52 protein-coding genes (2 of these 52 running past the window's edge) are annotated in these 57,304 nt (G+C 60.5%); 41 read left to right on the top strand and 11 right to left on the bottom strand.

Features of this window, described 5'->3' with window-relative positions:
* From AC4CWF_RS15805 to folD, 24 genes are all read left to right on the top strand, one after another.
* A protein-coding gene (locus AC4CWF_RS15805; RefSeq protein WP_491282591.1) for a flagellin N-terminal helical domain-containing protein crosses the window boundary here: on the top strand, window positions 1-283 show its 3' portion. The gene continues 653 nt to the left of window position 1, outside the view; 283 of the gene's 936 nt are visible here — the last part of the coding sequence; its start codon lies off the left edge, out of view; it ends in the stop codon at window positions 281-283.
* 311 nt (window positions 284-594) lie between these two features.
* Window positions 595-1,530 (top strand): flagellin N-terminal helical domain-containing protein, encoded by a 936-nt coding sequence (locus tag AC4CWF_RS15800; protein WP_491282590.1) that lies wholly within the window; start codon window positions 595-597, stop codon window positions 1,528-1,530.
* 308 nt (window positions 1,531-1,838) lie between these two features.
* Window positions 1,839-2,807, top strand: a complete 969-nt coding sequence (locus AC4CWF_RS15795; RefSeq protein ID WP_491282589.1) for a flagellin N-terminal helical domain-containing protein — start codon at window positions 1,839-1,841, stop codon at window positions 2,805-2,807.
* Window positions 2,808-3,044: 237 nt separating this feature from the next.
* Window positions 3,045-3,686, top strand: coding sequence for a hypothetical protein (locus AC4CWF_RS15790; protein WP_491282588.1), 642 nt, complete (start codon window positions 3,045-3,047; stop codon window positions 3,684-3,686).
* Window positions 3,683-5,002 carry a MotB family protein gene (locus tag AC4CWF_RS15785; protein ID WP_491282587.1) on the top strand — a complete coding sequence of 440 codons (1,320 nt, stop codon included), beginning with the start codon at window positions 3,683-3,685 and terminating at the stop codon, window positions 5,000-5,002. The genes AC4CWF_RS15790 and AC4CWF_RS15785 overlap by 4 nt, the downstream gene beginning before the upstream one ends.
* Before the next feature lie 23 nt (window positions 5,003-5,025).
* A complete protein-coding gene (gene motC / locus AC4CWF_RS15780) occupies window positions 5,026-6,279 on the top strand; it encodes a chemotaxis protein MotC (RefSeq protein WP_491282586.1) in 1,254 nt (417 codons plus the stop codon).
* A gap of 4 nt (window positions 6,280-6,283) precedes the next feature.
* Entirely contained in the window at window positions 6,284-7,711 is a 1,428-nt protein-coding gene (fliK, locus tag AC4CWF_RS15775) for a flagellar hook-length control protein FliK (protein ID WP_491282585.1), read from the top strand.
* Window positions 7,653-8,216 (top strand): transglycosylase SLT domain-containing protein, encoded by a 564-nt coding sequence (locus AC4CWF_RS15770; RefSeq protein WP_491282584.1) that lies wholly within the window; start codon window positions 7,653-7,655, stop codon window positions 8,214-8,216. The genes fliK and AC4CWF_RS15770 overlap by 59 nt, the downstream gene beginning before the upstream one ends.
* A 283-nt stretch (window positions 8,217-8,499) precedes the next feature.
* Window positions 8,500-9,171 (top strand): response regulator transcription factor, encoded by a 672-nt coding sequence (locus AC4CWF_RS15765; RefSeq protein ID WP_491282582.1) that lies wholly within the window; start codon window positions 8,500-8,502, stop codon window positions 9,169-9,171.
* Between the two features lie 227 nt (window positions 9,172-9,398).
* On the top strand, window positions 9,399-10,943 hold the full coding sequence (locus AC4CWF_RS15760; protein WP_491282580.1) for a flagellar hook protein FlgE: 1,545 nt from the start codon (window positions 9,399-9,401) through the stop codon (window positions 10,941-10,943).
* Between the two features lie 29 nt (window positions 10,944-10,972).
* Window positions 10,973-12,421 (top strand): flagellar hook-associated protein FlgK, encoded by a 1,449-nt coding sequence (gene flgK, locus AC4CWF_RS15755; RefSeq protein ID WP_491282579.1) that lies wholly within the window; start codon window positions 10,973-10,975, stop codon window positions 12,419-12,421.
* 3 nt (window positions 12,422-12,424) lie between these two features.
* Window positions 12,425-13,510, top strand: a complete 1,086-nt coding sequence (locus AC4CWF_RS15750) for a flagellar hook-associated family protein (protein WP_491282578.1) — start codon at window positions 12,425-12,427, stop codon at window positions 13,508-13,510.
* A 37-nt stretch (window positions 13,511-13,547) separates the two neighbouring features.
* Window positions 13,548-13,895 (top strand): flagellar biosynthesis regulator FlaF, encoded by a 348-nt coding sequence (gene flaF, locus AC4CWF_RS15745; RefSeq protein WP_491282577.1) that lies wholly within the window; start codon window positions 13,548-13,550, stop codon window positions 13,893-13,895.
* Window positions 13,892-14,341, top strand: a complete 450-nt coding sequence (gene flbT / locus AC4CWF_RS15740; RefSeq protein ID WP_491282576.1) for a flagellar biosynthesis repressor FlbT — start codon at window positions 13,892-13,894, stop codon at window positions 14,339-14,341. Before flaF ends, flbT begins: the two co-directional genes overlap by 4 nt.
* Window positions 14,332-14,814 carry a flagellar hook assembly protein FlgD gene (gene flgD, locus AC4CWF_RS15735; RefSeq protein ID WP_491282575.1) on the top strand — a complete coding sequence of 161 codons (483 nt, stop codon included), beginning with the start codon at window positions 14,332-14,334 and terminating at the stop codon, window positions 14,812-14,814. Before flbT ends, flgD begins: the two co-directional genes overlap by 10 nt.
* A gap of 39 nt (window positions 14,815-14,853) precedes the next feature.
* The gene (gene fliQ, locus AC4CWF_RS15730; RefSeq protein ID WP_491282574.1) at window positions 14,854-15,120 is read left to right on the top strand and encodes a flagellar biosynthesis protein FliQ; all 267 of its coding nucleotides are present in this window, start codon (window positions 14,854-14,856) and stop codon (window positions 15,118-15,120) included.
* 122 nt (window positions 15,121-15,242) lie between these two features.
* Entirely contained in the window at window positions 15,243-17,330 is a 2,088-nt protein-coding gene (gene flhA / locus AC4CWF_RS15725) for a flagellar biosynthesis protein FlhA (RefSeq protein ID WP_491282573.1), read from the top strand.
* A complete protein-coding gene (fliR, locus tag AC4CWF_RS15720; RefSeq protein WP_491282572.1) occupies window positions 17,327-18,079 on the top strand; it encodes a flagellar biosynthetic protein FliR in 753 nt (250 codons plus the stop codon). Before flhA ends, fliR begins: the two co-directional genes overlap by 4 nt.
* A gap of 7 nt (window positions 18,080-18,086) precedes the next feature.
* A complete protein-coding gene (locus AC4CWF_RS15715) occupies window positions 18,087-18,497 on the top strand; it encodes a hypothetical protein (protein WP_491282571.1) in 411 nt (136 codons plus the stop codon).
* Between the two features lie 268 nt (window positions 18,498-18,765).
* Window positions 18,766-19,323, top strand: a complete 558-nt coding sequence (locus AC4CWF_RS15710) for a rod-binding protein (protein WP_491282570.1) — start codon at window positions 18,766-18,768, stop codon at window positions 19,321-19,323.
* Between the two features lie 26 nt (window positions 19,324-19,349).
* Window positions 19,350-19,715, top strand: coding sequence for a hypothetical protein (locus tag AC4CWF_RS15705; protein WP_491282569.1), 366 nt, complete (start codon window positions 19,350-19,352; stop codon window positions 19,713-19,715).
* A complete protein-coding gene (locus AC4CWF_RS15700; protein ID WP_491282568.1) occupies window positions 19,715-20,254 on the top strand; it encodes a hypothetical protein in 540 nt (179 codons plus the stop codon). The genes AC4CWF_RS15705 and AC4CWF_RS15700 overlap by 1 nt, the downstream gene beginning before the upstream one ends.
* Before the next feature lie 152 nt (window positions 20,255-20,406).
* Window positions 20,407-21,117 carry a hypothetical protein gene (locus AC4CWF_RS15695; protein WP_491282567.1) on the top strand — a complete coding sequence of 237 codons (711 nt, stop codon included), beginning with the start codon at window positions 20,407-20,409 and terminating at the stop codon, window positions 21,115-21,117.
* Between the two features lie 206 nt (window positions 21,118-21,323).
* Window positions 21,324-22,223, top strand: coding sequence for a bifunctional methylenetetrahydrofolate dehydrogenase/methenyltetrahydrofolate cyclohydrolase FolD (folD, locus tag AC4CWF_RS15690; RefSeq protein WP_491282566.1), 900 nt, complete (start codon window positions 21,324-21,326; stop codon window positions 22,221-22,223).
* 36 nt (window positions 22,224-22,259) lie between these two features.
* Here folD and AC4CWF_RS15685 read toward each other — a convergent pair whose 3' ends face one another.
* Entirely contained in the window at window positions 22,260-23,285 is a 1,026-nt protein-coding gene (locus AC4CWF_RS15685) for a LacI family DNA-binding transcriptional regulator (RefSeq protein ID WP_491282565.1), read from the bottom strand.
* Between the two features lie 313 nt (window positions 23,286-23,598).
* Here AC4CWF_RS15685 and AC4CWF_RS15680 point away from each other — a divergent pair, with 313 nt between their 5' ends.
* The 7 genes from AC4CWF_RS15680 (at window position 23,599) to AC4CWF_RS15650 (ending at window position 31,651) form a co-directional block, all read left to right on the top strand.
* Window positions 23,599-24,921 (top strand): ABC transporter substrate-binding protein, encoded by a 1,323-nt coding sequence (locus AC4CWF_RS15680; RefSeq protein WP_491285426.1) that lies wholly within the window; start codon window positions 23,599-23,601, stop codon window positions 24,919-24,921.
* A 107-nt stretch (window positions 24,922-25,028) separates the two neighbouring features.
* Window positions 25,029-26,042: a carbohydrate ABC transporter permease gene (locus AC4CWF_RS15675; RefSeq protein ID WP_491282564.1), complete on the top strand. Its 1,014-nt coding sequence runs from the start codon at window positions 25,029-25,031 to the stop codon at window positions 26,040-26,042.
* A gap of 1 nt (window position 26,043) precedes the next feature.
* Complete coding sequence (locus tag AC4CWF_RS15670) at window positions 26,044-27,207, top strand: carbohydrate ABC transporter permease (RefSeq protein WP_491282563.1); 1,164 nt, start codon at window positions 26,044-26,046, stop codon at window positions 27,205-27,207.
* Window positions 27,208-27,235: 28 nt separating this feature from the next.
* Window positions 27,236-28,891: a beta-galactosidase BglA gene (bglA, locus tag AC4CWF_RS15665; protein ID WP_491282562.1), complete on the top strand. Its 1,656-nt coding sequence runs from the start codon at window positions 27,236-27,238 to the stop codon at window positions 28,889-28,891.
* 23 nt (window positions 28,892-28,914) lie between these two features.
* Window positions 28,915-30,003, top strand: coding sequence for an ABC transporter ATP-binding protein (locus tag AC4CWF_RS15660; protein WP_491282561.1), 1,089 nt, complete (start codon window positions 28,915-28,917; stop codon window positions 30,001-30,003).
* Between the two features lie 308 nt (window positions 30,004-30,311).
* Window positions 30,312-30,668, top strand: coding sequence for a hypothetical protein (locus AC4CWF_RS15655; RefSeq protein ID WP_491282560.1), 357 nt, complete (start codon window positions 30,312-30,314; stop codon window positions 30,666-30,668).
* Window positions 30,669-30,829: 161 nt separating this feature from the next.
* On the top strand, window positions 30,830-31,651 hold the full coding sequence (locus tag AC4CWF_RS15650; protein ID WP_491282559.1) for a DUF3800 domain-containing protein: 822 nt from the start codon (window positions 30,830-30,832) through the stop codon (window positions 31,649-31,651).
* 110 nt (window positions 31,652-31,761) lie between these two features.
* Here the strand turns inward: AC4CWF_RS15650 and AC4CWF_RS15645 are convergent, their stop codons facing one another.
* The 6 genes from AC4CWF_RS15645 to AC4CWF_RS15620 form a co-directional block, all read right to left on the bottom strand.
* Window positions 31,762-32,148 carry a nuclear transport factor 2 family protein gene (locus AC4CWF_RS15645; protein WP_491282558.1) on the bottom strand — a complete coding sequence of 129 codons (387 nt, stop codon included), beginning with the start codon at window positions 32,146-32,148 and terminating at the stop codon, window positions 31,762-31,764.
* A gap of 10 nt (window positions 32,149-32,158) precedes the next feature.
* Complete coding sequence (edd, locus tag AC4CWF_RS15640; RefSeq protein WP_491282557.1) at window positions 32,159-33,979, bottom strand: phosphogluconate dehydratase; 1,821 nt, start codon at window positions 33,977-33,979, stop codon at window positions 32,159-32,161.
* Window positions 33,980-34,082: 103 nt separating this feature from the next.
* Entirely contained in the window at window positions 34,083-34,781 is a 699-nt protein-coding gene (pgl, locus tag AC4CWF_RS15635; protein WP_491282556.1) for a 6-phosphogluconolactonase, read from the bottom strand.
* A 5-nt stretch (window positions 34,782-34,786) separates the two neighbouring features.
* On the bottom strand, window positions 34,787-36,259 hold the full coding sequence (gene zwf, locus AC4CWF_RS15630) for a glucose-6-phosphate dehydrogenase (protein WP_491282555.1): 1,473 nt from the start codon (window positions 36,257-36,259) through the stop codon (window positions 34,787-34,789).
* A 210-nt stretch (window positions 36,260-36,469) separates the two neighbouring features.
* Complete coding sequence (locus AC4CWF_RS15625) at window positions 36,470-37,783, bottom strand: NAD(P)/FAD-dependent oxidoreductase (protein WP_491282554.1); 1,314 nt, start codon at window positions 37,781-37,783, stop codon at window positions 36,470-36,472.
* A 9-nt stretch (window positions 37,784-37,792) separates the two neighbouring features.
* Window positions 37,793-39,232, bottom strand: coding sequence for a glutamine synthetase family protein (locus tag AC4CWF_RS15620; RefSeq protein ID WP_491282553.1), 1,440 nt, complete (start codon window positions 39,230-39,232; stop codon window positions 37,793-37,795).
* 122 nt (window positions 39,233-39,354) lie between these two features.
* Between AC4CWF_RS15620 and AC4CWF_RS15615 the strand changes: the two genes are divergently transcribed.
* From AC4CWF_RS15615 to AC4CWF_RS15600, 4 genes are all read left to right on the top strand, one after another.
* Window positions 39,355-40,563: a BaiN/RdsA family NAD(P)/FAD-dependent oxidoreductase gene (locus AC4CWF_RS15615; RefSeq protein ID WP_491282552.1), complete on the top strand. Its 1,209-nt coding sequence runs from the start codon at window positions 39,355-39,357 to the stop codon at window positions 40,561-40,563.
* Window positions 40,564-40,768: 205 nt separating this feature from the next.
* The gene (locus tag AC4CWF_RS15610; RefSeq protein ID WP_491282551.1) at window positions 40,769-43,300 is read left to right on the top strand and encodes a methyl-accepting chemotaxis protein; all 2,532 of its coding nucleotides are present in this window, start codon (window positions 40,769-40,771) and stop codon (window positions 43,298-43,300) included.
* Between the two features lie 317 nt (window positions 43,301-43,617).
* Entirely contained in the window at window positions 43,618-43,746 is a 129-nt protein-coding gene (locus AC4CWF_RS15605) for a hypothetical protein (RefSeq protein WP_491282550.1), read from the top strand.
* Between the two features lie 265 nt (window positions 43,747-44,011).
* Window positions 44,012-45,844 carry a methyl-accepting chemotaxis protein gene (locus tag AC4CWF_RS15600; protein WP_491282549.1) on the top strand — a complete coding sequence of 611 codons (1,833 nt, stop codon included), beginning with the start codon at window positions 44,012-44,014 and terminating at the stop codon, window positions 45,842-45,844.
* An 81-nt stretch (window positions 45,845-45,925) separates the two neighbouring features.
* On the opposite strand, the gene AC4CWF_RS15595 is transcribed toward AC4CWF_RS15600, so the two are convergent.
* Together AC4CWF_RS15595 and aceA are read right to left on the bottom strand one after the other, a co-directional pair.
* Window positions 45,926-46,162, bottom strand: coding sequence for an SMc00767 family acetate metabolism repressor (locus AC4CWF_RS15595; RefSeq protein WP_491282548.1), 237 nt, complete (start codon window positions 46,160-46,162; stop codon window positions 45,926-45,928).
* 193 nt (window positions 46,163-46,355) lie between these two features.
* Window positions 46,356-47,645, bottom strand: coding sequence for an isocitrate lyase (gene aceA, locus AC4CWF_RS15590; protein ID WP_491282547.1), 1,290 nt, complete (start codon window positions 47,643-47,645; stop codon window positions 46,356-46,358).
* Window positions 47,646-47,861: 216 nt separating this feature from the next.
* Between aceA and AC4CWF_RS15585 the strand changes: the two genes are divergently transcribed.
* The 5 genes from AC4CWF_RS15585 (at window position 47,862) to AC4CWF_RS15565 (ending at window position 53,546) form a co-directional block, all read left to right on the top strand.
* On the top strand, window positions 47,862-49,280 hold the full coding sequence (locus AC4CWF_RS15585; RefSeq protein ID WP_491282546.1) for a helix-turn-helix domain-containing protein: 1,419 nt from the start codon (window positions 47,862-47,864) through the stop codon (window positions 49,278-49,280).
* Window positions 49,281-49,433: 153 nt separating this feature from the next.
* Complete coding sequence (locus AC4CWF_RS15580; protein WP_491282545.1) at window positions 49,434-50,528, top strand: polyamine ABC transporter substrate-binding protein; 1,095 nt, start codon at window positions 49,434-49,436, stop codon at window positions 50,526-50,528.
* A gap of 102 nt (window positions 50,529-50,630) precedes the next feature.
* A complete protein-coding gene (locus AC4CWF_RS15575) occupies window positions 50,631-51,797 on the top strand; it encodes an ABC transporter ATP-binding protein (protein WP_491282544.1) in 1,167 nt (388 codons plus the stop codon).
* A gap of 18 nt (window positions 51,798-51,815) precedes the next feature.
* Window positions 51,816-52,724 carry an ABC transporter permease subunit gene (locus tag AC4CWF_RS15570; RefSeq protein WP_491282543.1) on the top strand — a complete coding sequence of 303 codons (909 nt, stop codon included), beginning with the start codon at window positions 51,816-51,818 and terminating at the stop codon, window positions 52,722-52,724.
* 3 nt (window positions 52,725-52,727) lie between these two features.
* A complete protein-coding gene (locus AC4CWF_RS15565; protein WP_491282542.1) occupies window positions 52,728-53,546 on the top strand; it encodes an ABC transporter permease in 819 nt (272 codons plus the stop codon).
* Between the two features lie 78 nt (window positions 53,547-53,624).
* On the opposite strand, the gene AC4CWF_RS15560 is transcribed toward AC4CWF_RS15565, so the two are convergent.
* Window positions 53,625-53,861: a DUF378 domain-containing protein gene (locus AC4CWF_RS15560; protein ID WP_491282541.1), complete on the bottom strand. Its 237-nt coding sequence runs from the start codon at window positions 53,859-53,861 to the stop codon at window positions 53,625-53,627.
* Window positions 53,862-53,957: 96 nt separating this feature from the next.
* A complete protein-coding gene (locus AC4CWF_RS15555) occupies window positions 53,958-55,805 on the bottom strand; it encodes an AsmA family protein (RefSeq protein ID WP_491282540.1) in 1,848 nt (615 codons plus the stop codon).
* A gap of 214 nt (window positions 55,806-56,019) precedes the next feature.
* On the opposite strand from AC4CWF_RS15555, the gene AC4CWF_RS15550 reads away from it, so the two are divergent.
* A protein-coding gene (locus tag AC4CWF_RS15550; RefSeq protein ID WP_491282539.1) for an acetoacetate--CoA ligase crosses the window boundary here: on the top strand, window positions 56,020-57,304 show its 5' portion. 668 nt of this gene lie beyond the right edge of the window; 1,285 of the gene's 1,953 nt are visible here — the first part of the coding sequence; its start codon is at window positions 56,020-56,022; its stop codon lies beyond the right edge, outside the window.

The following is a 57,304-nucleotide window of genomic DNA, read 5'->3' as shown; positions in this document are numbered from 1 at the left end:
CGATGACCTGACGGAAGCCCTGAAGGCTGTCGACAAGGTTCTCCAGGACATGACGGATGCAGCCGCAGACGTCGGTGCCCTCAACAGCCGCATCGAAATGCAGGATACCTTCGTTGCCGACCTGATGGACTCCATCGACAAGGGCGTTGGCAAGCTGGTTGACGCCGACATGAACGAAGAATCGACCCGCCTCAAGGCTCTGCAGACGCAGCAGCAGCTCGGCATCCAGGCGCTCTCGATCGCCAACAGCGACTCGCAGAACGTTCTGTCGCTCTTCCGTTAATCGCTTTTTGATTGACCGATACCGTTCGCACTGGATCGCGCCCCGCAAGGGGCGCGATCTGCGTTTGGGGCCAGGGCGAGGCCCCGCCGCCTTTCGGGATGCGCGAAATTCTTTCAGCAATGTTGAGGCGTTAACGGATCTTGCACCTGCGCTTTACGCTTCGTTAACCACATTAAGGTTAACTGAAGTCACTCAAGCGGTGCGCCTCGCTTTCACGGAAAAGCTGAGACGAGCATGAAGCGTATCACCCCTTGCCGGAGAGAAACCGGAATGTCCCTGATTTTTTCGTCCGCACATAGGGGCACTTTCAAATGACGAGCATTCTGACCAACACGGCTGCCCTGGCAGCTCTCTCCACCCTCCGTTCGATCAACAGCGACATGGAAACCACGCAGAGCCGCATCTCCTCCGGTTACCGGATCGAGAACGCTTCTGACAACGCCGCTTACTGGTCCATCGCCACCACGATGCGGTCCGACAACAAGGCACTGTCGACCGTTCAGGACGCCCTTGGCCTCGGCGCTGCCACCACCGATGTCGCCTACACTGCACTTGAAGCCTCGATCAACGTGGTCGACGAAATCAAGGCGAAGATCACTGCTGCTTCCGAGCCAGGCGTTGACAAGGCAAAGATCCAGAAGGAAATCGACCAGCTTCAGGACCAGCTCCTGTCGATCTCCAAGTCGGCTTCCTTCTCCGGCGAAAACTGGGTCTACCACACGGCATCCGCTGGCGTCGGCACGCAGTCGATCGTCGGTTCGTTCAACCGTGACGATGCCGGCAATGTCAGCCTGACGACGCTCGAATACGACACCAGCAACTCCTCGCTGGTCGAAGTCGACTCGTCCGGTTCCTACGTCACTTCAGTCGGCAAGGGCCTCCTGTCGTCCAACATCGAATACACGAACGCCACCGGTTCGACTGCAACGACGAGCTTCTCCGTTCTGACGCTCGACGTGACCACCGACGACCTGACCGAAGCGCTGAAGGCTGTCGACAAGGTTCTCCAGGACATGACGGATGCCGCTGCAGACGTCGGCGCCCTCAACAGCCGCATCGAAATGCAGGACACCTTCGTTGCCGACCTGATGGATAGCTTCGACAAGGGCATCGGCAAGCTCGTCGACGCTGACATGAACGAGGAATCGACCCGCCTGAAGGCTCTGCAGACGCAGCAGCAGCTGGGTATCCAGGCGCTCTCGATCGCCAACTCCAGCTCGCAGAACATCCTGCAGCTCTTCCAGTAAGACGAACGGAGGGTCTGGTACCCTCCCGGATAGTCGACAGATCCTCATCAAGGCCGCGCGAAAAATGCGCGGCCTTTTTGCGTTGCAGATCACCCGCTCCAGCTTCGCGCAGGCTACGGCACGTCTAATGGTCGTTGAGAAAGGCTGTTGCGTTAACGTCTCGTTAACTCTACACGCCTGCACCATCGCTAAAGAACGCCGAGCTGGCAGTGGGCAGAAGCCCCTTTCCCAGCGAGCATGATGCTGATCGCGCGTTGCCGGCCAAGCCTCCGGTATGTCCCTTTACAAAAGCCAGGGGCACATCCTCGATGACCAGTATCATTACCAACACCGGCGCAATGGCTGCGCTTCAGACCCTACGCGCAATCAACCAGGACATGGAAACGGTGCAGAACCGTATTTCATCCGGCTACCGCGTCGAAACGGCCGCCGACAACGCCGCCTACTGGTCCATCGCCACCACCATGCGCTCCGATAACAAGGCGCTGTCGACCGTGCAGGACGCCTTGGGCCTTGGCGCTGCCAAGACCGATACGGCCTATACAGGCCTTGAATCGGCAATTTCCGTCGTCGACGAGATCAAGAGCAAGATCGTCGCTGCTTCCGAGCCTGGCGTCGACAAGACGAAGATCAACAAGGAACTGGCCGAGCTGAAGAACCAGCTGGCCTCGATTGCGGAATCGGCCTCTTTCTCCGGTGAAAACTGGCTTTACAACACCACGACGACAGGCGCTGCGGTCAAGAACATCGTCGCGTCCTTCAACCGTTCGGCCGACGGTGCCGTCTCGCTGACGACGCTCGAATATGATGCCGCCGGTTCGGTGATGATCGATACCCACAGCGCCGGCCGCGGTCTCCTGACCAAGGACTGGTCGGTGACGCAGCCCAACGGCACGGCCGGAACCACGGTTGCCAATTATTACCTGCTCGATGCCAACTCCACCCTGATGGGGACGGGCTCCGAAATCTTCATCGACAACACCACCTCTTCCGATGACCTCGCCGGCATGCTGAAGGCTGTCGAGGCCATGCTGCAGGAGCTGACCGATTCGGCCGCGACGCTTGGTGCCATCACCAGCCGCATCGACATGCAGGACGAGTTCGTCTCGACGCTGATGGACGTGATCGACAAGGGTGTGGGGCGCCTCGTTGATGCCGACATGAACGAGGAATCGACGCGTTTGAAGGCGTTGCAGACCCAGCAGCAGCTCGGCATCCAGGCGCTGTCGATTGCCAATACCAACGCGCAGAACATTCTCCAGCTGTTCCAGCAGTAAGCCTGTTTGCAAAAGTTACCGCCAAAACCGTGCCGGGCCGCGACATCTCCGTCGTTGCCCGGCATTCTTCATCCTCGCGCAAGTTTGGCAGCCTAAAGTTCCAGTATATTCACGTTCCCACTATATTCACGCTCTTTGTCTAATGACGGGCTTCGTGCTTCGGGACTTTAATCGGGACAGTGTCATGATCGCCTTGGCGAAACTTCGATCCTTCCACAGCCGCACCGGAGCGCGCGCATGACGGCGCCGCTTGCACGTTATCTCAAGGATTTCGGCGCGGCCCCGGTTGCCATGCCGGTGATGCCAAGCTTTGACGACGAGGAGCAGGACAGCCCCTTTTCCTTCGATAGCATGCCGTCCGAACCACCCGTTGACCTCGACGCAGAACGGGCCGCGGCCCATGCCGAGGGCGAGGCGCAGGGCCGCTCAGAAATCCAGGCGCTCTGGGACGAAGAACGCGCGGCAACCGCTGCACGCCATGCCGAGGAAATCGCAACGCTTCGCCATTCGCTCGAGGAGCAGGCCGCCGCCCGCATCGAGACCGGCTTCCGCTCAGCGGTCGAAATGCTCGCCGGCTGCCTGTCGGATCAGGTCGCGCAGGTGCTGGCGCCTGTGCTGACCGAAGCGCTGGCGCAAAAGGCGATCGGCGAACTGGCGCAGATGATCCGCTCAGCGCTTGCCGCAAGCCCGGCAGCGATTGTCACCGTGCATGGCCCGCTTTCTCTTTTCGATCTCCTGCAACAGTCCCTTGGCGAGGAGGCTCCGCAGCTTCGTCATGTCGAGGCGCCGGATCTAGATCTGTCCGTTGATATTGATGAGGCTGTGCTCGTGACGCGTATGTCCGCCTGGGCGGCCAGCCTGAAGAAGGTGCTGGGATGAGCGAACAGAACCATCACCACGGCAAGAATGAAATCATCATCATCAAGAAGCATGGCGGCGGTCATGGCGGTCACCATGGCGGCGCGTGGAAGATCGCCTTTGCCGACTTCATGACCGCAATGATGGCCTTCTTCCTGGTGATGTGGCTGGTCAACGCCTCCAACGAGGAAACCAAGGCTTCGGTCGCCAGCTATTTCAACCCGATTAAGCTGTCGGATGAGACGCCGGCCAAGAAGGGCCTGTCAAAACCCGTCGAGACATCCGAGGGACAGGAAAAGAAGGAACGCTCCAAGGTGAAGGCCGATGCCGACAAGGTCGGTTCGGCGGCTGCCACCGGCGAGGACCAGACCTCCAGCTCCGGCGACGAAGCCAATTATTCCGAAGCGGACTTCTTTGAAAATCCCTATTCCGTGCTTGCCGAAATCGCGCAGGAAGTGGGCCAGCAGGCCAATGTCAGCGCCAAGGGCGAGGGCGGTGCCAGCGATTCCGGCCCCGCGACCGGCGCCGATGGCGGCGAAGCCTTCCGCGATCCGTTCGATCCCGATTTCTGGACGAAGCAGGTCGAGGTGACCCGCGCCGATGGCCAGCAGAAGGCGCCGGCCGAACAGGTTGCCGCCGTGGAAGCCAAGGATGTAACGCCGGAGATGCTGCCGCCGTCTGCTGCAAGCGTTGCCGTTGCCGACATGCCGCCGCCTGACGACCAGCCGGTGGCCGTGCAAAAAACCCAACCCGGAAAGCCCGGGGAACTGACCGAGGCGCAGATCGCCATAGCCATTCCCCAGCCGCGGCCCAATCCGGCTGACATTCAGCCCGATGCGGGCGGCACTGAAGCGCCGACCGCGTCAAACACACAAAAAGAAGCCGATGAATTGCGCCAGGCAATCGAGAACCAGATTGCCGGCGTCTCGGGAAAGCTTGCCGAAGGGTTGATCGTGACACCAGCTGAAGGCGGCGTCCTCATTACCCTGTCCGATCAGAGCCAGACGCCGATGTTCAATGTCGGTTCTGCCGTCCCGCGCCGGGAAATGGTGCTGGCGATGGAGAAAATCGGCGGGCTGCTCAAGGGCCGGCCGGGCGACGTCGTGATCCGTGGCCATACCGATGCGCGGCCCTTCCGTGATACCCAGAACGATAACTGGCGCCTGTCGGCGGCCCGTGCCCACAGCGCCTATTTCATGCTGGTGAAGGGCGGGCTTGAGGATACGCGCGTCAAGCAGATTTCCGGCTTTGCCGACCGGCGCCCGCAGGTGCTTGACGATCCGATGGCCGACCAGAACCGGCGCATCGAGATCCTGCTTCAGGACGGCAAGGGCTGACGATGGGCAAATACAGGACATCGATGAAACGTCTGGCTGCCGCCGTTGTCGTGGCCGGCTTGCCGCATGTCGCGCCGGCGCAGCAGGTGGTCGATGGCCTTGAACCCTACCAGATGCTGCGCTCCCTGCAGTTCCTGCAGGATACGGTTGTCATGGGCGACCATTCGGCCGCAGAAATGCAGCGCTTCATGCTGTCGACCATCGATCGCAACCTGCGCACCATCAATCCGGCCGTGTTCGACGATCCGCGCAATGTCGATGCAGCACTCATCTACGCGATGAGCGGCGGCAATCCGGCAACGCTCGAATTTCTCGTGGCCAAGGATCGCTCGGGCAATTTCGATACGCGCGTCGCCGATGCCCTGCGCAAATATCTCGCCGGCAAGGGCGCCATGATTGCCGGCGGCATGGCAAAGATGGTGCCGGAATATCGCGGCCAGCGGATCGGCCCCTATCTGGCGCTGATTGCCGGCAATGTCACAGTGACGAAGAACCCGAAGGATGCGCTGGTCTTCTACGACTGGGCACGCCTGACCGCGCCGGGAACCATCCTGGAGGAGGCGGCACTGCGTCGCTCCGTTGCCATCACCGTCGAGACGGGAATGGTGGAAAAGGCGCTGTCCTATTCGCGCCAGTATGCGCGCCGTTTTGTTTACTCGCCTTATGCCAGCCAGTTTGCCGATCTGTTCGTGCGGCTGGTCGTGTCGCATTTTGGTGCGGTCTCGGCAGACGATGTCAAGAGCGCGCTGGAGAGGATGGATGACGATCGCAGCCGTGAGATCTACCTGCGCATAGCCCGCCAGGCAGCCATTGAAGGTAAGTCAGAGCTTGCGCAATTTGCCTCCGATGAGGCGAAAGCGCGTGGCGCGTCGATGTCCGACCGGGATCGCTCCGTCGCCCGTCTTTTTGGCGGTGTCGCCAAGCTGCCGAACGGCAAGGTTGAAGACGCAGCCCAGGCGCTGGCCGATATTCCAGAGGCGACGCTGAGCCCTGAAGACCAGGCGCTGAGGGCAGCGGCCCAGCGGGTGGCCGAGGAGGTTCTGCGCCCGCCTGTTGCCGAAAGCTTCGGACAAGACGCAGCCGCTAATGTAGCAAATGACATCAGCGGAGAGACTGTTTCCGCAGTCTCCGGCAATGAACAGGCCGGACAAGCCGCTGCACCCTCCAAGAGGCCGGGTGGCAGCGCTCCAAAGCTCGATCCAGCTTTCCAGACCTATGTCGACAGGGGCCGTTCGACGCTTGATGCCATCGACGACCTGTTGAAGGGGGAGAACTAATTTCATGGTTGCTGTTGACGTTTCAACGAGGGCTCCGGCCGTCGATCCTGCATCTGCGCCCAGAATTTCCGGGAGCGGCCGGGGAGAGGGCGGCGAAGGCGGGTTTGGGTCGGCGCTGGACAGCCTCGATCAGGGTGGCCGCCGGGCGCTGGGCCGCAAGGGCGAGGATGAAAATTCCACAAGCCCTTCGCCGGGCGAAACCGCAGGCGGGGAAAACGGCGAAGAAACATCACGCCTCAATCTCAGTGCCGCAACGCTTGCCCGTTCGCGCATGGCTACCGGTTCCGGCGAAACCGCCGCGCAGAAAATGCGCACGACAATCGGTGCCGACAAGACGCTTGTCGATGCAGGCGAGGCGCTCGCAGATGCCTCCGGCGATACCCTGGTCTCGGCTAAGGCGGGTCAGGGCACAAAAAGCCTGAAGGACTTGGCAAAGACCAGCAGGGAGGACGCCGGTGAACCGGCAGAAGGCGAGGAGAAAACTGCCGAAGCTGCAGCCTTGACCGATGAGCTTTCCTCGATGCTGACCCTGCTTGCCGGATCCGGCGCCTCCGGGGAAGCGCCGGCCGCGCGCCAGGCGGGTATGTCCGCCAAGGGCGGTCGTCAGGGCGAGGATGGCAAAAGCGAGCGCACGGCTGCAACGACAGACAAGGCAAACCCGCTGTCGGCCCTTGCTGCCGATGGCGAGACGCTGGTCATGCCAAATGGCGACGGTGCAACCGACACCCAGTCCGACGAGCGGACATTCCGCTTCGCCTCGGCGCGGGGCAAGGGTGCCAGCATGGATATGATCGTCGGAACGGCCAAGGACGGTAAGGCGAGTTTCGAGACGAAGGCGGCTTCGACGGGAGGCGCCGAGACGATTACCGTGCTTGATTCACGCCGCTTTCTCGGTTTCGGACAGTCGATCAATGGCGCGGCACTGACGGCTGCGATGTCGGGCGATCCGGAATGGACGAGCGCCATGCAGCCGGGTTCGGCGCTGTCCAACGCGGCTTCGCAGAGCAGCACCGGCAATGTCGTCAATACCCTGAAGCTGCAGATGACGCCGATCGACCTTGGCACCGTCACGGCCACGCTGAAGCTTGTCGGCGATACGCTGAACGTCCAGCTGACGGTGGAGAACCGGGCGGCCCACAAGCAGTTGACGCAGGATACAAGCGGCATCCTAGATGCGCTGCGCGCGCAAGGCTTTTCGGTCGACCAGGTGTCGGTCAACATCGCGCCGGCCGCCTCTGCCGATCCCTCGGCACAACAGGGGGATCTCGGCCAGCAGGCGGCGGGCTCCGGCGCCGGCAAGGATGGCAGCGCCGGCCGCGACCAGCAGGCCACTCAGTCCGGCCAGCCGGGCAGCACTTCGGGAATGATCGAGAATGACCCTCAGACGGATACTGGCGCTTACGGCGCTCGGCCTGACCTTCTTTACGTCTGAGGCGCTTGCCGTCTCTCCAGGCGCCTGTGAAACCGAAATACAGGCGGCTGCGGCGAAATACGGCATCCCCGAGGGCATCCTCTATTCGGTCGGTCTTACCGAGACCGGCCGCAAGGGCAGCCTTTACCCCTGGGCGCTGAATATCGAGGGCAAGGCGCTGTTTCCCGACAGCCCCATGGCGGCCTTCCAGGCCTTCCAGGCGGCGCGCAGCGAGGGCAAGGTGCTCATCGATATCGGCTGCATGCAGATCAACCACCACTTCCACGGAGAGAATTTCCCCTCCATGCGGGCGATGTTCGACCCGAAATCCAACGTGGAATATGCCGCGAAATTCCTGCGCAATCTCCACGACCGGCACGAGACGTGGACGATGGCGGTGGCCCGATACCACGCCGGGCCCAATAACGACCCCGCCCAGAAGCGGTATGTCTGCCGTGTCATTGCCAATCTGGTGGCCACCGGCTACGGAAAATGGACGCAGACCGCCTCGCAATTTTGCGGTTAAAACGCAACCCTGGATTGGTTTCTCGCGAAAAAATGCATGCTGTCCGATTCCTGCCACGGATTGGACCAAAACGAGGCAGGGCAAGAGCAACTTTATTTTGCGTTAACTTTTCCACCGGTGAATTGTGCTTTTTGCAAACGAGAGGCACTAAATGTGGACCAAATCGCGACACAAGGGTTAAGCAACTATTAAATTGCATAGTTAACTTCGTGTAGTTGTCCAAGATTCGTACGATTCGTACCCATAGTCCATCGAGGCACCACACTGATTCGGAGGCGGACGAATGATCGTAGTGGTTGATGAGCGTGAGCTTGTTAAAGAGGGTTACACCTCACTTTTTGGACGCGAGGGAGTTCCCTCGACTGGGTTTGATCCGAAGGAATTCGGAGAATGGGTCGCCACGGCGGCAGACACGGATATCGACGCCGTGGAAGCTTTCCTGATCGGCCAGACCGGACGCGCACTCGAACTGCCGCGGGCCATCCGCGAGCGGACGACCGCACCGGTCATTGCCGTCAGCGACCAGCATTCGCTGGAAGCAACGCTTGCCCTCTTCGACAGCGGCGTCGACGATGTGGTGCGCAAGCCGGTTCATCCCCGGGAGATCCTGGCCCGTGCCGCGGCGATCCGCCGCCGGCTCAAGGCAATTTCCAATTTCACCGATGTCGGCCCCATCCGGGTGTTTTCCGACGGACGCGATCCGGAAATCCACGGCGACATCTTCCCGCTGCCGCGCCGCGAGCGCCGCATCCTGGAATACCTAGTCGCCAACCGTGGCCGTCGCGTTTCCAAGACCCAGATCTTCAACGCGATCTATGGCATCTTCGACGAGGAAGTCGAAGAAAACGTCGTGGAAAGCCACATCAGCAAGCTGCGCAAGAAGCTGCGCAAGAAGCTCGGTTTCGACCCGGTCGATTCCAAGCGCTTCCTCGGCTACTGCATCGACTGGAACTGACACAGTTTCGCCTGCGAGCCGGCCTCGATTCATTCGTGATTATCCATATACAACCCCGGAAATCGACGTCGGTTTCCGGGGTTGTATTTTGTCTGGCTTATGGAAGAGCCAGACAAAAGTTTCCTGTCTCGAGCTGCGGCAGCGCCCGCCGCAAATGTGAAGACAGACAGCTTCACGCAAGGCCCGTCATCTAGTGTCCACACCATAGGCAATACGGGGATTTTGATATGAGCCTTTACGGAACGATGCGGACCGGTGTGTCCGGAATGAACGCCCAGGCGAACCTGCTGGGGACGGTTTCAGACAACATCGCCAATTCGAGCACGGTCGGCTACAAAAAGTCGTCGACGCAGTTTTCATCGATGATTTTGCCGTCTTCGAACGGTGCCTACAATTCGGGCGGCGTCAACACCACGATCCGCTATTCGATCAACGACCAGGGCTCGTTTACCTACACGACGTCCGCCACCGACCTTGCCATCAATGGCGAAGGCTTCTTCATCGTGCAGGGCAGCGACGGCGTCGACTATCTGACGCGCTCCGGCAATTTCGAGATCCAGAACGATGGTTCGCTGCAGAACGCGGCCGGCTTCACGCTGATGGGCTACCCCTATTCCTCGACCGAAGATCCGACGATCGTCATCAACGGTTTCGAAGGCCTCACCGAGATCAATGTCGCCGCCGGCGGCCTGAAGTCCACGGCCTCCAGCGCCGGTACCGTCAGCGGCAACCTGCCGGGCAACGAGGCGGTCGGCTACACCAAAAAATCGTCGCTCGTGGCTTACGATTCGCAGGGCAATTCGCGAACCCTCGATCTCGTCTACACCAAGGCCTCCGAAAACAGCTGGACGCTCGACGTGCAGTATAACGGCGTCTCGGTAACCGGCCAGGTCGCATCCGGCTCCACCACGGCTGCCGTCAACGGCAACCTCTATGCCGCGGCTGCCACCGGCGCCACCTATTCCAGCAAGTCGGTGGCCTATGACAGCACGGGCGCTGCCCACACGCTGAACTATAACTACACCAAGACGGCGACCGGCTGGGATCTGGAAGTGCTGGACGGCACGACCTCGATCGGCACCTCGTCCCTGACCTTCGATGCGTCCGGCGTCCTCACCAGCTCGTCCACCATGACGACGACGGCCAGCGGTTCACTTGCTGCGTTGACCGTCGATCTGTCCGGCCTCAGCGCTGGCACGGGTGTCTCGTCGATCATCGGATCGTCGAATGGCAATGGCACTGGCTATGAGCTTTCCTTCGACGGCGCCGGCGCGCTGCAAAGCCCGACCAGCATCACCACGACGGCCCAGTCGATCGGCGGTGCCACGCTGAGTGGCCTGACGCTCGACATCTCAGGCACATCGCAGAAGGGCGCGGACTATTCGGTCACCGGCAATATCGACGGGCAGGGCGCAAGCTCGGTCGACAAGATCGAGATCAGCAAGGATGGCATCGTGTCCATCCTTTATGAAAACGGTCAGTCCATTCCCTCCTATCGTATCGCCATGGCCATGGTGCAGAGCCCCAACAACCTCAATCCGCTGGCCGGCAACGTCTACTCGCAGAGCAACGATTCCGGCGTCGTCGTCATGGGCTATGCGGGCAGCAGCGGCTACGGCGAGATCCTCTCGGGGGCGCTTGAAGATTCCAACGTCGATATCGGCGAAGAACTCACCGAGATGATCCAGGCCCAGCGGAATTACACCGCAAACTCCAAGGTCTTCCAGACCGGTTCCGAACTTTTGGAAACGCTGGTCAACCTCAAGAGGTAATCGCGTAACGTCTCGAAAAGGTTAGTCAAATGTCGCTTTCCACAGCATTGTCCACCGCACAGTCGATCTTCAACAACACCGGGACGCAAACCTCGGTCACGTCGACGAACATTTCCAACGCCCAGAACGCCAACTATGTCCGGCGCACTGCGGTTTTGGTCACCGCGGGCAATGGTGCGCTCGTGGCCGGCACCGAGCGGGTGCAGAATTCGACGCTCTTTCGCCAGACCATTGCAAGCACGTCGCTGGCCAGTGGCCAGACGACGCTGCTCAACGGGCTGGAAGAAATCCGCGGCCTGCTTGGCAATAACGACTATGACACCTCGCCGAGCACGCGGCTGAGCACGCTTCTGACCAATCTCGATGCCTATGCGGCAAAACCAAACGAGGCAACACTTGCCTCGACGGCCGTTTCCTCCGCGCAGGATGTCGTCGATACGCTGAACAATGCCGCGAGCGAAGTGCAGGCCATCCGCACCCGTGCGGATGCCGAGATCAAGAGCCAGGTCGACACGCTGAACAACCTGCTCAGCCAGTTCGAAAGCGCCAATACCGAGGTGATGCGGGCGACCGTGTCGAACTCCGACGCCAGCAATGCGCTCGACACACGCGATACGTTGCTGAAGCAGATTTCGGAAATCGTCGGCATCTCCACCGTCTCGCGCCCCGGCGGCGACGTTGCCATCTATACCAGCGACGGCACGACGCTGTTTGAGAAGATCCCGCGCACGGTCTCCTTCCAGCCGACGGCCACCTATACGGCCGGCACCACCGGCAATGCCATCTATGTGGATGGCGTGGCCATGAAGGCCGGCAACGGTTCCGATACGGATGCCAGCGGCTCGCTCCAGGCCCTCTTGCAGATCCGCGACGACATCGCGCCGAAATTCCAGAGCCAGCTCGACGAGGTGGCACGCGGCCTGATCGTCGCCTTTGCCGAAACCGGTCCGACCGGCGCGCTCACGCCGAAGGCCGGCCTCTTTACCAATGGCGTCGATGACAGCGTGCCCTCCAGCGGCACCGTGATCGCGGGCCTTGCCGGCAGCATTTCCATCAATGCCGCCGTAAAGACCAATCCGCAGCTTTTGCGCGATGGCGGCATCAATGGTGCAAGCTACGTGGTCAACACGCAAAGCTCGGCCGGCTTCTCGACGCTTCTCGACAGTTATTCCCAGGCGATGCAGACACCCCAGTCCTTCGATGCCTCGACCGGTATCGACGGCAATCTCGACGTGATGTCGTTTGCCTCGGATTCTGCCGGCTGGCTCGAAAGCCTGCGCAGCACCGCATCGTCGGCCGAGGAAAGCAAAAGCGCCATGCAGTCGCGTGCGCTGCAGGCCTATTCCAGCGAAACGGCGGTCAGCCTGGATGAGGAGCTGTCGCTGCTGCTCGATATCGAACAGTCCTATAAGGCTGCGACCAAACTCGTCAGCACCATTGATGAAATGATGCAGGCGCTTCTGTCGGTGGCGGGATAAACCATGAAAACCTCTTTCAGCTCGACCGTTTCCATCCAGACCAGCCTGCGCCAGGCCATGGCCAAGGCGCAGAGCGAACTCGTCAAGGCCAATGAGGAAGTCACCACCGGTGTGCATGCCGACATGGGCGTGGCGCTGGGGGGCAGCACGTCCCGCAGCATCGATCTCAGCCGCGATGTCATGCGCATCGATGCGCAGCTCACCACCAACTCGATTGCCGAGCAACGCCTGGATTCCTCCGAGGAAGCGCTGTCGAAGCTTTCCGACGTCAGCCAGAAAGTGCTGGATTCGCTGGCGGCGCTGACCGACAGCACCTCGACGCTTGGCGATGCACGCGCCGTGATCGGCAGCGCCATGGACACGTTCACGGATATCGCCAACACCTCGGTCACCGGTGAATACCTGTTTGCCGGCACCAATACCGATGTGAAGCCGCTCACCTCCTATTCCGAAGCCAGCTCGCCCTTCAATGCGGCGGTCGATACGGAATTGAATTTCTACCTGACGAGCAACGGCATCGCGTCCGCCGAGACCATGACGCCTTCGCAGATGCAGAGCTTCCTCACCGATCTCGAGGGCAAGTTCAACGGCACGACGGCGCTGAGCGACCCACCGCATACCGGTCTTGGCGGCCAGGATTTCTGGTCGAACTTCGTGTCGGATGCCAGCGACACCAATATGACGACGCGCATCAGCGCAACGGAAGTGGTGGCCACTTCGACCAATGCCAACAGCAGCGGCTTTCGCAGCTTCATGTTCGCCTCGGTCGTTGCCAGCAAGTTCCTGACGGAGGAAATTCCGGAAAACGTGCGCAGCGTCGTGGTGGAGAAATCCACGGCTGCGATCGGCAAGGCGATTTCCGGCCTCAACAGCCAGCGCTCCGAGATCGGGCTTTCGTCGCAGCGCGTCAAGCAGGCGGACGAGACCCTCGAAGCGCAGAAAACCATCATCGAAACGCATCTGAACGATCTTCAGGGCATCGATGCCTACGAAGCATCCACCCGGGTCACGTCGCTGCAGGCGCTTCTCGAAGCGGCCTACACACTGACCTCGCGAATTCAACAGCTGAGCCTTGTGAACTTCCTTTGATGACCGAAGGACGTTGGTGAAAATGAAGGATACATGAATGTACCAGTTTTCATATGCCGAGATCATGGAGGACGACGTCGCTGACGCCAAGTCCCGTGAGCGGCAGGCACTCGAGCGATCCATCGATCTGCTCAAGGCGGCACGCGATGCGCCGCCCAATGCACGTCAGACGATCGAAGCACTTTTCTACACCCGGCGCGTCTGGATCAGGTTCATCGAGGACCTGCGCCAGCCGGAAAACGAACTGAATCTCGAACTCCGAGCCAATCTCATCTCCATTGCCCTCTGGATCCTCAAGGAATGCGAACGCATCAGGCGTCGTCAGTCTGACAACTTCCAGGGCATCATCGACGTGACAACCATCATCAGGGATGGACTTAAATGAAAAGTACGCTGCGCATCTCGCTGAAATCCGGCGAAAGAATCTTCATCAACGGCGCCGTCCTGCGGGTGGACCGCAAGGTCGCGCTGGAATTCCTCAACGACGTGACCTTCCTTCTGGAAAACCACGTCCTCCAGCTGGAAGACGCCACGACGCCCCTGCGTCAGCTTTATTTCATTGCGCAGATGATGCTGATCAACCCCGAGGGGAAAGACCAGTCGCTGACGATGTTCCGCAAGTCCATCACCATGCTGCTCTCCTGCTTCCATGATGACGAGGTTCTGGCGGAATTGAAGCGCATCGATGCCATGGTGGCGAGCGGTCGCGCCTTCGACGCGCTGAAGGCAATCCGCGGGCTCTATGCCATCGAGGACCGCATTCTCAACAACCAGGAAATGACGCCGGCAACGGTCGAACAGATCCGTCGGGAGATCGCACCATGGCGGTAGACCCGGTCACCACGACGACGGCCACTGCGGCATCCAACCCCTGGGCCAATGCCGGCGCCTCGTCCACTGACAAGAACAATGCCAGCCTGAACTATGACAGCTTCCTGAAGCTGCTCATTGCCCAGATGAAAAACCAGGATCCGACCGATCCGATGGATGCATCCGAGCAGATCTCGCAGCTGGCGTCGTTCTCGCAGGTGGAGCAGACCATCCAGACGAACACGCATCTGAAGAGCATGCTGCAGGCCGAGGCGCTGACGCGGGCCGGCGATCTCGTCGGCAAATATGTCAAGAGCGCCGACGATACCGTCACCGGCAAGATCAAGGAAGCGCAGGTCTATTCCGACGGTCTCATCGCCGTCACCGAAAACGGCGACAAGGTGCTGATGCAGGCTGGCGTCATCCTGTCGAACGATCCGATCACCGACACGGAATCCTCGACGTCGGACACATCGACCGATACAAGCAACTGATCGAATCATCCCTGGATGTAACAGGGAAGGAGTGGCTCAATGAATGAAGCCGATGCACTTGAAATCATGCAGGCGGCGATGAGGACGGTCCTCGTCGCCTCCGGCCCCGCGGTCCTTGCGGCCATGGTGGTCGGCGTCGGCATCGCCTTTCTCCAGGCTCTCACCCAGATCCAGGAAATGACGCTGACCTTCGTGCCGAAGATCGTTGCCATCCTGCTCGCTGTCGGGCTGTCTGCGCCTTTCATCGGCAGCCAGATCTACCTGTTTGCAGAGCTTGTCTTTTCGCGCGTGCAGTCGGGTTTCTGACGCCGCTTCACACCGATGCCTGCGCAAGGTTCAGCCATCCTCGCGCAAGCTTCGACCTCTAGGGTTGTCATGAACTGGCGTGACCTCCGTTGCGCCGCCTTCTCATGAAGAGACGGAAATCCATGGCGCAACCACCCTCACTCTCCATTCCCAAGGTCGCCCCGAACGGCCGGGATATCGGTTTTGCCCTTGGCATCATCGCCATCCTGTGCATCCTGTTCCTGCCGATCCCGACCTTCCTCATCGACATGGGACTGGCGTTTTCCATCGCCTTTTCCGTGCTGATCCTGATGGTGGCGCTTTGGATCGAGCGGCCGCTCGATTTCTCGTCCTTCCCGACCATTCTCCTGATCTCCACGATGATCCGCCTGTCGCTCAACATCGCGACGACGCGCGTCATCCTCAGCCACGGGCACGAGGGACACACCGCCGCCGGCGGCGTGATTGCCGGCTTTGCAGAACTGGTCATGTCAGGTGACTTCCTCATCGGGGTGATCGTCTTCCTGATCCTGGTGACGGTGAATTTCATCGTCATCACCAAGGGTGCGACCCGTATCGCCGAAGTTGGCGCACGGTTCACCCTCGACGCCATTCCCGGCAAGCAGATGTCGATCGATGCGGACCTTTCGGCCGGCATCATCGACGAAAAGCAGGCGCAGCACCGTCGCCGCGAGCTGGAAGAGGAAAGCATGTTCTTCGGCGCCATGGACGGCGCCTCCAAGTTCGTGCGCGGCGATGCCATCGCCGGCCTCCTCATCACCGCCATCAACGTCTTCGGCGGCATCATCATCGGTTATTTCCGTCACGGCATGGAAATCGGCGAAGCCGCTGACGTCTTCGTCCGGCTTTCGGTCGGCGATGGTATCGTCTCGCAGATCCCGGCGCTCGTCGTGTCGCTCGCCGCCGGCCTTCTGGTGTCGCGCGGTGGAACGCCCGGCACCGCCGACAAGGCTGTTATCGACCAGCTCGGTGGTTATCCCCGCGCGCTGTCGCTGGCAGCTTCGCTGATGGGTATTCTCGCATTGGTTCCCGGCCTGCCGTTCCTTCCCTTCGTCACGCTCGGCGGCATCATGGCGTTTGGCGCCTGGATCGTGCCGCGTCGCCTGGAAGCCGAAACCAAGGCGCGTCGCGATACCGAGGAAAAGAAGGTCATCCAGACGAAGGAAGCCGAAAAGGATTCCGTCAAGTCGATGCTGAAGACGGCCGAGATCGAGCTGGCGCTCGGCAAGCAGGTCTCGACGCGGCTTCTCGGCGCGCATCAGGAGCTGGCCTTCAGGGTTGGCAAGATGCGCAAGAAGTTTGCCACGCAGTACGGCTTCGTTGTGCCCGAGATCAAGGTTGCCGACGATATCTCGATCCCGGAAAAATCCTACCAGATCCGCATCCACGGCACGACGATCGCCTCCAATTCGCTGCGCGTCGGCGACGTGCTTGTCGTGACCGGCTCCGGGCGCAAGCCGAGCATTCCCGGCGACGAGATCCGCGAGCCCGCTTTCGGCATGCCGGCGGTCTCCATTCTCGAAGCCTTTGCCGACGACCTGAAGCGCGAGGGCTTTCACCCGATCGACAATGTCTCGGTGGTGCTGACGCATCTCTCCGAAGTCATCCGCAACAACCTGCCGCAGCTTTTGTCTTACAAGGACGTCAAGGTGCTGATCGACCGGATGGACCCGGAATACAAGAAGCTGGCCGACGAGATCTGCTCGTCGCACATGTCTTATTCCGGCCTGCAGGCGGTGCTGAAACTGCTTCTGGCCGAGCGGGTCTCGATCCGCAACCTGCACCTTATCCTGGAAGCGGTGGCGGAACTTGCGCCGCATGTCAGAAAGACCGAACAGATCGTCGAGCATGTGCGGGTGCGCATGGCCCAGCAGCTCTGCGGCGATCTCGCCGACAATGGCGTGCTGCGCGTGCTGCGTCTCGGCAGCAAGTGGGACCTGTTGTTCCACCAGGCACTGAAGCGTGATCCCAAGGGCGACGTTGTGGAATTCGACATCGATCCGCGTGCGCTCGAGGAGTTCAGCGAGCAGGCGAGCAAGGTTATCCGTGAATTCATGGATCGCGGCCTGCCTTTCGTGCTTGTCACCTCGCCCGAAACACGGTCCTATGTGCGCATGATCATCGAACGCCTGTTCTCGACGCTTCCCGTGCTGTCGCATGTGGAACTCGCCAAGGGGCTCGACATCAAGATATTGGGCTCGATTTCATGATAACAGACCCGCAGGGGATAATGCTTGCTCTCTTCCTGGCGTTTTGCCGGATGGGTGGCTGCATTCTGACCCTGCCGGGTTTTTCGAGCGCCCGACTGCCGACAAATATCCGGTTGATGGTGGCAATCGCGGTCTCGATGGCGATCCTGCCGGTGATCTGGGACAGTGTCTATCCGAACGCATCGGCGCCGCCGGGCACCTATATCGGCCTCATCGCGTCTGAAACGCTTGTCGGCGTGATGTATGGCATGATTGCCCGTTTCTACGTGCTCGGCCTGCAATATGCCGGCGCAATCCTTGGCATGTCGATCGGTTTCACGGCGCCCGGCGGCCACGATATCATCGAGGATACCTCGGAATCCTCGGTCACCAGTCTCATCACCTTTTCCGGGCTGATGCTGCTGTTCATCATGGATTTCCATCACATGGTGTTTCACGCGCTGATCGATTCCTACAAGGCAACGCCGGTCGGCGCGCTGGTCGAGCCGCAGAAAATGCTGATCACGCTCACCGATACGCTGCGCGCCTCCACCTCCATCATGCTACGCCTCGTCAGCCCTTTCCTCATCTACGGGCTGCTGTTCAACGTGGCGATCGGCCTCGTCAACAAGCTTGCGCCGCAGATCCCGGTCTACTTCATCTCGACGCCCTATCTGATCACCGGGGGCGTGTTTATGCTGTATCTTGCCATCGCCGCGATGATGCGGCAGTTCGCCGACGGATTTCCGGCGGTCTTCAACTCGTTCTGAGGCGGCCATGGCAAGCAGCGGACAACCGAGATCCAAAAAGCTCAAACGGCTCGTTGCTGTCCAGCGGCATCTGGAAAAGATGGCCGAGGGAGAGCTTGCCTCGACCACCGTACAGCGCGTCGAAGTGGGCCAGCAGATGGATCTGGTCATCGATGCCATCGGCTCGATGACGCCGCTGCACATGCAGTTCTCGCGCAATTATTCCGAACGTTTCGGCCGCCTGATGGTCAAGGACAAGCAGCTTGCCGGCGTACAGCAGGTGCTGGAGGCCCGTGTCATCCGCGAGCGCACCAAGGGCGACCGGCTGGAAGAACACATGAAGGATGCGCGCGACAGCGAAGACCGCGAACGTGATGACAACGCCATCTATGATCTCCTGGAAATGACCCTGCTTCCGGGCAAGGCCAAACCTTTCTGACAATCTGTCCGATTCGTTGCCGCCGCGAGGCGGGAAGCGACCTTTTCGCAGCGCCCGGCAGCGGCTCTCGGCGTAAGCGCTGCGTTTCAGACAAACAGGGCGCCGGCTCCCGATTTTCATCAATACTTTTCAAAAACAAAAGGTTGAGTTCTTTGCTCGGCACCGCTTCGTCAGGCTTCCTCCTCTGTTTTTGTCCGATCGCGGTCACGCCAGCCTGCAGCAAGCTTCACCCCGCATAGTCTCGCCACTCAGACGAAAGGAAGCTCACGTGGCGATCTCTCCTCCCAGCGACCTGGTGCTCGATGTGCTGCGCGCCGCTGACCCCAGCGATGTCCAGGCCGCCCAGGCAAAATTGAAAGCAACCCGCGCGGCCTTTGCCGCCACCAGTCTTGCCTCTGCCGGCACCGGATTTGCCGTGGCCGTCGATCTGCTCGACGGTTCCGAGACCAAGGCCGGCATCGAACGCGCCGAGAAAAAGGCGAAAGCGGCCGAGATGCCGCAGGAATATCGCAAGTTCGAGGCCTCCATCCTGCAGACCTTCGTCAACTCGATGATGCCGAGTGACAGCGAGCAGGTCTATGGCAAGGGCTCGGCCGGCGAGTTCTGGAAAAGCATGATGTCGGAACAGATCGCCGACCAGATCTCCAAGAGCGGTGGCGTCGGCATTGCCGAGCAGGTCTATTCCCAGGCGCTGCAGAAGGCCCGCAGCCAGGGCGAGGTCAATGCGCAAACCGACGAGGATGACCGCAGCCGGACGCTCTCCATGATCAACGATTTTGAACGTAAGGTATTCGACCTTGCACCGGCCGAACGGGGCGAGGCGTGACAATGCAGCATAGCGGAACCGAAAACATGGAAGTTATCTCCAACGATTATCGTATCAAGACGGTTCTTGGCCGGCTGGAGATGATTGTCGACAACGAGAATGAACGGATCGGCAAGGATCCGCAGTTCGACCTCAAGGTGTCGAACGCGCACAAGAGCCGCTGCCTCTATGAGTTGACGATGCTGTTCCGCAGCACCAGCCCGCAGGAGCTGGCCGTCAACCACATTGAGCAGATGCATGCGTTGAAGGTGAAGCTGGCGCTGAATGCGCGGCGGGTGGAAGCGCATCTGAATGCCGTGCGCACCGTGGCAGACCTTCTCAAAAACGCCGTGCGCGACGCCGATGGCGACGGCACCTATACCCAAGAACAATTCTATTACAGCGAATCCTGATGGTTAAGCTCATTATCACCGGTCTGTGGGTCTGCGTCGTCACCTTGGGTGCGGTGTATTTCTCCGTGAAGATGTCGGCGCCGCCCCCGCCGGTGGATGAGTCGCAATTGCTGAAAGACAAGTCCGAACTGGTGAAGGGCGAGGCGATCAACGTGCCTGTCCTCGCCAACGGCGCCGTGCAGGGTTATTTCATCACCCGCATTTCTTTCCTCATGGACAAGGAAAAGGTGAAGGGCCTGCACCTGCCGCTGACCGAAATGATGACCGACGAGCTTTTCACCCTGCTGGTCGGCAACCGGATGGTGGATCTTTCCGATACCAAGGCCTTTGACCTTGAAACCTTCAAGGCCAGCATCAAGGACAATCTCAACAAGAAGTTCGGCGAAGATTACGTTCTCGAGCCGCTTATCGAGCAGATCGATTACCTCTCCAAGGACGATATCCGCGCCAATGCCGAGCGCCCGCAGGGCAAGCAGGTGATGCCGATGAAGATCGTCGAAGGCGTGGCCCCGGTCGAGGCGGTGAAGACCGGCCATTAAAACGGGCCGGCGATGCGCCGCAAAGCGTGCCCATCGAAGTCTTAACGAAAATCGAATCCCATCGTTAGGATTCGATTTTTTCGTTTAAATGCAGTTTTAGAGCCTCCTGATATTGCTGCTTCACAGTTTGCAACGAATGTCAGGTGCTTCTCATGCCACGTCAAAATCATGCCTTGGACCGCGTATCCAGCCTGCCGTTCGAGCCGTCGGAAAGACGGGAAGGGCGCAACGGCGTCTTCACCGGTGGTCCGGCACAGACGCACGTGCCACCAGCGTCCCATTCGCTGGCCCCTCATCTGCTGGGTCTGCCGTTTCCCGTTTTGTCCTGGGGCGAAACGCTTCTGGTGCTCGATGCGGCAGCCCGCGCGCAAGGTGGCAATCGCACTGTTGGCTTCCTGACATTTGCCGGGTTTTGCCGCTCGATCGTCGATCCTGCCGCACGCGAAAAACTGATGGCCCGCATTCTTCTGCCGACAGATCGCACCCTGGCGCTGATGTTGTCGGTTGCCGCGCGCCGACCGGTCGATGCGGTCGATACGTTCCAGCCGGTTCAGGTCGTCTCTTCGCTCCTCACCTACATGGAGCGCCGCCGTATCCTGCTTGTCGGGTCAGATGCCAAGCGCCTGGAGGCGGCGCACCGTTTTATCCGCAGCCACGCACCATGGCATGAGGTCGTCACCGCGGCAGATCCGGCAGGCGCTGATCTTGTTCTTGTCGATGGCGAAGGCAGTGCGGCCGAAAGCCGGGTGGAGCAGGATGCCAATCTGCGCCATCATGGCCTCATCGTTCCGACCGAGGATCTGTTTACGCACTGTGTCGCGCACCAGCGGGCATGCCAGGAGCCCACCAGCTATTATGGATGATCTGCCTGCCGCACACCGACCTGTCGGCTGAACCCGGGCGACACGTCATCTTCTCCTGATGGCCAAACTCGGCAATCCCCTTGCAATCGCCGTTTTGACAGCATAGGGCGTTTGGGAAGCGACACGGCCCAGGCTTTGTTGTGCATGCTCCGGCAGGCGCGACAGGACCGCGGCCGGCACCCGGAACCCCATGAGGAGACATGCGCGTGGCGAAAATCATCGATGGCAAGCAGTCGGCGGCAACCGTCACCGATATCGTGACGCAGGCGGCAGCAAAGCTTGAGGCGGAAGCCGGCGTGAAGCCCGGCCTTGCCGTTGTTATCGTCGGCGATAATCCGGCAAGCCATTCCTATGTCGGGGCCAAGGGCCGCATGGCGAAGCAGTGCGGGTTCAATTCCATGCAGTACACGCTGCCGGAAGACACCACGCAGGACACGCTGGAAAACCTCGTCGAGAAGCTCAACGCCGATCCGGCCGTGCATGGCATTCTCGTGCAATTGCCGCTGCCGGGCCATCTGAATTCCGAGCCGGTCATCCAGTCCATCCGTCCGGAAAAGGATGTCGATGGCCTGAACGTCGTTAATGCCGGCAAGGTGGCAAGCGGCGACCTGGCAAGCGGCCTTGTTTCCTGCACGCCGGCGGGCGCCATGATCCTGGTGCGCAATGAACATGGCGCCGATCTCTCCGGCCTCAATGCCGTCGTCATCGGCCGCTCCAACCTCTTCGGCAAGCCGATGGGGCTTTTGCTGCTGGCGGCCAATGCCACCGTGACCATGGCCCATTCGCGCACAAAAGATCTCGCGACTGTCTGCCGGCAGGCGGATATTCTGGTGGCCGCCGTCGGGCGTCCGCTGATGGTCAAGGCCGATTGGGTGAAGCCCGGTGCCACCGTCATCGATGTCGGCATCAACCGCGTCGATGCGCCGGAAAAGGGCGAGGGTAAGACCCGCCTTGTCGGCGATGTCGCCTTTGACGAGTGCCTCGATGTGGCCGGTGTCATCACGCCGGTGCCGGGTGGCGTCGGGCCGATGACGATTGCCATGCTGATGGCCAACACCGTGGTTGCCGCCTATCGCTCGCTCGGCCGGCCCATCCCGACTTTCTGACGTGGACTACCGCCTGGAGGATTCCGGAGCTGCCTGTCAGGCCGGCGCCGGACCTGTCGAGGCCCGCACGATAAGGTCTGCCGTCCACAATTCGCCAAGCAGTGCCGGTGCGTCGGGATCGGCAACCGCTGCGATCAGCCGCTCTGCGATCCTGCGGCCGGCGTCGCGCAGCGACGAGCCGGTCGTTGTCAGCGGCACGATGAAGTTTTCAGGCTTCAGCAGCATCAGGTCGTCATCATGGGCGATGAGCGAGATGTCGCGCCCCAGAACTTTTCCCGCCTGGCTGATCGCCCGCACCGCGCCGAGCGCCAGAACCGTGCTGGCGCACAAAACGGCCGTCGGTCGCACGTCGCTGTCCAGGATCCGCGCCATCTGGCGGTAACCGCTGGCATCGGTCATCAGCGTGTTGCTGACGGCGTGGTCCTCGAGCGTCAGGCCACGTGCCGCAAGCGCCTGTTCGATGCCCATGCGGCGGCGAATGGCAAAGTCGAGATCGGCCGGGCCGTTGATCAGCGCAAAACGGCGATGGCCGAGGTCGAGCAGGAATTCCGTTGCCTCGCGAAACGCCCGTTCATTGTCCACGTCGACGTAAGGATAATCCTCGGTTAGGCCCAGAGAGCGGCCATGCACGATGAACGGCGTCGGCAGCGATTTTGCCATGGCAATGCGGCTGTCGTGCTCGCGCATATAGGCGAGATAATAGGCATCGACGCTGCCGCTTGAGACCAGGCCGCGAATGGCCTGTTCCTCCTCGTCCGGCTGGGAGGGCATGATGACGAAATGAAATTCATGGGCCAGACATTCATCCGCCAGCCCGCGCTGGAATTCGGCAAAATGGATGTCGGCCGATTGTTCAGACGCAATCGGCATGATGAGGCCGATAGAGCCGGCCTTGCCTGTCGCCAGCCTGCGAGCGGCGCGGTTTGGCCGGTAACCGGTTTCCTGCACGGCCTTCAGCACGCGAAGCCGCGTCTGGGCATTCACCTCCGGGTATCCGTTGAGGGCACGGCTGATCGTCGTCTGCGACAGGCCGAGCAATTCAGACAATTGTTTGAGGTTCACGACCTGAAATTCTCCGTCCCATGCAGCTGTTCTCCCGCAAGCCGCACCCAAAGCGCTTCGGACTGTATCAGCGCATCTGTTTGACGGAAACGCAAAATTGGACTTTCCTGACCTTCGCCCTACCTGAATTCACACTTTGCAGAAGGAACATGCATTGGAAAAAGCCCTTGACTTGAGGGCGGTCGCCATGGCTTTCTTCCACTCAAAGCGCTTTGAAAGCCTTTAAGCAGATCTGGGTGGGAAGATCAATTAAACATTAAGGGAGGAATTCGACGTGAAATCAGTATTGCTGGCAAGTGTTGCCGTGTTTTCCATGGTTTTTACTTCGGTTCAGGCGGCCGATTTGAAGTTCGCGCCGGGGCAGGATGCAAAGTTCAACTGGAAAAGCTATGATGACTTCAAGGCAGCCCATGGTGACCTGAAGGGCCAGTCGCTCAGCGTCTTCGGTCCTTGGCGCGGCGATGACGAGATCCTCTTCAAGACGGTTCTGGCCTATTTCAACGCGGCGACCGGTGCCAACGCGCAGTATTCCTCGTCTGAAAACTACGAGCAGCAGATCGTCATCGATACGCAGGCCGGTTCGGCGCCGAACATTGCCATCCTACCGCAGCCGGGCCTTCTGCAGGATCTCGCCTCCAAGGGTTTCCTTGCGCCGCTGAAGTCGGACACGTCCGATTGGGTCAAGACCAATTACGGTGCCGGCGACAGCTGGGTTAAGCTTGGCACCTACAAGGGCAAGGATGGCAAGGATGCCTTCTTCGCCTTCCCCTATAAGGCCGACCTGAAGTCGCTCGTCTGGTATGTGCCGGAAAATTTCGAGGAAGCCGGCTATAAGGTTCCGAAAACCATGGAGGACCTGTTCAAGCTGTCTGATCAGATCGTCAAGGATGGCGGCACGCCCTGGTGCATCGGGCTCGGTTCCGGTGGTGCCACCGGCTGGCCGGCCACCGACTGGGTGGAAGACCTGATGCTGCGCATGAACACCGGCGAGACCTATGACAAATGGGTTTCGAACGAGATGAAGTTCAACGACCCCAAGGTCGTCAGCGTCATCGAGGAATTCGGCAAGTTTGCCAAGAACGAGAAATACGTCTCGGGCGGCGTCGCAGCTGTGGCCTCGACCGACTTCCGCGACAGCCCGAAGGGCCTCTTCGGCATTCCGCCGAAATGCTACCTGCACCACCAGGCCTCGTTCATCCCGACCTTCTTCCCGGAGGGAACCAAGCTCGGCACGGATGCCGACTTCTTCTACATGCCGACCTATGCGTCGAAGCCAGAGCTTGGCACGCCGGTTCTGGGTGCCGGCACGCTGGTCGCCATCACCAAGGATTCGCCCGCCGCACAGGCCTTCGTCGAATTCCTGAAGACGCCGATCGCCCATGAAGTGTGGATGGCGCAGTCCGGTTTCCTTACGCCCTACAAGGGTGTGAACATCGAAACCTACGCCAATGATGCGCTGAAGAAGCAGGGCGAAATTCTCTCCACCGCCACCACCTTCCGTTTCGACGGGTCTGACCTGATGCCCGGCAAGATCGGCGCCGGCGCGTTCTGGACCGGCATGGTCGATTTCGTCGGCGGCAAGTCCGGCGAACAGGTGGGCACCGAGATCCAGAAGGCCTGGGACGGCCTGAAGTAACCTGCACTCAAAGGCGCCGCCGTTTCAAAAGAACGGCGGCGTGCCTTGCCTTAAAACAATCAAGCGGCATCAAGCCGGGTCCAGGGCAGGACCGTGGAGGAGGGAACATGGCATCGCAGATCGTCTCGGCTGTCGGCGTAATGATCGTCGGCGTGTTTGCCTGCGCATTTTATTATTGGCTGTCCGACAAACTGCTGAACCTTGCGCTTCCGGTGCGCGACGGCGACGTGACACAGGCCTCGCGCAATCTCAATCGGCGCGCCACCGTTCGCCCCTGGCTGTTTCTCGGCCCGGCACTTCTGCTGCTCGGCATCTACCTCGTCTATCCCGTCATCGCCACATTCATCCTCTCCTTCTATGATCGCTCCGGCGTGAACTATGTCGGCCTTGCCAATTACCGCTGGGCCATTTTCGATGACGGTTTCCGTCAGTCGATCTTCAACAACATTCTTTGGCTTGCCGTGGTGCCTGCCGCCTGCACCTTCTTTGGCCTCGTCATCGCGGTGCTGACGGACCGCATCTGGTGGGGCAATATCGCCAAAAGCATCGTTTTCATGCCGATGGCGATCTCGTTTGTCGGCGCCTCCGTCATCTGGAAATTCATCTATGAATATCGCGGTGCCGGGCAGACGCAGATCGGGCTGCTAAACGCTATCGTCACCTTTTTCGGCGGCGATCCTGAGGTGTGGATCGCCATGCCGTTCTGGAACAATTTCTTCCTGATGATCATCCTCATCTGGATCCAGACGGGTTTTGCCATGGTCATCCTGTCGGCGGCGCTGCGGGGCATTCCCGAGGAAACCATCGAGGCTGCCGTCATCGATGGGGCCAATGGCTGGCAGATCTTCTGGAAAATCATGGTGCCGCAGATCTGGGGCACGATTGCCGTCGTCTGGACCACCATCACCATTCTCGTCCTGAAGGTGTTCGACATCGTGCTGACCATGACCAACGGCCAGTGGAGCACGATGGTGCTGGCCAACCTGATGTTCGACTGGATGTTCCGCGGTGGCGGCGATAGCGGTCGAAGTGCGGTCATCGCCCTCATCATCATGGCCGCCGTCACGCCGATCATGGTGTGGAACATCCGCCAGGCAAACCGCGAGCAGGGAGGTCACTGAGATGGCAAACATCGCCACCCGCATCCGCCGCGTCGGCCTGCCGCGCCTCATCGTTCACCTGTCGGTTCTCTTCATCGCCATTCTCTGGCTGGTGCCGACGCTCGGCATCCTCGTCACCTCCGTGCGCGACAAGGGCCAGATCACCACATCCGGCTGGTGGACAGCGTTCAGCAGTTCGACGCAGACCAGCGCCGGGCGCCTCGGAGACCCCTCCACAGCACGCCAGGAGGGCGCCAACTACGTCATATCAGGCTCGGTTTTCGAAGACGGGCAGGGCGGCACGGTGCGCGCCTTTGGTGTTCGCGTACAGGAGCCGTCTGCCTTCCCGGCCGACGAACCGGCGGATCTTGGCGAAGGCGAGACGCTGACCGTTAAGCCGGACGGATCTTACGTCTACACCAAGAACGCGCCCTTCGAGGGCTCGCGTGGCAAGCGCATCTATCTCTCGGTTGCCTCGCCGCCGGCCTTCACCTTCGACAATTACCGCACGGTGGTGAATGCCGAGGGTATCGGGCAGGCCTTCATCAATTCGCTGACGGTGACGATCCCCGCCACCATCATCCCCATCCTCATTGCCGCCTTTGCCGCCTATGCGCTGTCGTGGATGCATTTTCCCGGCCGCACGCTGATCATCGCGCTGGTTGTCGGCCTCATCGTCGTGCCCTTGCAGATGTCGCTCATTCCGCTGTTACGGCTGTATAACGAGGTCGGCAGTTTCTTTGGCACCTCGTCCAAAACCTATGCCGGCATCTGGTTGGCCCATACCGCCTTCGGCATGCCGCTTGCGATCTACCTGCTGCGCAATTACATCGCCGGCTTGCCGAAGGAAATCATCGAAAGCGCGCGTGTCGATGGCGCGTCGGATTTCGAGATTTTCGTCAAGATCGTGCTGCCGCTGTCTTTTCCGGCGCTTGCCTCGTTTGCCATCTTCCAGTTTCTCTGGGTGTGGAACGACCTTCTGATCGCCATCGTGTTTTTGGGCACCGGACGCGACCAGTTGGTGCTGACGGGCAGCCTCAATGCGCTGCTCGGCTCGCGCGGCGGCAATTGGGAAATTCTGACGGCATCGGCGTTCATTACCATCCTCGTGCCGCTTTTTGTGTTCTTCGCTCTACAACGTTATCTGGTGCGCGGCCTCCTGGCGGGTTCCGTCAAGGGCGGTTGAGCACTTTCATTTTCAAGGTTTCCTTTCCATGCTTGCTTCTTCCCAGACCATTGAAGCGCCGGATGCCGATTGGTGGCGCGGCGCGGTCATCTACCAGATTTACCCGCGCTCCTATCAGGATTCCAACGGCGATGGCGTCGGCGACCTGAAGGGCATTACCGCGCGCCTGCCGCACATTGCAGCGCTCGGCGCCGATGCCATCTGGATCTCGCCCTTCTTCCCGTCGCCGATGAAGGATTTTGGTTACGACGTCTCGAACTATACGGATGTCGATCCGATGTTCGGCACGCTGTCGGAATTCGACGCGCTGATTGCCGAGGCGCATCGTCTGAAGATCAAGGTGATGATCGACCTCGTCATCTCCCACAGTTCCGACCAGCATGCCTGGTTCATCGAAAGCCGCTCCAGCCGCTTCAACCCGAAGGCCGACTGGTATGTATGGGCAGACGCCAAGCCCGATGGCACGCCACCGAACAACTGGCTGTCGATCTTCGGCGGGTCCGCCTGGGCCTGGGATCCGACACGCATGCAATATTACATGCACAACTTCCTCACCTCCCAGCCGGATATGAACCTGCACAATCCCGAAGTGCAGGATGCGCTGCTGGATGTGGTGCGCTTCTGGCTGAAGCGCGGCGTCGATGGTTTCCGCCTCGATACGATCAACTTCTATTTCCACGACCGGGACTTGCGCGATAACCCGGCGCTGGCGCCGGAACGCCGCAACGCCTCCACCGCGCCCGCTGTAAACCCCTACAATTTCCAGGAGCACATCTACGACAAGAACCGCCCGGAAAATCTCGAATTCCTGAAGCGTTTCCGCGCCGTGTTGAACGAATTTCCGGCCATTGCCGCCGTTGGCGAAGTCGGCGACAGCCAGCGCGGTCTGGAGATCGTCGGCGAATATACGTCCGGCGGCGACAAGATGCAGATGTGTTACGCCTTCGAATTCCTGGCGCCGGATATGCTGACCGCCGAGCGCGTGGCCGAGGTGCAGCATTCCTTTGCCGCCGCTGCCCCAGAGGGCTGGGCCTGCTGGGCCTTTTCCAACCATGACGTGGTGCGCCATGTCAGCCGCTGGGGCGCCGAGGTGCATGACCGCGATGCCTATGCCAAGCTGCTGGCCGCCATTCTTCTGACCCAGCGTGGTTCCGTCTGCATCTATCAGGGCGAAGAACTGGGTCTCACGGAAGCCGATATCGCCTTTGCCGACCTGCAGGATCCCTACGGCATCCAGTTCTGGCCGGAATTCAAGGGCCGTGACGGCTGCCGCACGCCGATGGTGTGGGACGATCATGCCGTGCAGGCCGGCTTCTCCAGCGCCGAAAAGCCGTGGCTTCCCATTCCGGTCGAACACCAGATCCGGGCCGTCAACGTGCAGCAGGGCGATCAGTCGTCTGTGATGGAGCAGTACCGCCGTTTCCTGGCCTTCCGTCGCCAGCATCCGGCCTTTGCAAAGGGCGAGATCCGCTTCCTGCCGGTGGATGGCAATGTGCTAGCTTACGAGCGCACGTTCGGCAACGAGACGGTGCTTTGCCTGTTCAACATGAGCGCGGAACCGGCAGAAGCCAGCCTGCCGGATGGCGACTGGATGGCGCTGGAAGGCCACGGCTTTGACAGCGTGATTGATGCGCGCACCATAAACCTGCCGGCCTGGGGCGCGTTTTTCGCACGCCACGCCTGAAGACAAAAAAAGGGGAGAGAGACATGGCCGGACTGGTTTTGAAGGATGTTCGCAAGGCCTATGGGCAGGTGAAGGTGCTGCACGGCATCGATCTCACCATCGCCCAGGGTGAATTCATCGTCTTCGTCGGCCCGTCCGGCTGTGGCAAATCCACGCTGTTGCGGATGATTGCGGGGCTTGAGGAAATCAGCGGCGGTGACTTGCTGATCGATGGCCAGAAGGTCAACGAAGTGCCGCCCTCCAAGCGCGGCATCGCCATGGTCTTCCAGTCTTATGCGCTTTATCCGCACATGACCGTCTACGACAACATGGCGTTTGGCATGCGTATCGCCAAGGAAAGCAAGGAAGAGATCGACCGGCGTGTGCGCGCTGCTGCCGATATCCTGCAACTGACTCAATATCTGGAGCGCCTGCCGAAAGCGCTCTCCGGCGGCCAGCGCCAGCGTGTCGCCATCGGCCGCGCCATCTGCCGCGATCCAAAAGTGTTCCTGTTCGACGAGCCGCTGTCGAACCTCGATGCGGCGCTGCGCGTCGCCACCCGCATCGAAATCGCCAAGCTCAACGAGAGCATGCCCGATACCACGATGATTTATGTGACGCACGACCAGGTGGAAGCGATGACGCTGGCTGACCGGATCGTGGTTCTCTCGGCCGGCCGTATCGAGCAGGTGGGCCCGCCTCTTGAACTTTACGAGCGGCCAAAAAACCTGTTCGTCGCCAAATTCATCGGCTCTCCCGCCATGAACATCATCCCGGCGACCATCAGGGACACCGGCGAAAACACCGGCATCGAGCTTCGCGGCGGCACCATCGTTTCCGTGCCGGTGGCAACGGCGTCTTCGGAAAAGGGCAAGGTCGCGAGCTTCGGCATCCGCCCGGAAGACCTGACGGTGACGACGGGCGACAATTATCTGTTCGAGGGCAAGGTCGCCATCGTCGAAGCGCTCGGCGAAGTCACGCTGCTTTATATCGATGGGCTCTCCGACGAAGAACCGATCATCGCCAAGATCCCCGGCATCTTCAAGGCGGAGAAGGGTTCTGTGCTGCGCTTTACCGCGACTGAGGACAAGATGCATCTCTTCGATGCGGACGGCCAGACCTACCGACGCTGACATTTTTGGCCAATCATTCCCCCTTGCGGGCGGCAAATGGCGATTTTTGTTTATCCAGTGCTCACGGACGTTCAGTGCGCTCCGCTCCGGTTCTCGAAATCACCGTTTTCGCCGCGCCGCAGAGAAGTCTTGAACAGATTGTGAGGAATATCAGATCTGTCTTATCTGACAGGGCCACGGAATCTGGAGCTATTCTTCATACGCTCTATTAAGCTTCCGGTTCTAAAGTCATCGCGTCCAGCAAGTTCATGTCCGAGGCCGCGATGACCGTTAACCCGAAAAACTATCTGAAACGGGAGGAGTCCTTCATGTACGACCGCGAAACGCGGTTTCGCATGGAAGACACGATGAACGCCGCGCGCATCGAATATACCGAAAAACACGTCATGCACATGGCATCCCGCCGCTGCGACATGGTGCGTGTTTCGATGAGCGGCGCCGTTCTGGCGCTGCTGACGCAGTATAACCTGCCCAATGAATTCGTGCTCGATATCCCCGACGCCCGCATCATGAAAGTGGGCTGCATCCTCATGCGCACCAACACCAATAACACGATCGACGTGCGTTTCCTGCGCCTGCTGACGCAGAAGGAACTCGACCGGATCTTTATCTTTTCGACCCATCCGGCACATCGGGACAAGAAGATGGATGTGCGGAGCTGGTGAGGGGATAGGTCCGCACGGTATAGTGGCGCTTTGGGCTTTCATGCAAGCTCTAGAGGGGCCTATAACGATAGAGGTGACTAGCAAAAACGCTAGAATTATTTAGAATTGGCTAGTGTCGCTGATTTATTGACTATCGATGCTGTAAATATTTGGTGAGTTATATGTCAGAGCGATATACGGTATTCATCGATGAAAGTGGTGAGGCCGGCATTGGCAAAATACGCTCGGAATCGTCGCGTGGGGCATCCCCATATATGACTTTGGGTGCCGTCCTGATAAGAAATCAGTCCTGGGGGCAAATTACAGGTGCGTTGGGCAGCATCAGTGCTGAGGTAGGAAAAAGCTCGCTCCACTGCTCGCAGCTGAATCATTATCAGATTCTGCACTTCATTCGGCAGGTCAGAAAGCAACATATGCGACTGTTTGGCGTAATTTCGCTAAAGTTGACGTTGAAGGACTACAAACAGGCCATTTCCGAGGATAGCGGAAAATACTACAACAAATGTGTTCAGTACCTTTTGGAGCGCGTCGGCTGGTTCATGGAGGCGCGCAAGATCCCGCCAGAGAACCTTGATATTGTTTTCGAGAAGGCTAACGTAGATTACGACAGCATGTGCAACCTGTTGCGTGCGTGTCAAAGAAATCCCAAGCATGAATCTACAAAATGGCTAAGAAACATAGATACTTACAGAATATCCGCGAAATCGAAGAGCGAGGAGCCAATGCTTCAGGTGGCAGATCTTGTTGCGCACGCGCTCTATAAATGCGTCGATAAACCAGAAAAGAATTTTGGCATCACTGAGCCGCGCTATTTGCGAGAGCTGTCTCCTCTCTTCTTTGGTCACCCAAATACGCAAATTGTGGTGGGGGCCGGGCTGTACTGCGTCCATTCAATAAGCCATCTGAATTTGGACCCAGAGGTTTCAGAAGTATTCACCAACATGGTAGCTAGGCCCCCTCAAGAAACTGCCATCACTCCATAATTGCAGATACTGCTTGTTGGCCAAACCAACCTGAAGCAAACCCCGTTGATATACCATTTTCGCGAAAATGAAGCGTAACTACGGGGATCTGTGGTTAAATCGCCGCTGCTTCACTTCGAACTCGCACCCGCAAGCCTCACCGTCCCCATCCTGAACCAGGCCTTGGTGATCCGGCCATCGGTCACCTCATAAATGCAGATCACGTCCACCTCGCCGGGGCCGTCCTGAAATGTGCGGGTCACGGTTTCGTGGTCGATGACCAGGTTGCCCATCACCATGCGGTTGATGAGGTGGCCGTGGAGGTTGGTTTCCTTAAAACGCTCGATATGGCGTTCCCGGATTGCCTCTGCACCGTCGGCGAGGAGTTGATTCGGGAAGGCATAATATTGGCAATCGGGCGCCCACCACCTCATGAAAGCGTCGATATCGCGGGCGTTGTAAGCCTCAAGCTGCTTTTCGACGGGATGAACAACCTCTTCAGACGCAAGCTTGCTCATCCGCTCATCCTCACCCAAAAAACACGCTGGCGCCTGAATCCGCCGGGCCCACATGGCGGCGGAAAGGCGCAAAAAGTTCGCGGCCCATGCCGAATTCGTTTTCGGAGAGGTCGGCTTCAGCCAGCGGGCGGGCGGCAAATTCGGTGGCGTCGGCCAGAATTTCCAGCGTGCCGTTGACGGCATCGAGGCGCACGATATCGCCATTGCGGATCTTTGCAATCGCGCCGCCGTCGCAGGCTTCCGGGGTCACGTGGATGGCGGCCGGCACTTTGCCGGATGCGCCGGACATGCGCCCGTCGGTCACGAGCGCCACCTTGAAGCCGCGGTCCTGCAGCACGCCGAGCGGCGGCGTGAGGCGGTGAAGTTCCGGCATGCCATTCGCCTTCGGGCCCTGGAAACGCACGACGGCGACAAAATCCTTGTTCAGCTCGCCGCGCTTGAAAGCGTCCTGCAGCTCCTGCTGGCCGTGGAAAACGATGGCGGGGGCCTCGATCACGTGGCGCTCCGGCTTGACGGCGGAAATCTTGATCACCGCCTTGCCGAGATTGCCGTGCAGCATTTTTAGCCCACCATTCGACTGGAACGGCGTATCGATGGTGGAGAGCACTTTTGGATCGCCGCTGACATCAGGGCTTTTTTCGCGCATGACAGCGCCCTTTTCGTCGAGCTTTGCCTCAACCGTATAGGCTTCCAGGCCCTGGCCGAAGACGGTGCGCACATCGTCATGCACAAGGCCGGTCTTCAAGAGCTGCTTGATCAAAAAGCCCATGCCGCCGGCCGCGTGAAAATGGTTCACGTCGGCAAGGCCGTTCGGATAAACGCGGGCGAGCAGCGGCACGACATCAGACAGTTCGGAAATATCCTGCCAGGTGAGGTGAATGCCAGCCGCGCGCGCCATGGCAACGAGGTGCAGCGTGTGGTTGGTGGAGCCGCCGGTGGCGTGGAGGCCGACAACGCCGTTGACGATGGAGCGTTCATCGATCATCTCGCCGGCGGGCGTGAATTCGTTGCCAAGTGCTGTGATGGCCAATGCGCGCTTCACGGCTTCCTTGGTCAGCGCTTCGCGAAGCGGCGTGCCGGGATTGACGAAGGAGGCGCCGGGCATATGGAAGCCCATGATTTCCATCAGCATCTGGTTGGAATTGGCGGTGCCGTAGAAGGTGCAGGTGCCGGGGCCGTGGTAGGATTTGGATTCAGCCTCCAGCAGTTCGGCGCGGCCAACCTTGCCTTCTGCATAAAGCTGGCGAATGCGGGATTTTTCGTCGTTCGGAAGTCCCGTCGTCATCGGGCCTGCCGGAATGAAGATGGCGGGCAGGTGGCCGAACGTCAGCGCTGCAATGACAAGGCCTGGAACGATCTTGTCGCAGATGCCGAGATAGACGGCTGAATCGAACATGTTGTGGGAGAGGCCGATGCCGGCTGCCATGGCAATCGCATCGCGCGAAAACAGCGACAGCTCCATGCCCGGCTGTCCTTGTGTGACGCCATCGCACATGGCCGGCACGCCGCCGGCCACCTGCGCCACGCCGCCGGCTTCGCGGGCGGCATCGCGGATGATCTGCGGAAAGATCTCGTAGGGCTGGTGGGCCGAGAGCATGTCGTTATAGGCGGTGATGATGCCGAGATTGGGGACGACATCGCCGGCCAGCGCGTCCTTCTCGGCGGGGGAACAGACGGCAAATCCATGGGCCAGGTTGCCGCAGGAGAGGGTGGAGCGGTGGACGCCCTTCGAAATCGCCTTCTGCACGCGGCCGAGATAGGCCTCGCGGTGCGGCTTTGATCGCTCGACTATGCGGGCGGTGATCGCTTCGATGCTCGAATGGGCAGCCATGGCCAATCTCCATACATGGATCCAGCGGGCCGGGACTGCCCGCCGGTTTTCAGGTTTCTGTTGCAACTTGCGCCGCAGGCTGCAGCGCGTGTGCGGGGCCTGTTCAGGGCGCCCAGTAGATCTCGAGGTCGGATCCTGCCCGGTTCAGCATGGCGCGGATCGGCATTTCCATCTCGTCGGAGCCGCCTTCTGCGCGCGCCAGAACCTCTTTCTTCTGGTCACCTTCGATATGCAGAACCAGAAGGCGCGCATCGGAAAGGCTTGAGAAGGTAAAGGTCAGGCGTTCTTCGCCAGCACCGTCGGCGTCCATCGTCATCACGCCGCGCGGCGTGTCTGCCGCAATGGCACGCTCCAGATGGTTGCCACCGGGAAAGAACGAGGCGGTGTGCCCGTCCGTTCCCATGCCAAGGATCGCCACGTCGAAGGGATTGCCGATGTCAGCCGTGCGGTCGGTGGCAATCGCGGCTGCCTGGAGGGCAGAGGCCACATCGGCGTAAAGCGGCAGGAAGATTGCGCCCGCCGCCTTGTCCTTCAGCAGGTGGGTTGCCACCAGCAGATGGTTGGAGCGCGGATTGTCTGCGGGCACGAAACGTTCGTCCACTAGCGTCACCGTCACCCGTTCCCAGGCGATGTCACGGCCCGAAAGCGCCTCGAAGAAGCGCTTTGGCGTGGAGCCGCCGGAGACGGCGATGGAGGCGGAGCCACGGGCGGCAATCGCCTCGGAAAGCTTTGTCGAGACGTCGAGCGCCAGCTGCGCGGCAAGCGCTTCGGCATCGGCGAATGCGTGAAGATGCGCGCTCATCGGCATCAACCCTCGTGCCAGGTGCGGCCGTCACGCTCGATGAGCGCAATGGCCTGGCTCGGACCCCAGGTGCCGGCGGTATATCCTTGCGCCAGCTGGCCGGTGGCTTCCCAGGCCTTGAGGATCGGGTCCACCCATTTCCATGCCGCTTCCACTTCGTCGCGGCGCATGAACAGCGTCTGGTTGGAGCGGATCACGTCCATCAGCAGGCGCTCGTAGGCATCGGGGCTGCGAACGTTGAAGGCGGCGGCAAAACTCATGTCGAGCGAGACATTGCGCAGGCGCATGCCGCCCGGACCGGGGTCCTTGATCATCAACGACTGCTTGACGCCCTCATCCGGCTGCAGGCGGATGATCAGCTGGTTTGCCGAAATGCGACCGGCTGCGGGATCAAAAATGTTGTGCGGGATCGGCTTGAAGGTGATGACGATTTCCGACATGCGGCTCGCCAGCCGCTTGCCGGTGCGGATGTAGAAGGGAACACCCGCCCAGCGCCAGTTGTTGATCTCGGCCTTGATCGCCACGAAGGTTTCCGTGTTGGAAACGCCGCCTTCCAGCTCTTCAAGATAGCCCTTGACGGGGCCACCGGCAGAGGCGCCGGCGCGGTACTGGCCGCGCACCGTCATCTGCTCCACATTGGCAGCGGTCACCGGCTTCAGTGCGCGCAGCACTTTCAGCTTTTCATCGCGCACGGCTTCCGAATCCATCGAGGACGGCACTTCCATGGCAACGAGGCAGAGCAGCTGCAGGATATGGTTCTGCACCATGTCACGCAGGGCGCCGGCGGTATCGTAATAACCGGCACGACCTTCGAGGCCAACGGATTCGGCCACCGTCAGCTGCACATGGTCGATATACTGAGCGTTCCAGAGCGGCTCGTAGAGGGCATTGGCAAAGCGCAGCGCCATCAGGTTCTGCACGGTTTCCTTGCCAAGGTAATGATCGATACGGAAGATCTGCTCTTCCTTGAAGGCCTTGCCGATATTGTCGTTGAGATCAAGTGCGGAGGCGAGATCACGCCCGATCGGCTTTTCCACCACGATGCGTGTCGATTTGGTGATCAGCTTGTGGTCGCGGATCTTTTCGGAAATCGCCCCGAAAATGGCCGGCGCCACGGCGAGATAAAAGGCGCGGACGCGCTCCTTGCCGTCATCCAGCAGCTTTTTCAGCACATCCCAGCCGGCATCGGACTTGGCATCCACCGACACATAGAACAGGCGGGCGAGGAACTTTGCGACTTCCGCTTCGTCGTATTCGCCCTCTTTCAGGAATTCCTTCAGCGCGTCATTGGCAAAGGTGCGAAATTCCTCATGCGTCAGCGCACTGCGCGAGGCGCCGATGATGCGGGTCGGTTCGGTGAACTGGCCTTCAATCTGGCGATGGTAGAGGGCCGGAAGGAGCTTGCGCTCAGCAAGGTCGCCGGTGCCGCCGAAGACGACATAGTCAAAGGGTTCCACGGGGATGATCTGGCTGCTCATGCCTTGCACTTTCCAAGTCTCGAGGTTGTGGATTTCATAATCTAATCGATTTAAAAAGGCCAGCCCGCTTCTGTGATTTTGTCGCGGGCGAAGCCGTTTCAGCTTTGGTTGCGTGGCGCCCCGTCATGGGGTGAAGGGCAGGGTTGCCACTTTATCCTGTCGGCCTGCATTCCATTTGATCCTTGTGCCGGCCCTTTGTCGGTGACGGCCTCAAAATCTGTCCCGAAGCGCAAACCAGGTCAGCGCCAGAAACAGCAGGGGGCCGCGCAATCGCTGTCCACCGGGAAAGGGCGGAACCTGAAGGTCGGTCAAAAGATCCAGTTCGCTGGAATTGCCGGCCACCACGTCAGCATACATCTTACCCGCATAGTTTGACAGCATGACGCCATGGCCGGAATATCCCGCGACAGACGTGACCCCCGGCATCACCTCGCGCGCAAACGGCTTTCGCGTCAGCGTAATGCCGACGGAACCGCCCCAGGCATGGCTGATGTCGATGTCCTTCAGATCCGGATAAAGCTCGGCGATCTGCTTGCGGATATGGCGGGAAATGTCACGCGGGCTGTCGGCGGTATAGGCCTCGCGGCCGCCAAACAGCAGGCGTCCGTCCTTGCTCTTGCGGAAATAACGCACGACGAAGCGGCTGTCGGCCACGGCCTCGTTGCCGGGGATGACCTTTGGAAACGCATCGAGCGGAACGGTTGCGGCAATGAAGGAGCGGATCGGCATGACATGGGCTGCCGTCTCGCGTTCCAGATTGCCGATATAGGCATTGGTGGCAATCAGCACACGGTCGGCGGTGATGCGGCCTGACGGCGTCTCGATCAGCGTCTTGCCGCCGTTTTGCGTGATGCTCAGCGCCCGCGTCATCTCGCAGATCCGCGCGCCCGCTTGCGCTGCCGCCCGCGCCAAACCCACCAGCAGCTTCAGCGGGTGGATATGGCCGGTGCCGGTATCGCGCACGCCGTAATGATAGGCCGAGGAGCCAAGCCTTGCTGCCGTTTCCTCGCGGTCCATGAATGTCACATGCGGATAATCGTAGCGGGTCGCCAGAAGATCGGCGGAGCGCCGATAGGCATCCTCATGACCCTTCTTGTGCGAGACATTCATCTGGCCGGGCAGAAAGTCCACGTCGATGCCGTGGGTTTCGGCAAAATCGAGAAGGTAGCGTTTGGCGTTTTCAGCCATGTCAAACAGGGCGCGGGAGCGTTCGTAGCCCAGTTCCGGCTCAAGCTCGTCCGGCCAGGCGCGCTGGCCGGTTCCAAGCTGGCCGCCATTGCGCCCGGAGGCGCCGTCGCCGAAGCGTCCGCCCTCGATGAGGAGTACGTTGACGCCGCGCTCGGCCAGGTTATAGGCCGCCTGCAGCCCGGTAAAACCGCCGCCGATGATGGCGACGTCGACGCTTGTCGATCCGTCGAGCGGCGGATAGGTGGGGCGCTCGACAACGCTGTCCTGATACCAGGAGATGCCGGGCGCGATGGGGCTTTGCCATCTCTCCCGGCCGCTGTTTTGGGTACCGTTCATGCGGCCACCTTACACGTTCAAGAGCAGGAATTCACGCTCCCAGGGACTGATCACCTGCATGAAGGTTTCGAACTCGCCGCGTTTGACGCCGGCATAGATGCCGATGAACTCCTTGCCAAACACTTCTTCGAAGGCCGGTTCGCCCTCCAGAAGGGCCACGGCTTCGAGCAGCCCGCGCGGCAGCTCGATGGAGCCTTCGTTTGCCGTATCATAGGTCGGTTCCGTCGGCTCGATCTCGCGCATCATGCCAAGGAAACCGCAGCCGAGCGAGGCAGCGAGCGCCAGATAAGGGTTGGCATCGGAGCTTGGCAGGCGGTTTTCCACGCGCCGGGCGGCCGCATCGGAAATCGGCACGCGAAACGCCGTGGTGCGGTTGTCGTAACCCCAGGCATTGTTGACCGGGCAGGCCATGTCCGGCGTCAGGCGGCGATAGGAATTGACGTAAGGTGCCAGCATGACGAGCGAACTCGGCACATATTTCTGCATGCCGCCGATGAAGTTGAAGAAGGCGCGCGAGGGCGAACCATCCTTGTTGGAGAAGATGTTCTGCCCGGTCTTGATGTCCACCACCGACTGGTGAATGTGCATGGCAGAACCCGGCTGGCCCTGCATGGGCTTTGCCATGAAGGTGGCATAGATGCCGTGCTTCAGGGCAGCCTCTCGAATTGTGCGCTTGAACAGAAAAACCTGGTCGGCCAGCTGCACCGGATCGCCGTGGCGCAGGTTGATTTCCAGCTGCGCCGGGCCTTCCTCGTGGATCAGCGTATCGATCTCGAGACCCTGCTTTTCGGAAAAATGGTAGATGTCGTCGATCAACTCGTCGAATTCGTTGATGCCGGCAATCGAATAACCCTGTCCGCCGGAAATCGCCCGGCCCGAACGGCCCTTTGGCGGATGCAGCGGATAATCCGGGTCGTCATTGGTGGCGACGAGGTAAAACTCGATTTCCGGGGCAACAACGGCTTTCCAGCCCTTTTCCTCGTAAAGCCGCATGACGTTCTTCAACACGTTGCGCGGCGTATACGGCACGGCCTCGCCTTCGGTGCCGACGATGTCGCAGATCACCTGCGCCGTCGGATCGCTTTCCCAGGGCACGACGGAGAGCGTGGAGAGATCCGGCACCAGCTTGATGTCGCTGTCGCGCGAATCGTAGCGGAAGTTTGCCGTCTCATCTGGATATTCGCCTGATATGGTGTGGCGGTAGAGCGCCGATGGCAGCGCCAGCGAGGTATTGGAGGTGAATTTCGAGGTCGGCATCATCTTGCCGCGGGGAACGCCGGCAAGGTCCGGCGTGATGCATTCGACGTCCTCGATGCCACGGGCCTTCAGCCAGGCGGCGGCCTCGCGCCAGTTCTCCACCCCGCGCAGCGAGGTGAGGCTGGGGTGGGCTGCGGCAGCCTTGCGCGCGCTTCCGGGTGCTGGGGCAGACGGCTTCTTTTTAGGCGGCATGGGTCACCGTATCTCGTTGACGATGGTCCTATCATAGCGGGAACACAGCAATTGGCGAGGGGGGATGGCAAGGCGAACCAATTGACTTTGCCTTTGGGATCGCAAACAGGAGGAGACGATCGATGACAGGGACAGGCCCGGTGAAGCGCAAATATGATGTGGTGGTGCTGGGGGCGGGGGCGGCCGGCATGATGTGCGCCCTGCGCGCCGGCGGGCTTGGACGCTCCGTGCTGGTGCTTGACCATGCCAAGGCACCGGGGGAGAAAATCCGCATTTCCGGCGGCGGGCGGTGCAATTTCACCAATCTCCACGCATCGCCGGCCAATTACATCTCCACCAACCGGCATTTTGCCAAGTCCGCGCTTGCCCGCTACACGCCGCGGGATTTTCTGGCGCTTGTCGAAAAACACCGCATCGCCTGGCATGAAAAGACGCTCGGCCAGCTGTTTTGCGATGACAGCGCCCGCGACATCGTGCGCCTGCTGCTGGAGGAAATGCGCGCCGGCGGCGTGACACTGGAACTGCAGCAGGCCGTCAACGCGGTGGAAAAGACCGAGAGCGGTTTTCGCATCCTGCTCGACGGCGGCACGGTGGAGGCGGATGCGCTGGTGGTGGCAACCGGCGGAAAATCCATCCCGAAAATGGGCGCGACCGGCCTTGCCTATCGGCTGGCCGAACAGTTTGGCCTGGCCGTGACCGAGACCCGGCCGGGACTGGTGCCGCTGACGCTTGATCCGCAGCTTTTGCAAAAGCTGTCGGCGCTGTCAGGCGTGGCGGTGGAGGCAGAGGTTAGCCACGGCAAGACGTCGTTTCGCGAGGCGCTGCTGTTTACCCATCGGGGCCTCAGTGGCCCGTCCATCCTGCAGATATCCTCCTACTGGCGCGAGGGCGAAGAGGTGGTGCTGAAGCTGGAGCCTGACATCGATGTGCTGGAGCGGCTGAAAGCGGCGCGCAAGGCCAATGGCCGTCAGGCTTTGCAGACAGCACTTGGCGAGATCCTGCCGCGACGGCTTGCGCAGTTCTTTGCAGACGAAATGGGTCTGTCCGGCGCCATGGCAGACCAGCCCGACCGGCATCTGTCTGCGGTTGCCGCAGCCGTGCAGGCCTGGGCATTAAAGCCGGCGGGGTCGGAAGGGTATCGCACGGCGGAAGTCACGCTGGGCGGGATCGATACGGCAGCGCTCGATTCCCGCACCATGCAGGCGAAATCCGTGCCCGGCCTTTATTTCATCGGGGAATGCGTCGATGTCACCGGCTGGCTCGGCGGCTATAATTTCCAGTGGGCCTGGGCCTCCGGCCATGTCTGCGGCGAGGCGCTCGGCGCTCTCTGAGTTACGCACTCTGGCGCTGCGGCGACATGTTCCGGATCGATACAGATAACGGCCTGTTTTCTCGTTTTAGTATAGTCGAAAATTCAACCGTACCATTCTAGGTCGATTCTTCAGAGATTGTTTAGCGGCGGATGACAAAACAGAACAGGCCCTCATCTTGAAGGGCATGCTCTTTTCCGCTGCGCATATTTCAGAGGTTTTTTCCATGGTCGTCGATCGCCTGCTTGCACGCTTCAAGATCCAGACGAAGGTCATCGCGTTTATTGTCCCCTTTGTCCTCAGTATTTCGGCGGTGGGCCTGTCGGGTCTTTACGCATCGCGCCTTTTGCAGACCCGGATGGACATGTCCAACACGGTGCTGCAATCGCTGAGCGGCTTCAAGCAGGTCTATTCCGGCATGAGCGATTTCCTCCAGCATCCGAGCGAAGCAACGCGGGTGACGCTGAACCAGCAGATCGCCGGCCAGGCCGAACTGTTGACGGCGGTGCGCGATGCCTCCAGCATCGATAGCGACAACACCGACATCGGCACCGCAATTGCAGGCACAAGCGCCATCGGCGCCCAGGTGGGCAAGCTGTGGTCGCTCTACCAGGATGAGGTCTCGCTGCGCCAGGGGATCGACCAGGATCTCGGTGCCATCGTCAAACATCAGGCCGACATCCTCAACTATGCGACCGTGACCCGCGACAACCTTGCCATCGACGAGGTGAAGGCCAAGGCGCTGCTGCGCGACGCCGAAAAGTTGACGCGCGGCGCCGGCATCCTGTCGAAGCTGGTGACGGATTTTAACGGCCAATCCCAGCCGGACCAGAAGATGGCGGTGGCAAAAGCCCAGGTCGAGGCATTGAAGGTAGCCGTGGCGGATATCGGCCCCGCCCTGCCGCTGGATCAGAAGGTGCTTGCCGATCAGCTTCAGGACAGCGTTCAGCAGATGGCAAGGCAGTTGGAGATCGGCGTGGTCAACGATGCAACGATCGGGGCGACGGATCGTGCCGTCAACCTCATGCGGCCGGCTGCCATCCGCCTTCAGGGCGCGGCCACGACCAAGGCACGCCAGGCAACCGAAGTTTTCGGCCAGCTCGATGCACCGATTGCTGCAGCGACAAATTTTCTCGTGTCCGCCCGCCAGGTGCTCGATGCGGTCAAGGTTCTGGAGCTGAAGACGATCCGCTACGCGTCTTCTCCTGACAGCAACGGTCTGACCGAGTTGCAGGGCGCGTTGATGTCGCTGGACGTATCGGCCGGCACGATGAAGGCCGATGGAAGCTTTCCGAAGGAAGCACGCGACCGCGCGTCTTCGATCCTGCCGCTGATCATCACGCTGGAGGACAAGTCCATCACCCTTCTTGACCTGTCGAAGAAGCGGCTCAATGCCTTTTCCGCAGCCGAGCAGGAAATCAACACCATCTGGAACAACCTGACGCAGTTTGCCGCTCACCAGCGCGATGCGGCCGGAACCGAGCGCGAAAAAGCCAACCAGATTTCCGTCGGTGCCATGGCGCTCGGTATTCTCGTGGCGATCTTTGCCGGCATCGGGCTGGTCTTCACCTTCAAGGGTCCGATCCTGCAGATTGCCGCCACCATGCGCCGCCTTGCCGCGGGTGACCTCGATACGGCGATTGACGGCGAAGCGCGCCGGGACGAGATCGGCGACATGGCGCGCGCACTTGGCATCTTTAAGGAAAATGCGCGCGAAAAAGTGCGCATCGAGGCGGAAAGCGAAGAGGAGCGCGCCGCAGCAGAGGCTGAGCGGGCGCGCAACGAACGGGAAAAGCAGGACATAGACCGGCAGATCCAGTTTGCCGTCGCAACGCTTGCATCCGGCCTTGAGCGTCTGGCGGAAGGCGATGTCTCCGCCACCATCGATACGCCCTTCGTCGGGCGCCTTGAACAGCTGCGCACCGATTTCAACCGCTCGATGACCCGCCTTCAGGAGACGATGTCGCTGATCAAGGGCAATGTCGTGGCCATCCAGGGCAATGTCCGCCAGATGTCGCAATCGACGGACGACCTGTCGCGGCGTACCGAAACCCAGGCGGCCTCGCTCGAACAGACGGCCGCTGCCGTCAGCGAAGTGACGATGAATGTACGCGCTGCTGCCGACAAGGCGCGTGAAGCAAACACCATCGTTGCCGAGACACGCCGCAGCGCCGATAGCTCGCTGACGGTGGTTGGCAATGCGATTTCGGCCATGCAGCGCATCGAGGGTGCCTCGCAGAAGATAGCCCAGATCACCGAGGTCATCGATGGCATCGCCTTCCAGACCAATCTTCTAGCGCTGAATGCAGGCGTCGAGGCTGCCCGTGCAGGCGATGCCGGCAAGGGTTTTGCGGTCGTCGCGCAGGAAGTGCGCGAGCTTGCCCAGCGGTCCGCAGGCGCTGCCAAGGAGATCAAGGGCCTGATCAATGCCTCCACGCAGGAGGTTGCCACCGGTTCGCATCTTGTCCAGCAGACCGGCGAGGCACTGGCCACGATCGGCGCGCAGATTTCCAGCATCAGTGCCCATGTCGAGGATATTGCCACGGCCTCGCGCGATCAGTCCTCGGCGCTGCACGAGGTGAACGGTGCCGTTGGCCAGATGGACCAGCTGACCCAGCAGAATGCCGCGATGGTGGAAGAAACCAGCGCCGCAAGCCGTCAGCTTGCCGAAGAGGCGGACCAGTTGGTGATGCTGCTTGAGGAGTTCCGCCTCGAACAGCACGGTCAGGGTGGTCACGCGCAGCGCAGCGCTGCCTGATTATGGCGCAGGAAAAGTCTGTCGGCAGCACCTGCCGGCAGGCTTTTTACCATAAACGGGCTCGACAGCTGCCCGGCATACATGGCACTGTCTCTATTCAGTACTTCTTAAGTAACGTGTCGCATTCTGAGGGCCTCGCTTCTGTATCCCGATGGCTCAGCCTCTCGGCTTCTTATGCGAGAAAGGTCTGCGGTGGCATCCAGTGCGTGTTTTTTGCACCGGGTGCCGCAATGCGCACACAGTTCTGACCGATGAAGGAATTGTCGCGCCTGTCTGTCGTTTCGCGGCAGAAAATCTGTTGTTCTGGGGATCGTACCATGCATAAACACCGCGCGCGTGCCATTGCCATTGCTGAAGCCCGTACCAAGGCCAGCCTTCGTCTTTCCCTGTTCGTGTTGGCCGTCTGCGCCAGCGCCGCGCTTCTGGCGCTTCCGGGCATTTTCTGAACCATCCTCAGACCTTGAGCGATATGCCGTTTCTGACCGCCGGTTGCCTGATTGCTGTTGCCCGGTTTCATCTCCACGGCTGATCCACGAGAGCGTCACCTTCTCTGCCTGCGCACCAAGGCGCGGGCAAAGAGCGTTTTTGCTGGCCCGACCCCTGTCCCAAAACGATCTCCTCAATTGATGATGCGCAAGTTTAGGTCTCTTTTACTTTACTGATGTAAGCTGACTTTTACTGAGCAGTGATCGGTTTCATGAAGGGGGCCTCATGTCCAAAATCTTGCCCGCGTCCGTTACGTCGCGTATTCTTCTTCTCTGTCTTTCGCTTGTTGTCGTCGCCGTCGCAGCGGTTGGGGGAATGACCTACACCTATATGCGCGCCGACATCATGGAGCAGACCGCGACCGACGCCCGTGCGGCAATGCGGGCCATGGCAACGCTTTACGATGCCTCGGTGGAAGGCTCCGACATCCAGGTGGCAAATGCGGTCGTCACGGGCGTGCGCCAGCAGGGCGTCCTGCAATTGCCCGATCATTCTCTGGTGGACCGCACGGCCCAGTCGATCAACGGCGTTGCCACCGTCTTCCAGAAGCAGGGCAGCGATTTCGTCCGCATCTCCACCAATGTGAAGAAGGAAAATGGCGACCGGGCCACCGGCACCAAACTTGCCGCCGACCATCCGGCCCAGGCATTTCTCGCCCGGGGCGAGGCCTATTATGGCCCGGCGGTCCTCTTCGGCCGCAGCTTCGTCACCGGTTATTTCCCGGTGAAGGATGCGGCCGGCGCCGTCAGCGGCGTGCTGTTCATCGGCATTCCGCTAGAAGTCTATTTTGCCCAGATTTCGTCCACTGCCTGGGTGATGATCGTCACCGGCCTGATCGCCATTGCAGCCGTCGGGCTTCTGGGTTTCGTGATGATCCGTCGCCTCGTGCGGCCGCTGACGGTGCTGACCGGCACCGTGTTGAAGATCTCCTCCGGGGAAGATGTGGCGGTGCCTTATGCCGACCGCCGCAACGAGTTTGGCAATATCGCCCGGGCGCTTGAAGTGTTCCGCAGCAATGCGCGCGAAAAGCAGGCCGTGGAAAATTCTGCCGCACGCGAACGCGCCGAAGCCGATGCAGACCGCCGTCGCAGCGACGCGGAAAAGCAGCGCGTCGACCAGGATATCGATTTTGCCGTGGCCGAACTCGGCACCGCGCTCGCGCATCTCTCGCAGGGCGATCTTTCGCGCACCATCGAAACCGCGTTTTCCGGTCGCCTCGAACAGTTGCGGGTGGATTTCAACCGCTCAATCACCAATCTGCGCGATACGATGGGCCGCATCCGCCACAGCACGCTGTCGATCCAGAAGGGCACGGCAGAGCTTAGCGCCTCCTCCGACGATCTGGCGCGCCGCACCGAATCGCAGGCTGCCTCGCTGGAAGAAACCGCAGCCGCCGTCGATGAAATCACGGTGACGGTAACCAATTCGGCCGAACGGGCCCGCGAGGCAAACCAGGCCGTTTCCACCACCCGCAAGACCGCCGACAGTTCCTCCACCGTCGTGTCCAGCGCCGTGGATGCCATGGGTCGCATCGAGGAAGCCTCGCAGAAGATCGAGTTGATCATCGAAGTCATCGACGATATCGCCTTCCAGACCAACCTTCTGGCGCTGAATGCCGGCATCGAGGCGGCGCGTGCCGGCGAGGCGGGCAAAGGGTTTGCGGTGGTGGCCCAGGAAGTGCGGGAACTTGCGCAACGTTCCGCCAGTGCTGCCCGCGAAATCAAGGACCTCATCAACCAGTCGAGCAACGAGGTGCGCAACGGCTCCGAACTGGTCCAGCAGGCCGGCAAGGTTCTCGCCGCCATCAGCGAACAGATTTCCGGCGCCAGCCGCCACGTGGAATCAATTGCCACCGCAAGCCAGGACCAGTCTTCGGCGCTGAAGGAAATCAACGGCACCGTCAACAAGATGGACCAGCTGACCCAGCAGAACGGCGCCATGGTGGCCGACACCAGCCAGGCCAGCGCAAGGCTTGCCTCCGAGGCCGACGTGCTGATGCAACTGGTAGAACAGTTCCGCATCGAGATGGGGCATGCGGGGTCTCGCCGGGCGGCTTAAATTACCGTTCTCGACATTGATGATCTCATGGAAAAGGGCGCCGTTCGGGGCGCCCTTTCTACGTTTGCCGGAGGAGCATCCTCACCTCGGCGTGGCAACGATCACCGGGATCAGCAGGTCGCCCCAGTTGCCCTCGCCACCGTGGTGGCGGGCGGAGCGGACGAGTTCGACGGAGACGCCGGCATCGACCGCCTTCATCACGGCATGGTTCAGCCGGTGCAGGTCGTTGGCGAGCATGCGGATGGCCGACTGCTGGTCTGTCGTCATGGTGGTCGATTGTTCTTCGGCGCGTTCCTTGACGCGGGTCTGGACGTTCATGGCATTTCTCCTCTTGGATTCAGGGGTTCTTGGGCGGTGGATGCTGGGCTGAAGGCCCCTCCCAACCCTCCCCACAAGGGGGAGGGCTTAACCCGGACGCACCCTCTGATGCGGAAACGGGACGCTTGCCGCATCGTATCTCCCCCCTTGTGGGGGAGATGCCCGGCAGGGCAGAGAGGGCCTTCTCGGGTCTTCATTCCGCCGCGGGGCGGAACTGGTCGTGTTCGGTGGATTCCTTCATTGCCGTCGTCGATGACAGGCCGCCGGAGATCGCCACCGACACGGCATCGAAATAACCGGTGCCGACTTCGCGCTGGTGTTTGGTTGCCGTGTAGCCGTTGATCTCGGCGGCAAATTCGGCTTCCTGCAGCTCCGAATAGGCGGCCATCTGGCGAGCCTTGTAACCACGCGCCAGTTCGAACATGCCAAAGTTCAGTTGGTGGAAACCAGCAAGCGTGATGAACTGGAACTTGTAGCCCATGGCGCCAAGCTCACGCTGGAATTTGGCGATCGTCGCATCATCCAGGTTCTTCTTCCAGTTGAACGAGGGCGAGCAATTGTAGGCAAGCTTTTTGCCCGGATGCACCTTGTGGACGCCTTCGGCAAATTTGCGCGCCTGTTCCAGATCGGGCTTCGACGTTTCGCACCAGATGAGATCGCAATAGGGCGCATAGGCAACAGCACGGGCGATGCACGGCTCAAGGCCGTTCTTCACCTGATAAAAGCCCTCGACCGTGCGGCCCTTGTCATAATCGACAAAAGGCTGGTCGCGCTCGTCAATGTCTGACGTCAGAAGCTTTGCGGCTTCCGCATCGGTGCGGGCAATGACCAGCGTCGGCGTGCCCATGACGTCGGCGGCGAGACGGGCAGCCGTCAGGTTGCGGATATGGGCCGCCGTCGGGATCAGAACCTTGCCGCCGAGATGGCCGCATTTCTTTTCAGACGCCAGCTGGTCCTCGTAATGCACGCCGGCCGCACCCGCTTCGATGAAGGCCTTCATGATCTCGAAGGAATTCAGCGGCCCGCCGAAACCTGCCTCCGCATCGGCAACGATCGGGGCAAACCAGGTGTCGACGGAAAGGCCCTTGCCCTCTGACGTCTCGATCTGGTCGGCGCGCTGCAACGTCTTGTTGATGCGCTTGGCCAGTTCCGGTGCGGCATTTGCCGGATAAAGCGACTGGTCGGGATACATGGCCGAGGCCGTGTTGGCGTCGGCCGCGACCTGCCAGCCGGACAAATAGATCGCCTTCAACCCGGCGCGGACCATCTGCATGGCCTGGTTGCCGGAAAGGGCGCCGAGCGCATTGACGAAATCTTCTTGGTCGAGCAGCTGCCAGAGCCGGTTCGCCACCATTTCCGCCAGCGAATATTTCAGCTCCACCGAACCGCGCAGGCGCTTCACATCGGCGGCCGTGTAAGGGCGCGTGATGCCGTCATAACGGCCCTTGGGGGCGGACGGAACGAGATTGTAAAATTCTGTCATGATGTTCTCTCCCTGCTCATGTGGTCTTTCGAAGCTGTTGTTTGGTAGCCTCGATGTCTGAGACAGAATTTACAGTGCGCTGCAAAAAGCTGCCAGAAAATAAGCGTATTCAGTGCGATGAAAGAGGTTAGGTTGTCTTGCTTTTGACGGACGAGTTTGTGAAGATGTAAATCCTGTCACAAATGGCGGGGCGAGCAATCTGTCAAAGGATGTCACATGGCCGAACGCAAGATCTTTGCCGGGCCGCGCGTGCGGCGTGTGCGGCTGACCCTTGGCCTCACCCAGACGGCCATGGCCGAGGGGCTTGGCATCTCGCCCTCCTATTTGAACCTCATCGAGCGCAACCAGCGACCGCTGACCGTGCAGCTGCTGCTGCGGCTGTCCTCCGTCTACAAGGTCGATCTCGACCAGTTGCAGGGCGAGGGCGGCGGGCTGGCCGGTCAGTTGCGGGAGGTGTTTGCCGATCCGCTGCTGGCGGGCGAAATCCCCGGAGATCAGGAACTGATCGAAATGGCGGAGGGCGCGCCGAATGCGGCCATCGGCGTCATCAAGCTGTTTCGCGCCTACAAGGAGCAGGCGTCGCGCCTGTCGGATCTCGCCGATCTTCTGGCGCGCGAGGGGCACGAGACTTCGCTTGGCCGCGCCCATCTGCCGATGGACGAGGTACGTCAGACGCTGGAAGCGCGCCCATTCGTCTTTCCCCATATCGATGCGGCGGCCGAAACCTTTCTTGCGCAGCTCACCCCCGGCGATGATCTCGCGGGCGCGCTGAAATCCTTCCTGCGCTCCGGCCATGGCATCGTGGTGCGCCAGCTTCCGGTGCATGTGATGCCGACCTTGCGCCGGCGTTATGACCGCCATTCCATGCGACTTTTCCTCTCCGAGCGGCTGTCGGTTGCCGATCGCACCCGCGAGATTGCGCAGGAGGTGGCGCTTTTGGCGCTGAAGGACGAGATTGCGCAGGAGCTTGTGGATCTCGGTCTGTCGAGCGGCGAGGCACTGCGCATTGCCCGGTTCGAGCTGGCGCGCTACGCCGCCCATGCGCTGATGATGCCGCTCTCCACGTTTCTCGCTGCCGCTGAACGTTGCCATTACGATATCGACGTGCTCGCCTCCCGCTTCGAGGTCTCCTTCGAGCAGGCGGCCCAGCGGCTGATCACGCTGCAGAGGGCTGGAAACAAAGCCCCGGCGTTTTTCCTGATGGAGGCCGATCATGCCGGCAACATCCTTCGCCGGGCCGGCGCGCAAGGGTTTCCGAAAGCGCGTTTCGGCGGCCTTTGTCCGAAGCTTGGCCTTCACGCCGCCTTTGCCCAGCCGGGGCAGGTGCTGGCGGAGCGCGTCGATATGCCGGATGGTGGAGCCTTCCTCACCGTCTGCCGCACCATCGAGGGGCCGAAGGCGGGGTTTGGCGAACGGTTGCGCCGCACGGCCTTGCTGGTCGGCTGTGACATGAGCTTTGCCGGCGAAACCGTTTATGGACCGGCAGCCGACCTTCCGGCCGCACGCGTCGCCGCCGGCACTGCCTGTCGGCTCTGCGAGCGACAGGGCTGTCTCTCCCGCGCCGAGCCGCCGGTCACCCGGCCGCTCGGGCTGGACGAGATGGTGACCGGCCTCAGCGCCTTTGATTTTCAATGATCTTTTGGAAGAATGGCGCTCTTTTGTGCAATGCCACACATTTCCGCTTGTGGGCTGAAGGTTTCCTTTCTACTCTCCCAACAAAACAGATAATCATCTCTGGGCGGGCGCGGTGATGTGCTTCAGCCGGGATGAGGGGAACAGGAGAACATCATGCGCTTGACGACGATTTCGCTTGCAGCTTTCGCTACGGTTGCCTTTGCTGCGACAACCGCCCTGTCTCAGGAGCGTGTGGTGCATGTCTACAATTGGTCCGATTATATCGACGAAAGCATCCTCACCGATTTCACCAAGGAAACCGGCATCAAGGTCGTCTACGACGTGTTTGACAGCAATGAGCTGGTGGAAACCAAGCTTCTCGCTGGCGGTTCCGGTTATGATGTGGTGGTGCCGACCGGCCCGTTCCTTGCCCGCCAGATCCAGGCCGGCGTGTTCCAGAAGCTCGACAAGTCGAAGCTGCCGAACCTTGTAAACCTCTGGCCGGTCGTGTCGGAGCGTTTGGCAAAATACGATCCCGGCAACCAGTATGCCGTCAACTACATGTGGGGCACGACCGGCATCGGCTATAATGTCGCCAAGGTCAAAGCTGCGCTTGGCGATGTGCCGATCGACAGCTTCGACGTGCTGTTCAAGCCGGAAAATGCCGCGAAGCTGAAGAGCTGCGGCATCAACATTCTCGACGCTTCGGATGAGACCTTCGCCATTGCCATGAACTATATCGGCAAGGACCCCGACAGCAAGGCAACCGCCGACCTGCAGGCTGGCGCCGCCGTCTACAAGGCGATCCGCCCCAGCGTGAAGACGTTTAATTCCTCTGCCTATATCGAGGAACTGGCCAATGGCGATACCTGCATCACCATCGGCTGGTCCGGCGATATCCTGCAGGCGAAAACCCGCGCGGAAGAGGCCAAGAACGGCGTCGAGATCAACTACGTCATCCCGAAGGAAGGCACCTATATGTGGTTCGACAACCTGGCCATCCCGGCGGATGCCAAGAATGTCGAGGAAGCCCATGCCTTCATCAACTACCTGATGAAGCCTGAGGTGATCGCCAAGGCCTCCAACTACGTGCAATATGCCAATGGCAATCTTCCGGCACAGAAGCTGATGGACGAGGCGGTGGTGAAGAACCCGTCCGTCTATCCTGACGAGGCGACGCTTGCCAAGCTGTTCACCATCTCGCCCTATGACCCTAAGGCCCAGCGCGTCATCAACCGCGAATGGACGGCGATCAAGACCGGCCAGTAAGCGCCCGGCCGATCCTGCAAAGGTCGATTCTGCAAGTCCTGCCGGTGGCGGTTGCGCCACCGGGTTTCAAAGAGACGGTTGGATGAACGAGGTGGGGCGGGCATGGCAAAATCTCTCGGACCGGTTAAACGCAAATTCTCGCCCTGGACCGATCCGGCGGCGGTGCCCTTCATCCGCTTTGAAAACATCACCAAACGCTACGGCGATTTCGTTGCCGTCGATAACCTGACGCTCGATATTTACGAGCGCGAATTTTTCTCGCTGCTGGGGCCATCCGGCTGCGGCAAGACCACGCTGATGCGCATGCTGGCAGGCTTCGAGGAGCCGACGGAGGGCCGCATTCTCCTGCAGGGCAAGGATCTCTCCGGCGTGCCGCCCTATCGGCGCCCGACGAACATGATGTTCCAGAGTTATGCGCTGTTTCCCCATATGACGGTGGAAAAGAACGTCGCTTTCGGCCTGCAGCAAGACGGCTTGCCAAAGGCCGATATTGCCGCCCGCGTCGAGGAAATGCTGAAACTCGTCAAGCTTGAAAGTTTTGCCAAACGCAAGCCGGCGCAGCTTTCCGGCGGCCAGCGCCAGCGCGTGGCCCTTGCCCGCTCGCTTGCCAAGCGCCCCAAAGTGCTGCTGCTCGATGAACCGCTCGGCGCGCTCGATCGCAAGCTGCGTGAGGAAACCCAGTTCGAGCTGATGGATATCCAGCACACGCTGGGGCTGACCTTCCTCATCGTGACCCACGATCAGGAAGAGGCGATGACGGTGTCCGACCGTATCGCCGTCATGGACAAGGGCCTCATCGTGCAGGTGGCGACGCCGGCTGAAATCTACGAGGCGCCGAACAGCCGTTACGTCGCCGATTTCATCGGGGATATCAACATTCTGGAATGCACTGTCACCGACAATGCCGGTGATTGCCTGCGCGATGGCCATCCGCCCGTCGTGCGGCTGGAAAGCGATGGCTTGGCCATTGCGGTGGAGCAGGATTGCAAGGTCACCAACGGCGATCAGGTGGGCTTTGCTGTGCGGCCGGAAAAGGTCCGCATATCCCTGGATGAGCCGGAAAAGACCGGCTTTAACACCGCCCATGGCGAGGTCTGGGACATCGGTTATCTCGGCGATTTCTCGGTGTTTCTGGTCAAGCTCGACGATGGCCGCATTTTACGCGCGGCGCAGGCCAATGTCTCGCGCCTTGTCGACCGGCCGATCACCTTCGGAGACATAGTGTGGCTGACCTGGCCGCTTGATGCGGGCCTGGTTCTGACGCGGTAGCGGGAGGGGAGAAGCGACATGGCCGAAACCGGAGCATCCTCGCAAACCAACCCGCTGCGCTGGCTGGTCGTTGCCGTGCCCTATCTGTGGCTCGTGCTGTTCTTTGCCGCACCCTTCTTCATCATCTTCAAGATTTCGCTGTCGGATACGGCCATTGCCATGCCCCCCTATGCGCCGACCTTTGATGGTTTCGGCGCCATCGGCGATTTCTTCGCGCAGCTGGATTTCGAGAATTACCAGTTCCTGACGGAAGACCCGCTTTATATCAACGCCTACCTGTCATCGCTGCGCATCGCGTTCATTTCCACGCTGCTTTTGTTGCTGATCGGTTATCCCATGGCGTTGGCCATGGCGCGCGCGCGCGCCACCATCCGCCCGACGCTGATGATGATGGTGATCCTGCCGTTCTGGACATCCTTCCTCATCCGCGTTTACGCCTGGATCGGCATCCTGAAGCCGGAGGGGCTGCTGACGCTTCTGTTTCAGGCGATTGGCGTGCTGGGGCCGGACGAGCAGGTCAACATCTTCCGCACCGATTATGCGGTCTTCATCGGCATCGTTTATTCCTACCTGCCGTTCATGGTGCTGCCGCTTTATGCGGCGCTTGAGAAGATGGACGGTACGCTGCTGGAAGCGGCAAGCGATCTTGGCTGCCCGCCATGGAAGGCCTTCTGGAAGATCACCTTTCCGCTGTCTCTGCCCGGCGTCATTGCCGGTGCGCTCATCTGCTTCATCCCGATCACCGGCGAATTCGTCATTCCCGATCTTCTGGGCGGAGCCGAAACGCTGATGATCGGCAAGACGCTGTGGACGGAATTTTTTGGCAACCGCGACTGGCCGCTCGCCTCCGCCGTCGCGGTGCTGCTTCTGCTGGCGCTCGTGGTGCCCATCGTCGTCTTCCAGAACCAGCAGCAGAAGGTGGGCTGAACCATGAAACCAGCGCGCTTTGATGCCACCATCCTCACCCTCTGCTTTGCCTTTCTCTATATTCCGATCATCATTCTCGTCGTCTATTCCTTCAACGCCTCGCGTCTCGTCACCGTCTGGGGCGGATTTTCGCTGAACTGGTACAAGGTGATGTGGTCGAACGAGGGGCTGATGGATGCCGCCTGGGTCACGGCGCGCGTCGGTATCCTCAGCGCCACGCTCGGTACCGTGTTCGGAACGCTTGCGGCGCTGACGCTGGTGCGTTTTCCGCGGTTCCCCGGCCGCGTCGCCTTCACCGGCATGGTCTATGCGCCGCTGGTGATGCCAGAAGTCATTACCGGGCTGTCGATGCTGCTGCTGTTTGTCGCGATGAATGTCGACCGCGGTTTCTGGACCGTCACCATCGCCCACACCACCTTTACCATGTGTTATGTGGCGATCGTCGTGCAGTCGCGGTTGCTGACATTTGATCGCAGCCTTGAAGAGGCGGCGCAGGATCTGGGGTGCCCGCCGGTGCGCACGTTTTTCACCATCACGCTGCCGCTCATCCTGCCGGCCATCGTCTCGGGCTGGATGCTGGCGTTCACGCTGTCGCTGGATGATCTGGTGATTGCAAGCTTTACCACCGGCCCCGGCGCCACCACGCTGCCAATCAAGATCTACAGCCAGGTGCGCCTCGGCGTAACGCCGGAAATCAACGCCATCTGCACCATCCTCATCGGGCTCGTGACGCTCGGCGTCATCGCCACGTCCATTACCACCAAGCGGTCCGAGCTGCGCCGCATCCGCGATGAACACGACGCCATTCGCGGCGCCACCTGAAGGCGCTCTTGCCGCACAGCAAAACGCCGGCATCCTCAAGGGATACCGGCGCCTGCCGATCAGATGATCGGTTGAAGATCAGTGGCGGCGAAGGTCTGCCTGGGCGGCCGTTTCACCAACCTGCATCGAGCGGGTGAGGGGCACCAGCTGCCAGAGGGCCGAGAGACCGACCAGAACATAGACGATTGTCGCCAGCGCCGTATCCTGACCGCCGAAGATGGTTGCGACAAGATCGAAATCGGCAATGCCGACCAGCAGCCAGTTGATGCCGCCGACGATGATGAGAATAAGGGTGATGATGTTGAGCGCGCGCATTGTGATCTCCTTCAAGGGCTTGACTGGAGATCGAACAGGCGATGCAGGGCTTTGTTCCGCAAAAGTTGTGTCGAATGTTTCTCTTCGCCGTAAAATTTACGGGCCGATGGCGGGCGCCGGCGCTGTCGGTGCTGGCCAGATCACCGGGTTCGGCCAAGCCCCGCCGATGAAGACAGTGCGCGGCTGATCGGGCACTGTGGCATCCGAGATGGTGGCGGCGAGCGACAGGCTTTGCGTCTCGTAGGGCACGACACCGGACAGGCGCAGCGAATAAGGCTGGCCGGCCAGCACCGCCTCCTGGATTTCGGCGCTCCCGGAGGAAAGCTCTGCGGAAAGCACAAGACTGTCGAAGCTCGTGGCGCCGCCTGTCGTCTGGCTCAGCGAAAAATAGCTGGAACCGGTTGCGAGCCGTCGCAGGGCGGCAAGGTCCAGCCCGGTGATGCGGCCCGCGCCCGTGGAGAGGTGGAATGTGCCGGTCACGTCTGCCGGATGTGCTTCGGCCAGCGGTTTTTCAAGCTGCAGGTCAAGATCGACGGACCCTGTTGCCGCCAGCACCGGCCCCGGCAGCGAAAGATCCCGCGCCAGCGTTTCGAAATCGACGTTGCGGGCGGACATCACCACCCGTGTCGACGGTTTTGGCTGCAGCCGCATGCGGATCTGGCCGGTCAGGCTGCCGTTCAGAAGGTCGCTGTCGAGGATTTCGATCTCTGCGCGCTGCGCGTCCGAGATGATGCTGACGGCACTGTTGGCAAGCGTCAGGCTGCCGAGCTTTGCCGTCTTCACCGAAAAACGCACGTCGAAACCCAGCTGTCGTTCAAACGGCGGATCGGCCGCGACATCCGCTCTGCCGCCTGAGTGCCGGTCGTTGGAAATTGCCTGTACCAGCGCGCCAAGGTTGACGGCGTCGAAGGCAAGCGTTCCTGTCACGCGCGGGGCGGATGTGGCGCTTTGCATGCTCAGATCCATCACGCCGGTGCCATGCGTGCCATTCGCCTCGATCGACAGGCGGTCGAAGCGCAGCACATTGCTCAAGGTCACCAGCCTTGCCGAAAGTGAAAGATTGCGCAGGTCGTCCGCGGTATGCACCGGCAGGTTCGCCCAGGTCACGACATCGCTGACATTCGGGATCGAGAGTTCGAGATCTCCGGAAAAGAAGGCATAACTGGCAAGGTCGGCGCGTCCGGCAAAACGCCCAGAAAACAGCGGCGATTTGATCGTGGCATCGATATCCGTGCCGCGTCCGCCCAGAAGCAGCAGCGGTTGCGGCGAAGCAAGCTCAAGATCGATTGCCTGGCCGCGGATGGTGGCGCGCATCCGCATGTCGGCAGCAGCGGACAGTTTTGGCCAGTCGATCGTGCCGTTGATGTCCTCGATCAGCAGGGTCTGTCCGCTGCGGTCCCGGATCGATAATTTGCCGGCTGAGACCGTCACGTCGCCCATCACCGTATCGCCGACATCCGGCAGGGGCATGTCAGCGGCGGAAGCCTTCTGTGGAGAGATCGCGTTTCGCACGGCCGCGCCCAGAATGCCGTCGCTGCCCCATTCCAGCGCGCCGTTCGCATCGGAGGTTATGGTGATGTCGGGGCTGACAAGCTTGAAATCCTGGAAAACCGGCTCGCCGCGCAGCGCCTGCAGCACGCTGAAGCCGGCTGAAAGTGTCTCGATACGGCCAAGCACCGGCGCATCCGGCCGGTTCTCTTGCCGGATGGTGATGCCCGTCAGCGTCACGACCGGCTGCGGCCAGAATTCCAGTTCCGGCGCGCCCTCGATGGTCACATCATGGCCGAGCCATTTTTCTACTGCGTCTTCCATGCTCTCGCGCACGAGTGACGAGGACACCAGAATCGGGGCGGCGACACGAAACAGCATGGTCAGCGCCAGGAGGCCGCCGCCAGCGTAAAGCGCGATTCGAGCAATTTTTGTGCGTGGCGTGAAGGCTCTCATGCGAATTTCGCCATCGTGCTTGCAGACATCAGAAAGGGTGCGGCGCCTGAAATCATTTCGGGCGCGGGCAACGTGCCGCTTCGTTAGCGGAAATGCCCGCGCCATGCAAACCGGTGCGGCAAGTGCGCTTCAAATGGCCGTAAAGCAGCCATCGCGACCCTTTATCGTGCAACGCAACATGATATAGCTGTCGCATTGGGTGGAGGTAAACAACATGGATATGGAAATGCCCCTGTGGACGCCGTCCGAGGCGCGCAAAGCAGCTGCACCGCTCTCAAGCTTCATGGCCTGGTGTGGGGAGCGCCATGGCCGCACCTTTGCCGATACGGATGACCTGCACGCCTGGTCGATCGCCGAGCGCGGCGATTTCTGGACGGCGGTCTGGGATTTCTGCGGCGTGAAGGGCGAGCGCGGCGCGACAAGCCTCATCCATGGCGACGACATGATGGCGGCCCGCTTTTTTCCGGATGCCATGCTGAACTTCGCCGAAAACCTCTTGACCCGCACCGGTAACGACCACGCGCTGATCTTTCGCGGCGAGGACAAGGTGGCCTATCGCTGGAGCTGGGATGAGCTTAGCTCTCATGTCTCGCGCCTGCAGCAGGCCTATCTCGCGCTGGGTATTGGGCCGGGAGACCGGATTGCGGCGATGATGCCGAACCTTCCCGAAACCATTGCGGCCATGCTGGCCGCCGCCTCCATCGGGGCGATCTGGTCGTCCTGCTCGCCGGATTTCGGCCGCCAAGGCGTGCTCGACCGGTTTGGCCAGATCGAGCCAAAACTGTTCATCGCCTGCGATGGCTATTGGTATAATGGCAAGCGCCAGGACGTGGCCGACAAGGTGCGCGACGTCGCGGCAGAGCTGAACGTGCCAGTCGTGATCGTGCCCTATGCCGGTGATGCGGTGGCCCTTGCGGCCTCGCTCAGCGATGGCCGCACATTTGAGGACCTGATGGCGCCTTATGCGGTAAAGCCCATTGCCTATACGCGCATGCCGTTTTCGCACCCGCTCTATATCCTGTTTTCCTCTGGCACGACGGGCGTTCCCAAATGTATCGTGCATTCGGCGGGCGGCAGCCTGTTACAGCATCTGAAGGAACTGGTCCTGCATTGTGGCATCACGCCCGGTGACCGGCTGTTTTATTTCACCACTTGCGGCTGGATGATGTGGAACTGGCTGGCTTCAGGCCTTGCCGCCGGCGCCACGCTCTGCCTCTTCGACGGCTCGCCGTTTGCGCCTGACGGCAAGGTTCTGTTCGATTATGCGCAGGCCGAAAAGTTCAAGGTGTTCGGCACGTCGGCAAAATTCATCGATGCGGTGAGGAAGGCCGAACTCGAGCCGATCAAAACCCATGACCTGTCGTCGCTGCAACTGATCACGTCCACGGGTTCGCCGCTGTCGCCGGAAGGGTTTTCCTTCGTTTACGAAGGCATCAAGGCGGATGTGCATCTCGCCTCGATTTCCGGCGGCACCGATATCGTCTCCTGCTTCGTGCTCG

The organism is Neorhizobium sp. PAMB6630, assembly GCF_058242775.1.
The sequence above is the reverse complement of the archived record's forward strand: the minus strand, read 5'-3'. Positions and strand labels throughout refer to the sequence as shown.

Excerpts from the sequence above, each read along its gene's own strand:
- AC4CWF_RS15800 (WP_491282590.1), top strand. The coding sequence starts at position 595 with ATGACGAGCATTCTGACCAACACGGCTGCCCTGGCAGCTCTCTCCACC.
- AC4CWF_RS15795 (WP_491282589.1), top strand. The coding sequence starts at position 1,839 with ATGACCAGTATCATTACCAACACCGGCGCAATGGCTGCGCTTCAGACC.
- AC4CWF_RS15790 (WP_491282588.1), top strand. The coding sequence starts at position 3,045 with ATGACGGCGCCGCTTGCACGTTATCTCAAGGATTTCGGCGCGGCCCCG.
- AC4CWF_RS15785 (WP_491282587.1), top strand. The coding sequence starts at position 3,683 with ATGAGCGAACAGAACCATCACCACGGCAAGAATGAAATCATCATCATC.
- motC (WP_491282586.1), top strand. The coding sequence starts at position 5,026 with ATGAAACGTCTGGCTGCCGCCGTTGTCGTGGCCGGCTTGCCGCATGTC.
- fliK (WP_491282585.1), top strand. The coding sequence starts at position 6,284 with ATGGTTGCTGTTGACGTTTCAACGAGGGCTCCGGCCGTCGATCCTGCA.
- AC4CWF_RS15770 (WP_491282584.1), top strand. The coding sequence starts at position 7,653 with ATGACCCTCAGACGGATACTGGCGCTTACGGCGCTCGGCCTGACCTTC.
- AC4CWF_RS15765 (WP_491282582.1), top strand. The coding sequence starts at position 8,500 with ATGATCGTAGTGGTTGATGAGCGTGAGCTTGTTAAAGAGGGTTACACC.
- AC4CWF_RS15760 (WP_491282580.1), top strand. The coding sequence starts at position 9,399 with ATGAGCCTTTACGGAACGATGCGGACCGGTGTGTCCGGAATGAACGCC.
- flgK (WP_491282579.1), top strand. The coding sequence starts at position 10,973 with ATGTCGCTTTCCACAGCATTGTCCACCGCACAGTCGATCTTCAACAAC.
- AC4CWF_RS15750 (WP_491282578.1), top strand. The coding sequence starts at position 12,425 with ATGAAAACCTCTTTCAGCTCGACCGTTTCCATCCAGACCAGCCTGCGC.
- flaF (WP_491282577.1), top strand. The coding sequence starts at position 13,548 with ATGTACCAGTTTTCATATGCCGAGATCATGGAGGACGACGTCGCTGAC.
- flbT (WP_491282576.1), top strand. The coding sequence starts at position 13,892 with ATGAAAAGTACGCTGCGCATCTCGCTGAAATCCGGCGAAAGAATCTTC.
- flgD (WP_491282575.1), top strand. The coding sequence starts at position 14,332 with ATGGCGGTAGACCCGGTCACCACGACGACGGCCACTGCGGCATCCAAC.
- fliQ (WP_491282574.1), top strand. The coding sequence starts at position 14,854 with ATGAATGAAGCCGATGCACTTGAAATCATGCAGGCGGCGATGAGGACG.
- flhA (WP_491282573.1), top strand. The coding sequence starts at position 15,243 with ATGGCGCAACCACCCTCACTCTCCATTCCCAAGGTCGCCCCGAACGGC.
- fliR (WP_491282572.1), top strand. The coding sequence starts at position 17,327 with ATGATAACAGACCCGCAGGGGATAATGCTTGCTCTCTTCCTGGCGTTT.
- AC4CWF_RS15715 (WP_491282571.1), top strand. The coding sequence starts at position 18,087 with ATGGCAAGCAGCGGACAACCGAGATCCAAAAAGCTCAAACGGCTCGTT.
- AC4CWF_RS15705 (WP_491282569.1), top strand. The coding sequence starts at position 19,350 with ATGGAAGTTATCTCCAACGATTATCGTATCAAGACGGTTCTTGGCCGG.
- AC4CWF_RS15700 (WP_491282568.1), top strand. The coding sequence starts at position 19,715 with ATGGTTAAGCTCATTATCACCGGTCTGTGGGTCTGCGTCGTCACCTTG.
- AC4CWF_RS15695 (WP_491282567.1), top strand. The coding sequence starts at position 20,407 with ATGCCACGTCAAAATCATGCCTTGGACCGCGTATCCAGCCTGCCGTTC.
- AC4CWF_RS15680 (WP_491285426.1), top strand. The coding sequence starts at position 23,599 with ATGGTTTTTACTTCGGTTCAGGCGGCCGATTTGAAGTTCGCGCCGGGG.
- AC4CWF_RS15675 (WP_491282564.1), top strand. The coding sequence starts at position 25,029 with ATGGCATCGCAGATCGTCTCGGCTGTCGGCGTAATGATCGTCGGCGTG.
- AC4CWF_RS15670 (WP_491282563.1), top strand. The coding sequence starts at position 26,044 with ATGGCAAACATCGCCACCCGCATCCGCCGCGTCGGCCTGCCGCGCCTC.
- bglA (WP_491282562.1), top strand. The coding sequence starts at position 27,236 with ATGCTTGCTTCTTCCCAGACCATTGAAGCGCCGGATGCCGATTGGTGG.
- AC4CWF_RS15660 (WP_491282561.1), top strand. The coding sequence starts at position 28,915 with ATGGCCGGACTGGTTTTGAAGGATGTTCGCAAGGCCTATGGGCAGGTG.
- AC4CWF_RS15655 (WP_491282560.1), top strand. The coding sequence starts at position 30,312 with ATGTACGACCGCGAAACGCGGTTTCGCATGGAAGACACGATGAACGCC.
- AC4CWF_RS15650 (WP_491282559.1), top strand. The coding sequence starts at position 30,830 with ATGTCAGAGCGATATACGGTATTCATCGATGAAAGTGGTGAGGCCGGC.
- AC4CWF_RS15645 (WP_491282558.1), bottom strand. The coding sequence starts at position 32,148 with ATGAGCAAGCTTGCGTCTGAAGAGGTTGTTCATCCCGTCGAAAAGCAG.
- edd (WP_491282557.1), bottom strand. The coding sequence starts at position 33,979 with ATGGCTGCCCATTCGAGCATCGAAGCGATCACCGCCCGCATAGTCGAG.
- pgl (WP_491282556.1), bottom strand. The coding sequence starts at position 34,781 with ATGAGCGCGCATCTTCACGCATTCGCCGATGCCGAAGCGCTTGCCGCG.
- zwf (WP_491282555.1), bottom strand. The coding sequence starts at position 36,259 with ATGAGCAGCCAGATCATCCCCGTGGAACCCTTTGACTATGTCGTCTTC.
- AC4CWF_RS15625 (WP_491282554.1), bottom strand. The coding sequence starts at position 37,783 with ATGAACGGTACCCAAAACAGCGGCCGGGAGAGATGGCAAAGCCCCATC.
- AC4CWF_RS15620 (WP_491282553.1), bottom strand. The coding sequence starts at position 39,232 with ATGCCGCCTAAAAAGAAGCCGTCTGCCCCAGCACCCGGAAGCGCGCGC.
- AC4CWF_RS15615 (WP_491282552.1), top strand. The coding sequence starts at position 39,355 with ATGACAGGGACAGGCCCGGTGAAGCGCAAATATGATGTGGTGGTGCTG.
- AC4CWF_RS15610 (WP_491282551.1), top strand. The coding sequence starts at position 40,769 with ATGGTCGTCGATCGCCTGCTTGCACGCTTCAAGATCCAGACGAAGGTC.
- AC4CWF_RS15605 (WP_491282550.1), top strand. The coding sequence starts at position 43,618 with ATGCATAAACACCGCGCGCGTGCCATTGCCATTGCTGAAGCCCGTACC.
- AC4CWF_RS15600 (WP_491282549.1), top strand. The coding sequence starts at position 44,012 with ATGTCCAAAATCTTGCCCGCGTCCGTTACGTCGCGTATTCTTCTTCTC.
- AC4CWF_RS15595 (WP_491282548.1), bottom strand. The coding sequence starts at position 46,162 with ATGAACGTCCAGACCCGCGTCAAGGAACGCGCCGAAGAACAATCGACC.
- aceA (WP_491282547.1), bottom strand. The coding sequence starts at position 47,645 with ATGACAGAATTTTACAATCTCGTTCCGTCCGCCCCCAAGGGCCGTTAT.
- AC4CWF_RS15585 (WP_491282546.1), top strand. The coding sequence starts at position 47,862 with ATGGCCGAACGCAAGATCTTTGCCGGGCCGCGCGTGCGGCGTGTGCGG.
- AC4CWF_RS15580 (WP_491282545.1), top strand. The coding sequence starts at position 49,434 with ATGCGCTTGACGACGATTTCGCTTGCAGCTTTCGCTACGGTTGCCTTT.
- AC4CWF_RS15575 (WP_491282544.1), top strand. The coding sequence starts at position 50,631 with ATGGCAAAATCTCTCGGACCGGTTAAACGCAAATTCTCGCCCTGGACC.
- AC4CWF_RS15570 (WP_491282543.1), top strand. The coding sequence starts at position 51,816 with ATGGCCGAAACCGGAGCATCCTCGCAAACCAACCCGCTGCGCTGGCTG.
- AC4CWF_RS15565 (WP_491282542.1), top strand. The coding sequence starts at position 52,728 with ATGAAACCAGCGCGCTTTGATGCCACCATCCTCACCCTCTGCTTTGCC.
- AC4CWF_RS15560 (WP_491282541.1), bottom strand. The coding sequence starts at position 53,861 with ATGCGCGCGCTCAACATCATCACCCTTATTCTCATCATCGTCGGCGGC.
- AC4CWF_RS15555 (WP_491282540.1), bottom strand. The coding sequence starts at position 55,805 with ATGAGAGCCTTCACGCCACGCACAAAAATTGCTCGAATCGCGCTTTAC.